The organism is Oceanirhabdus seepicola, assembly GCF_023684385.1.
Taxonomy (GTDB): Bacteria; Bacillota; Clostridia; order Clostridiales; family Clostridiaceae; genus Oceanirhabdus; species Oceanirhabdus seepicola.
Genome location: NZ_JAGSOJ010000005.1, coordinates 115,344 through 173,014, shown reverse-complemented (window position 1 = coordinate 173,014; position 57,671 = coordinate 115,344). Strand labels below are relative to the sequence as shown.

The 57,671-nt window shown below is 30.1% G+C and carries 58 protein-coding genes (1 of these 58 only partly in view); 47 read left to right on the top strand and 11 right to left on the bottom strand.

Going from position 1 to position 57,671, the window contains the following annotated elements; genetic code table 11:
* Together KDK92_RS20865 and KDK92_RS20860 are read left to right on the top strand one after the other, a co-directional pair.
* Window positions 1–250, top strand: partial view of a glycerate kinase family protein gene (locus tag KDK92_RS20865; RefSeq protein WP_250861350.1) — the 3' portion only. The gene continues 881 nt to the left of window position 1, outside the view; only the last 250 of its 1,131 coding nucleotides appear in the window; its start codon lies off the left edge, out of view; the stop codon is at window positions 248–250.
* Window positions 251–303: 53 nt separating this feature from the next.
* A complete protein-coding gene (locus KDK92_RS20860; protein ID WP_250861349.1) occupies window positions 304–918 on the top strand; it encodes a LysE/ArgO family amino acid transporter in 615 nt (204 codons plus the stop codon).
* A 161-nt stretch (window positions 919–1,079) separates the two neighbouring features.
* Here KDK92_RS20860 and KDK92_RS20855 read toward each other — a convergent pair whose 3' ends face one another.
* Window positions 1,080–2,018: a Gfo/Idh/MocA family protein gene (locus KDK92_RS20855; RefSeq protein ID WP_250861348.1), complete on the bottom strand. Its 939-nt coding sequence runs from the start codon at window positions 2,016–2,018 to the stop codon at window positions 1,080–1,082.
* A 110-nt stretch (window positions 2,019–2,128) separates the two neighbouring features.
* Here KDK92_RS20855 and KDK92_RS20850 point away from each other — a divergent pair, with 110 nt between their 5' ends.
* Window positions 2,129–3,088, top strand: a complete 960-nt coding sequence (locus tag KDK92_RS20850) for a helix-turn-helix transcriptional regulator (protein WP_250861347.1) — start codon at window positions 2,129–2,131, stop codon at window positions 3,086–3,088.
* Between the two features lie 80 nt (window positions 3,089–3,168).
* Here KDK92_RS20850 and putP read toward each other — a convergent pair whose 3' ends face one another.
* Window positions 3,169–4,641: a sodium/proline symporter PutP gene (putP, locus tag KDK92_RS20845; RefSeq protein ID WP_250861346.1), complete on the bottom strand. Its 1,473-nt coding sequence runs from the start codon at window positions 4,639–4,641 to the stop codon at window positions 3,169–3,171.
* A gap of 658 nt (window positions 4,642–5,299) precedes the next feature.
* Here putP and KDK92_RS20840 point away from each other — a divergent pair.
* From KDK92_RS20840 to KDK92_RS20785, 12 genes are all read left to right on the top strand, one after another.
* Entirely contained in the window at window positions 5,300–5,857 is a 558-nt protein-coding gene (locus KDK92_RS20840; RefSeq protein WP_250861345.1) for a sugar O-acetyltransferase, read from the top strand.
* 327 nt (window positions 5,858–6,184) lie between these two features.
* Window positions 6,185–7,105: an ABC transporter ATP-binding protein gene (locus KDK92_RS20835; protein ID WP_250861344.1), complete on the top strand. Its 921-nt coding sequence runs from the start codon at window positions 6,185–6,187 to the stop codon at window positions 7,103–7,105.
* Window positions 7,098–7,838, top strand: coding sequence for an ABC transporter permease (locus tag KDK92_RS20830; protein WP_250861343.1), 741 nt, complete (start codon window positions 7,098–7,100; stop codon window positions 7,836–7,838). Before KDK92_RS20835 ends, KDK92_RS20830 begins: the two co-directional genes overlap by 8 nt.
* Window positions 7,839–7,849: 11 nt before the next feature.
* Window positions 7,850–8,587 carry an ABC transporter permease gene (locus KDK92_RS20825; protein ID WP_250861342.1) on the top strand — a complete coding sequence of 246 codons (738 nt, stop codon included), beginning with the start codon at window positions 7,850–7,852 and terminating at the stop codon, window positions 8,585–8,587.
* 129 nt (window positions 8,588–8,716) lie between these two features.
* Window positions 8,717–9,676: a GNAT family N-acetyltransferase gene (locus KDK92_RS20820; RefSeq protein WP_250861341.1), complete on the top strand. Its 960-nt coding sequence runs from the start codon at window positions 8,717–8,719 to the stop codon at window positions 9,674–9,676.
* A 197-nt stretch (window positions 9,677–9,873) separates the two neighbouring features.
* A complete protein-coding gene (locus KDK92_RS20815; protein ID WP_250861340.1) occupies window positions 9,874–10,917 on the top strand; it encodes a MerR family transcriptional regulator in 1,044 nt (347 codons plus the stop codon).
* A 290-nt stretch (window positions 10,918–11,207) separates the two neighbouring features.
* Window positions 11,208–12,107, top strand: a complete 900-nt coding sequence (locus tag KDK92_RS20810) for a GNAT family N-acetyltransferase (RefSeq protein ID WP_250861339.1) — start codon at window positions 11,208–11,210, stop codon at window positions 12,105–12,107.
* Between the two features lie 45 nt (window positions 12,108–12,152).
* The gene (locus tag KDK92_RS20805) at window positions 12,153–12,998 is read left to right on the top strand and encodes a DUF2785 domain-containing protein (RefSeq protein ID WP_250861338.1); all 846 of its coding nucleotides are present in this window, start codon (window positions 12,153–12,155) and stop codon (window positions 12,996–12,998) included.
* Between the two features lie 145 nt (window positions 12,999–13,143).
* On the top strand, window positions 13,144–14,004 hold the full coding sequence (locus KDK92_RS20800) for a DUF2785 domain-containing protein (RefSeq protein WP_250861337.1): 861 nt from the start codon (window positions 13,144–13,146) through the stop codon (window positions 14,002–14,004).
* A gap of 143 nt (window positions 14,005–14,147) precedes the next feature.
* Window positions 14,148–15,008, top strand: coding sequence for a DUF2785 domain-containing protein (locus KDK92_RS20795; RefSeq protein ID WP_250861336.1), 861 nt, complete (start codon window positions 14,148–14,150; stop codon window positions 15,006–15,008).
* Window positions 15,009–15,101: 93 nt separating this feature from the next.
* On the top strand, window positions 15,102–17,072 hold the full coding sequence (locus tag KDK92_RS20790; RefSeq protein WP_250861335.1) for a S9 family peptidase: 1,971 nt from the start codon (window positions 15,102–15,104) through the stop codon (window positions 17,070–17,072).
* 170 nt (window positions 17,073–17,242) lie between these two features.
* Window positions 17,243–18,127 carry a DUF2785 domain-containing protein gene (locus tag KDK92_RS20785; RefSeq protein ID WP_250861334.1) on the top strand — a complete coding sequence of 295 codons (885 nt, stop codon included), beginning with the start codon at window positions 17,243–17,245 and terminating at the stop codon, window positions 18,125–18,127.
* A gap of 72 nt (window positions 18,128–18,199) precedes the next feature.
* Here KDK92_RS20785 and KDK92_RS20780 read toward each other — a convergent pair whose 3' ends face one another.
* Window positions 18,200–19,105 carry a helix-turn-helix transcriptional regulator gene (locus KDK92_RS20780; RefSeq protein WP_250861333.1) on the bottom strand — a complete coding sequence of 302 codons (906 nt, stop codon included), beginning with the start codon at window positions 19,103–19,105 and terminating at the stop codon, window positions 18,200–18,202.
* A 126-nt stretch (window positions 19,106–19,231) separates the two neighbouring features.
* On the opposite strand from KDK92_RS20780, the gene KDK92_RS20775 reads away from it, so the two are divergent.
* The 3 genes from KDK92_RS20775 to KDK92_RS20765 all read left to right on the top strand — a co-directional run bounded on the left by KDK92_RS20775 (window position 19,232) and on the right by KDK92_RS20765 (window position 22,074).
* Window positions 19,232–19,996, top strand: coding sequence for a TatD family hydrolase (locus KDK92_RS20775; RefSeq protein WP_250861332.1), 765 nt, complete (start codon window positions 19,232–19,234; stop codon window positions 19,994–19,996).
* Window positions 19,997–20,164: 168 nt separating this feature from the next.
* Complete coding sequence (locus tag KDK92_RS20770) at window positions 20,165–21,043, top strand: CsxC family protein (RefSeq protein ID WP_250861331.1); 879 nt, start codon at window positions 20,165–20,167, stop codon at window positions 21,041–21,043.
* 71 nt (window positions 21,044–21,114) lie between these two features.
* Window positions 21,115–22,074 carry a DUF7852 domain-containing protein gene (locus KDK92_RS20765; protein ID WP_250861330.1) on the top strand — a complete coding sequence of 320 codons (960 nt, stop codon included), beginning with the start codon at window positions 21,115–21,117 and terminating at the stop codon, window positions 22,072–22,074.
* 202 nt (window positions 22,075–22,276) lie between these two features.
* Here the strand turns inward: KDK92_RS20765 and KDK92_RS20760 are convergent, their stop codons facing one another.
* A complete protein-coding gene (locus KDK92_RS20760; RefSeq protein WP_250861329.1) occupies window positions 22,277–23,170 on the bottom strand; it encodes a DMT family transporter in 894 nt (297 codons plus the stop codon).
* Between the two features lie 193 nt (window positions 23,171–23,363).
* Here KDK92_RS20760 and KDK92_RS20755 point away from each other — a divergent pair, with 193 nt between their 5' ends.
* Both KDK92_RS20755 and KDK92_RS20750 read left to right on the top strand, forming a co-directional pair.
* A complete protein-coding gene (locus KDK92_RS20755; RefSeq protein ID WP_250861328.1) occupies window positions 23,364–24,146 on the top strand; it encodes a MerR family transcriptional regulator in 783 nt (260 codons plus the stop codon).
* 20 nt (window positions 24,147–24,166) lie between these two features.
* Window positions 24,167–24,625, top strand: a complete 459-nt coding sequence (locus tag KDK92_RS20750) for a hypothetical protein (RefSeq protein WP_250861327.1) — start codon at window positions 24,167–24,169, stop codon at window positions 24,623–24,625.
* Between the two features lie 187 nt (window positions 24,626–24,812).
* Here the strand turns inward: KDK92_RS20750 and KDK92_RS20745 are convergent, their stop codons facing one another.
* A complete protein-coding gene (locus KDK92_RS20745) occupies window positions 24,813–25,346 on the bottom strand; it encodes a GNAT family N-acetyltransferase (protein WP_250861326.1) in 534 nt (177 codons plus the stop codon).
* A gap of 210 nt (window positions 25,347–25,556) precedes the next feature.
* Between KDK92_RS20745 and KDK92_RS20740 the strand changes: the two genes are divergently transcribed.
* Both KDK92_RS20740 and KDK92_RS20735 read left to right on the top strand, forming a co-directional pair.
* Entirely contained in the window at window positions 25,557–26,081 is a 525-nt protein-coding gene (locus KDK92_RS20740; RefSeq protein ID WP_250861325.1) for a DUF6886 family protein, read from the top strand.
* 45 nt (window positions 26,082–26,126) lie between these two features.
* Window positions 26,127–26,708: a DUF5052 family protein gene (locus KDK92_RS20735; protein WP_250861324.1), complete on the top strand. Its 582-nt coding sequence runs from the start codon at window positions 26,127–26,129 to the stop codon at window positions 26,706–26,708.
* A gap of 98 nt (window positions 26,709–26,806) precedes the next feature.
* On the opposite strand, the gene KDK92_RS20730 is transcribed toward KDK92_RS20735, so the two are convergent.
* Window positions 26,807–27,652, bottom strand: coding sequence for a DMT family transporter (locus KDK92_RS20730; protein WP_250861323.1), 846 nt, complete (start codon window positions 27,650–27,652; stop codon window positions 26,807–26,809).
* Window positions 27,653–27,777: 125 nt separating this feature from the next.
* Here KDK92_RS20730 and KDK92_RS20725 point away from each other — a divergent pair, with 125 nt between their 5' ends.
* From KDK92_RS20725 to lysS, 11 genes are all read left to right on the top strand, one after another.
* Window positions 27,778–29,142 (top strand): aminotransferase-like domain-containing protein, encoded by a 1,365-nt coding sequence (locus KDK92_RS20725; protein WP_250861322.1) that lies wholly within the window; start codon window positions 27,778–27,780, stop codon window positions 29,140–29,142.
* A 152-nt stretch (window positions 29,143–29,294) separates the two neighbouring features.
* Window positions 29,295–29,657 carry a carboxymuconolactone decarboxylase family protein gene (locus tag KDK92_RS20720; protein WP_250861321.1) on the top strand — a complete coding sequence of 121 codons (363 nt, stop codon included), beginning with the start codon at window positions 29,295–29,297 and terminating at the stop codon, window positions 29,655–29,657.
* 318 nt (window positions 29,658–29,975) lie between these two features.
* Window positions 29,976–30,692 carry an ABC transporter ATP-binding protein gene (locus tag KDK92_RS20715; protein ID WP_250861320.1) on the top strand — a complete coding sequence of 239 codons (717 nt, stop codon included), beginning with the start codon at window positions 29,976–29,978 and terminating at the stop codon, window positions 30,690–30,692.
* A complete protein-coding gene (locus KDK92_RS20710) occupies window positions 30,692–31,912 on the top strand; it encodes an ABC transporter permease (RefSeq protein WP_250861319.1) in 1,221 nt (406 codons plus the stop codon). Before KDK92_RS20715 ends, KDK92_RS20710 begins: the two co-directional genes overlap by 1 nt.
* Window positions 31,899–33,245: a magnesium transporter CorA family protein gene (locus KDK92_RS20705; RefSeq protein WP_250861318.1), complete on the top strand. Its 1,347-nt coding sequence runs from the start codon at window positions 31,899–31,901 to the stop codon at window positions 33,243–33,245. The genes KDK92_RS20710 and KDK92_RS20705 overlap by 14 nt, the downstream gene beginning before the upstream one ends.
* Before the next feature lie 230 nt (window positions 33,246–33,475).
* Window positions 33,476–34,585 (top strand): ABC transporter permease, encoded by a 1,110-nt coding sequence (locus KDK92_RS20700; protein ID WP_250861317.1) that lies wholly within the window; start codon window positions 33,476–33,478, stop codon window positions 34,583–34,585.
* A gap of 317 nt (window positions 34,586–34,902) precedes the next feature.
* The gene (locus KDK92_RS20695; RefSeq protein WP_250861316.1) at window positions 34,903–35,325 is read left to right on the top strand and encodes an acyl-CoA thioesterase; all 423 of its coding nucleotides are present in this window, start codon (window positions 34,903–34,905) and stop codon (window positions 35,323–35,325) included.
* Between the two features lie 95 nt (window positions 35,326–35,420).
* Window positions 35,421–36,623 (top strand): flippase, encoded by a 1,203-nt coding sequence (locus KDK92_RS20690; RefSeq protein ID WP_250861315.1) that lies wholly within the window; start codon window positions 35,421–35,423, stop codon window positions 36,621–36,623.
* A gap of 129 nt (window positions 36,624–36,752) precedes the next feature.
* Window positions 36,753–38,012 (top strand): esterase-like activity of phytase family protein, encoded by a 1,260-nt coding sequence (locus tag KDK92_RS20685; RefSeq protein WP_250861314.1) that lies wholly within the window; start codon window positions 36,753–36,755, stop codon window positions 38,010–38,012.
* Between the two features lie 160 nt (window positions 38,013–38,172).
* Window positions 38,173–38,577, top strand: a complete 405-nt coding sequence (locus tag KDK92_RS20680) for a VOC family protein (protein ID WP_250861313.1) — start codon at window positions 38,173–38,175, stop codon at window positions 38,575–38,577.
* Between the two features lie 501 nt (window positions 38,578–39,078).
* Window positions 39,079–40,638 (top strand): lysine--tRNA ligase, encoded by a 1,560-nt coding sequence (gene lysS / locus KDK92_RS20675; protein ID WP_250861312.1) that lies wholly within the window; start codon window positions 39,079–39,081, stop codon window positions 40,636–40,638.
* Window positions 40,639–40,733: 95 nt separating this feature from the next.
* Here lysS and KDK92_RS20670 read toward each other — a convergent pair whose 3' ends face one another.
* A complete protein-coding gene (locus tag KDK92_RS20670; RefSeq protein WP_250861311.1) occupies window positions 40,734–41,159 on the bottom strand; it encodes a GNAT family N-acetyltransferase in 426 nt (141 codons plus the stop codon).
* A gap of 181 nt (window positions 41,160–41,340) precedes the next feature.
* Here KDK92_RS20670 and KDK92_RS20665 point away from each other — a divergent pair, with 181 nt between their 5' ends.
* Both KDK92_RS20665 and KDK92_RS20660 read left to right on the top strand, forming a co-directional pair.
* The gene (locus KDK92_RS20665) at window positions 41,341–41,709 is read left to right on the top strand and encodes a PH domain-containing protein (protein ID WP_250861310.1); all 369 of its coding nucleotides are present in this window, start codon (window positions 41,341–41,343) and stop codon (window positions 41,707–41,709) included.
* 199 nt (window positions 41,710–41,908) lie between these two features.
* Window positions 41,909–42,661, top strand: a complete 753-nt coding sequence (locus tag KDK92_RS20660; protein ID WP_250861309.1) for an exodeoxyribonuclease III — start codon at window positions 41,909–41,911, stop codon at window positions 42,659–42,661.
* 154 nt (window positions 42,662–42,815) lie between these two features.
* On the opposite strand, the gene KDK92_RS20655 is transcribed toward KDK92_RS20660, so the two are convergent.
* Both KDK92_RS20655 and KDK92_RS20650 read right to left on the bottom strand, forming a co-directional pair.
* On the bottom strand, window positions 42,816–43,400 hold the full coding sequence (locus KDK92_RS20655; protein WP_250861308.1) for a nitroreductase family protein: 585 nt from the start codon (window positions 43,398–43,400) through the stop codon (window positions 42,816–42,818).
* Window positions 43,401–43,452: 52 nt separating this feature from the next.
* A complete protein-coding gene (locus KDK92_RS20650) occupies window positions 43,453–44,319 on the bottom strand; it encodes a class I SAM-dependent methyltransferase (RefSeq protein WP_250861307.1) in 867 nt (288 codons plus the stop codon).
* A 468-nt stretch (window positions 44,320–44,787) separates the two neighbouring features.
* On the opposite strand from KDK92_RS20650, the gene KDK92_RS20645 reads away from it, so the two are divergent.
* The 9 genes from KDK92_RS20645 (at window position 44,788) to KDK92_RS20605 (ending at window position 50,900) form a co-directional block, all read left to right on the top strand.
* Complete coding sequence (locus KDK92_RS20645; RefSeq protein WP_250861306.1) at window positions 44,788–45,138, top strand: PadR family transcriptional regulator; 351 nt, start codon at window positions 44,788–44,790, stop codon at window positions 45,136–45,138.
* Window positions 45,128–45,673: a DUF2812 domain-containing protein gene (locus tag KDK92_RS20640; protein WP_250861305.1), complete on the top strand. Its 546-nt coding sequence runs from the start codon at window positions 45,128–45,130 to the stop codon at window positions 45,671–45,673. The genes KDK92_RS20645 and KDK92_RS20640 overlap by 11 nt, the downstream gene beginning before the upstream one ends.
* A gap of 74 nt (window positions 45,674–45,747) precedes the next feature.
* Window positions 45,748–46,467, top strand: a complete 720-nt coding sequence (locus KDK92_RS20635) for a M50 family metallopeptidase (RefSeq protein WP_250861304.1) — start codon at window positions 45,748–45,750, stop codon at window positions 46,465–46,467.
* 487 nt (window positions 46,468–46,954) lie between these two features.
* Window positions 46,955–47,131, top strand: coding sequence for an H-type small acid-soluble spore protein (locus tag KDK92_RS20630; protein WP_250861303.1), 177 nt, complete (start codon window positions 46,955–46,957; stop codon window positions 47,129–47,131).
* Window positions 47,132–47,314: 183 nt separating this feature from the next.
* The gene (locus KDK92_RS20625) at window positions 47,315–47,695 is read left to right on the top strand and encodes a MerR family transcriptional regulator (RefSeq protein ID WP_250861302.1); all 381 of its coding nucleotides are present in this window, start codon (window positions 47,315–47,317) and stop codon (window positions 47,693–47,695) included.
* Between the two features lie 8 nt (window positions 47,696–47,703).
* Window positions 47,704–47,973, top strand: a complete 270-nt coding sequence (locus KDK92_RS20620; RefSeq protein WP_250861301.1) for an aldo/keto reductase — start codon at window positions 47,704–47,706, stop codon at window positions 47,971–47,973.
* Entirely contained in the window at window positions 47,974–48,780 is an 807-nt protein-coding gene (locus tag KDK92_RS20615; RefSeq protein WP_250861300.1) for an aldo/keto reductase, read from the top strand.
* A gap of 245 nt (window positions 48,781–49,025) precedes the next feature.
* Window positions 49,026–50,030, top strand: coding sequence for a LacI family DNA-binding transcriptional regulator (locus KDK92_RS20610; RefSeq protein WP_250861299.1), 1,005 nt, complete (start codon window positions 49,026–49,028; stop codon window positions 50,028–50,030).
* Window positions 50,031–50,087: 57 nt separating this feature from the next.
* Window positions 50,088–50,900 carry a purine-nucleoside phosphorylase gene (locus KDK92_RS20605; RefSeq protein ID WP_250861520.1) on the top strand — a complete coding sequence of 271 codons (813 nt, stop codon included), beginning with the start codon at window positions 50,088–50,090 and terminating at the stop codon, window positions 50,898–50,900.
* A 128-nt stretch (window positions 50,901–51,028) separates the two neighbouring features.
* Here KDK92_RS20605 and KDK92_RS20600 read toward each other — a convergent pair whose 3' ends face one another.
* Window positions 51,029–51,835 (bottom strand): endonuclease/exonuclease/phosphatase family protein, encoded by an 807-nt coding sequence (locus tag KDK92_RS20600; RefSeq protein WP_250861298.1) that lies wholly within the window; start codon window positions 51,833–51,835, stop codon window positions 51,029–51,031.
* A 376-nt stretch (window positions 51,836–52,211) separates the two neighbouring features.
* Between KDK92_RS20600 and KDK92_RS20595 the strand changes: the two genes are divergently transcribed.
* Window positions 52,212–54,203 carry an elongation factor G gene (locus tag KDK92_RS20595; RefSeq protein WP_250861297.1) on the top strand — a complete coding sequence of 664 codons (1,992 nt, stop codon included), beginning with the start codon at window positions 52,212–52,214 and terminating at the stop codon, window positions 54,201–54,203.
* Between the two features lie 132 nt (window positions 54,204–54,335).
* On the opposite strand, the gene KDK92_RS20590 is transcribed toward KDK92_RS20595, so the two are convergent.
* Window positions 54,336–54,794, bottom strand: coding sequence for an aegerolysin family protein (locus KDK92_RS20590; RefSeq protein WP_250861296.1), 459 nt, complete (start codon window positions 54,792–54,794; stop codon window positions 54,336–54,338).
* A 121-nt stretch (window positions 54,795–54,915) separates the two neighbouring features.
* Between KDK92_RS20590 and KDK92_RS20585 the strand changes: the two genes are divergently transcribed.
* Together KDK92_RS20585 and KDK92_RS20580 are read left to right on the top strand one after the other, a co-directional pair.
* A complete protein-coding gene (locus tag KDK92_RS20585; RefSeq protein WP_250861295.1) occupies window positions 54,916–55,449 on the top strand; it encodes a methylated-DNA--[protein]-cysteine S-methyltransferase in 534 nt (177 codons plus the stop codon).
* Between the two features lie 168 nt (window positions 55,450–55,617).
* The gene (locus KDK92_RS20580) at window positions 55,618–57,543 is read left to right on the top strand and encodes an ABC-F family ATP-binding cassette domain-containing protein (RefSeq protein ID WP_250861294.1); all 1,926 of its coding nucleotides are present in this window, start codon (window positions 55,618–55,620) and stop codon (window positions 57,541–57,543) included.
* Window positions 57,544–57,671 lie beyond the last annotated feature (128 nt).

The window sequence follows — 57,671 nt, the reverse complement described above, 5'->3', positions numbered from 1 at the left end:
AATTGATAATCAGACTTTATATGGCAAAGTTCCAGTAGGAATTTCTTCACTAGGAAAGAAGTATAACAAGAAGACTATAGCTATAGCAGGTAAAGTTGATATTGAAAATGAAGATTTATTTGATTGTGGGATTGAAGATATCATATGTATAACACCTGAGGGAATGATGTTAGAGGATGCAATGAAGCGAGCGAAAGAGAATACCTTTAATATAGCGAAAGTTATTTATGAAAAGTATATAAAATTATGATATATGAATGAGTTAGAAAATTTGGATGATTAATTATACGAGGGGGAGAGAAAATGATTAAATATTTACTTCAAGGATTCATGTTAGGACTAGCCTATGTTGCTCCAATTGGAATGCAGAATCTCTATGTTATAAACACAGCAATAGATAAAAGTAAACTAAGGGCATATCAGGTGGCATTAACTACGATTTTCTTTGATATCTCATTGGCTTTGGCTTGTTTCTTTGGTGTTGGAGCACTAATGGAAAAGTTACCAATCCTTAAGTTAGGAGTTCTGCTTGTTGGGAGCATAGCAGTGCTATATATTGGTATTCAGCTAATTATAAGTAAAGTTGATAATCATGAAAAGGTTGATGTGAACAAATCAATGATACAGGTTATTTTAACTTGTTTCTTAATAACTTGGGCTAATCCACAGGCTCTTATTGATGGTTCACTTTTGCTAGGAGGTGTTAAAGCATCTTTAACACCAGAAGCAGGAAGTATATTTATAATTGGTGTATGTATAGCTTCTATGTCCTGGTTTTTAGGATTAACAACAATGGTATCAATATTTAAGAACAGTTTTAATGAGAAGGTTATAAAGATAATAAATGTTGTATGTGGAGTTATAATTATTTATTATGGACTTAAGTTAGGGTATAGTTTTGTTCAAGCTATAATATAATTAATATTTTCTAACATAAGAAGCAACATTTAATTGTAAACAATATATTAGTGCAAGAAAAGTTGCGATAATATTCTTTACTTTAGATATAATTTTATAGGATAAGTAGTTGATTAAGACAAACTACTTATCCTTTTTCAGTTTATTTTCCGTAGTAAACTTTACACTTTTTCTAATAATAAGTTTTTAGCGTTAATTGCAATTTCTAGAGATTTTATTGCATCATCAATACCTAATTTAGTAGGTATGTTTTTATTGCAACAATCCAGTACATGTTTTATAGATTCTTCATAACAATTCTTATCATTTAACTCAATGTCCATAACAGTACTATTGGTATATAACTTACAACTTATGTCAGAACCAGCTTCATAGCACTTCTCAGAAAACTCTATTACTGCATTTTCAAACACTGCTTCATATCCAACTGTGAAAGGATAGTATTTAGCCATCATGGATGAGCTTTGAACTTGAACAAGGGTATCTTTATAGTTAAGATTAGCAATTACGATAGATTCACCTTCTTTAGTGGGAAGTCCACTAACTGAAATATTATCAGGAGATCCAAGTAACCAAGTTATGAAATCAAATTCATGAATCATAAGATTTGTAGTTATATTACCTATACCTAAATCACCCCAGAATGGTGGAGTATTTCTTTTAAGGTATAATGCTTTTAAGTTTCCATACTCCTTTTTTTGAGCTAAGTTAAATAAGAATTCATATGGAGGTTCATGTTTTATAAACAAATCTACAAATACCTTTTTACCATATTCTTTTTCACATTCTTTCATTGCAATTGCATCAGCAAGTGATAAGCTAACAGGAGTTTCACAGTATACATTTTTTCCATTCTTTAAAGCTTCAATAACATATTTTCTATGTAAATTACTTGGAAGACAAATATCTACTAAATCAATATCTGGATTAGTTAATATGTCGTTGATATTGTCAGTAACCTCTATCTGAAGTTCTGTTTTTATTTTATTTAGTTTATCTTTATCTCGTCCAAATATGATTATTGATTCTACATCACTTAATTTTTTATAAATGCTAGCATGATAGCGGCCAAATCCAGTACCTAATATACCTATTTTCATGGTAATCTCTCCTCTAAAAATATCATTTTTGTATTAGTATAACAACCAATTGTTGACAGTAGTGTGTCATAAATATATAATTTATTTAATAAAATTTGGGAGATGTGCTTATGAGGGTTCATAGATTAATTTCAATTTTACTTATGGTGGAGAGTCGTGGAAAGATTAAAGCTAAGGTGCTTGCAGAAAAACTTGAAACATCAGTAAGAACAATATATAGGGATATTGATATATTGTGTGAAGCTGGTATACCATTAACATCATCAACTGGTCCAAATGGAGGAGTGCATTTTATTGAGGGATATTCAATTGGACTTAGTGACCTTAAAGGAGAAGATATGATAAATTTATATCTTAGTGGCATAGGGATACAGCCGGATAATGGCAGTGATATGGGAATGAAGTTGAATAATGCTCTAATTAAGCTTGAAAAAAATCTACCATCTAAGTATGGTGATGATATTAAGAAAATAAAGCAGAGTTTTCATTTTGATGATTCACCATGGTGGGGAGAGAGTACATCCTTAGGATATATGGATAGTTTAATAAATGCTGTATGGAAATCTATGAAATTGAGAATTACTTATGAAAAGGCTAAGGGTGTTACATCAGAAAGAACCATCAGGCCATATGGAATTGTGGTAAAGAGAATGGAATGGTATATGGTTGCATATGATGAAGAAAAAAATGATATAAGAACATTTAAATGCGAGCGAATAATAAAGATTGACGAAATAAAGGATGTATTTACGATACCAGAGAATTTTTCTATTGATGATTATTGGAATAAGAGTAAGATGGTTTTTAAAAACATTTGTAGACAAAATGAATATTATCCTTTAGATGTAAAGATTCATAAGAGTAGAGCTGATATTCTTAATGGATTGGAGATATTGGAGATAAAACAGGACAAGCATTATGTAATTGCTACAATAAACATGCATAAATATGAGTTTGCTTGTGAAGAGGTAAGAGATGTTCTAGGATATGGAGAGATATTACGACCTAGTGAAATGAGAGAGTTTGTGAAAAATGAACTTAATAATTTAATTTTAAAGTATGAAGAATAGATGTCTTAAAAAAGGGGACAGTTCTCAAGTTTTTATTCTATTGAATAGAAAAACTTGAGAACTGTCCCCTTTCTAAATTATTATAAGCTTCTTTCAAATTCATTAAATTCTTGTTGGATTTTTGGATTACTTTCTTCTTTAACAAGTGTAGTTATGATTATAACTGCACAGGATAGTAGGAATGCTGGTAGCATTTCATATAAATCAAATATGCCACCCTGTAAGGATTTCCATATGATAGTTGTTACTCCTCCAGTTATTATACCAAGGATGGCACTTAATCTGCTCATTTTTCTCCAGTAAAGAGAAATGATGATTGTTGGTCCGAAAGAGGCACCGAATCCAGCCCAAGCATAGGATACTAAATCCATTATGGAGTTAGTTGGATTTAGAGCAATAACATAAGCTAATACCGCAATTACAATGACAGCAGCTCTACTTACTAGAATTAATTCTTTATCTTTGATAGTTCGTTTTAATAAGGTTTTGTATAGATCTTCACTTACAGAAGATGCAGCAACAAGTAATTGAGAGTCAGCTGTACTCATAATTGCTGCTAAAATAGCTGCTAAAAACAAACCGGCCATATAAGGATTAAAGAGTCCTTTAACCAATACAATAAATACTGTTTCAGAAGCAGATTCATTAAGTGTACCTGCAAGTGTTATTCTAGCGATAATACCTATGAGAACAGCTGCAATTAAAGAAAAGAAAACCCATGAAATTGCTATTTTCTTTGCACTTTTAATCTCACTTGCGTTTTTAATTGCCATAAATCTCATAAGAATATGAGGTTGTCCAAAATAACCAATACCCCAGCTAAGTGAGGATAATATAGCGATTACACCTATGGTATCAGAGTTGAAAATCTGTAAGAATTCTTTTGGCATATGAGATAGTGCATTAAATACCTCAGTGGTTCCTCCATGAGAAGACACTGCCATTATAGGAACTATGATGATTGCAAAAAACATAAGAATACCTTGGAAGAAATCTGTCCAACAAACAGCTAAGAATCCTCCTAAGAAAGTATATAAAACTATAATTATTACTCCAACAGTAAGTGACAAGGTATAAGATATTCCAAATACACTGTTAAAAAGTTTTCCACCAGCAACAAAGCCGGATGCAGTATAAATAAGAAAGAATATAAGAATTATTATTGAAGAGGATATCTTCAACATATTACTGTTATCCTTGAAACGATTGTGAAAATATTGTGGGATGGTTATAGAATTGTTAGATACCTCTGTATATATTCTTAATCGCTTAGCGATAAAACTCCAATTGATGAATGTACCTAAAAATAAACCAAGTGCAATCCAAAATGTCTGCAAACCACCTACATAGGCAGCTCCAGGCAAACCCATCAAGAGCCATCCACTCATATCAGAAGCTTGGGCGCTTAATGATATAACAAGGCCGCCGAGATTCCTTCCACCAAGTAGATAATCCTCAGATTTATTGGATTTCTTAAAAAAATAAATGCCTATTGAAAGCATAAATATGAAATAAAGAACAAAAACAAATAAAACTCCCCCAAAGTTAACCATAAAAACCCGTTGCCAAAACTCTATAAAACCCTATAAAGTTTGTTTAATTCCCTGTTCAACGTGTCCAGTTTGATCCTAAGACTACTTCTGTTTGATATAACACTCCAAGGGCATAAATTCGGATACAACGCATCCTACATATACAAGTTTACTTTTAAGTGTAATCACTTGTATAAACTGCATTTGCTTGGCTCTCGCTAATTAGTTACTCAATTAAATTTAGTTTTACACTAACACCCTCAAGATTCTACTCCATGATTACACCACTTTCGCAATGTATGGGATTCACAATAGCTAATACTATTATACCTCGAATTCACCAATTGTATCCTTATCAAAATTTCACATACTTTTATAAAGTTTATTAGGAATTTCGCAACAGTCACCTCCTCCTCTTTTGTTTGCTTTACTGAAGTAAAGTATTAAAGTTTATTATACAAGCTTTCTGTAATCAAATCAATATGAAATTAATGTATTTAAAATTAGGGGACAATTCTCAGGGTTTTTGAATCATAGAATCAAAAATCTTGAGAACTGTCCCTTGGTTAGTGATAAAATTATGGTATTAAGTATTAAGTATTAAGTATTAAGTATTAAGTATTAAGTATTAAGTATTAAGTATTAAGTATTAAGTATTAAGTATTAAGGAGTGTAAATCATGAGAAGTGAAAAAGAAAAGATGCTTGCAGGAGATTATTATGATGCAGGGGATGAAACACTTGTGAAGGAAAGAGAACATGCTAGAGAGTTAATATATGATTTCAATAATGCAAGACCTAAGGAAATTGAGAAAAAAGCGAGAATATTGAGAGAGTTAATTAATGCAAAAGGTACCTTTCATATAGAACCACCTTTTTATTGTGATTATGGATACAATATAGAAATTGGAGATAACTTCTATGCCAATTTTGGATGTGTTGTATTAGATGTTAATAGGGTTATCATTGGAGATAATGTGCTTATGGCACCGAATGTTCAAATATACACTGCTACACATCCAACCAATCCAAAAGAAAGATTGACAGGAAAAGAGTTTGCTAAGACAATTACAATAGGCGATAATGTTTGGATTGGTGGGGGAGCAATAATTTGTCCAGGAGTAACTATAGGAAGTAATACCACTATAGCAGCGGGGAGCGTTGTTACAAAAAACATCCCTGATAATGTTATTGCAGCTGGAAATCCATGTAAGGTCATAAGGCGATTACAAAGATGAGAAAATTACACTTTAATTTCAATAAACTGTACCCATGCATTTTGAATTAGTTAAATATTGTTATGTTATATTATTAAGCAGATTGTTATGACTTATAAAGAAATAGGAATAAACAAGATGCTTATTAAGGCGTTAGTACCAATAGAAACAAAATAAGATAAAATTAATTAATGATTTAATAAATTTGTAATAATTATGTAGTTGAGAATTAATGACTATGCCTTATCATTATATTTGTGAGGAAGAAATATGAAAGATCTTTTCAAAAGAGATGTTTCATAACTACACAGATAAGGTATGGTCATTAAATATTTGGAGGGAATAATTATGAAAGAGATAATAAGAACTTATGATTTAACAAAGAAGTTTAGTAATAAGACTATTGTAGATAATGTTAATATGACAATAAATAAAGGGCAGATATACGGATTTTTAGGAAGAAATGGGGCTGGTAAAACAACTACATTGAGAATGTTGATGGGATTGATTTCACCAACAAAAGGGGAATATGAACTGTTTGGAAAGAAGATGGGGAATAGAGATGTGTTAGGAAGAATAGGATCAATAATTGAGACTCCTGGATTTTATCCTAACCTTACAGCAAGAGAGAATTTAGATATTCATAGAAGGATGATGGGTATTCCTAATAAAGAATATATTGAAGAGGCTCTAGAATTAGCTGGATTACACAACTTTGATATAAAGAAAAAGAAAGTTAAGAAATTTTCACTAGGTATGAAGCAGCGATTAGGGTTAGCTAGAGCACTTTTGCATAAACCAGAATTATTAATTCTTGATGAACCAACTAATGGATTAGATCCAGTTGGTATAAAAGAGATAAGAGAAACATTGATTAGACTTAATAAGGAAAGAGAATTAACAATAATAATATCAAGTCATATACTTGGGGAAATACAACAGTTAGCAACTAATATAGGAATAATTCATAATGGAAAGCTTCTTGAGGAGATTGATTACAGCAAATTTAAAGAAAAGAATAAGAATTATGTAAACCTACATGTGAGTGATGACAAGAAAGCTGTTACTTTATTAGAAAGGGAGTTTGGCATAAGAAATTACACAGTGACAGAACCAAATAAAATAAGAATTTATGACATGATTGATAAATCAAATGAGATAGCAAGAAAGATGATAACTAACAGTGTGGATGTTCATGAAGTGAGTGTCATGAATGATAATCTTGAAGATTACTTTATCAAGATTACAGGGGGGAATAAAAGTGCTTGATTTTGTTTATTGTGAGCTATTGAAATTTAAACGTACTGGTTATATAAGCTTTGGAATAGCATTTGTGATTATGTGGTCTCCAGGTTTATTATTTGCAAATCCCCCATCTGGACAGGGTGCTTGGTATAGAATGTTCTATCAATATGAAAATATTGCTTTTGGAATTCTATATCCAATCATTATTACCATCTTGGTATCACTTATTTTCACAAGAGATGTGAGAAATGATACTGCAAGTGTGATGTTCACTTACCCAACTGGAAGAAAAGGGATGATTTTAAATAAACTTATAACTGGTGCGATACTTATTGGCGTAATATATATTGCATCATTTATAGGAATTGTGCTAGGTGGGATGATCTTTATAAAATCTCCAATGGACTTTGGCGCAATATTAAATCATGGAAAGGTGTTCATAGCTTCATGGTCTCTACAGATAGTTATAATGCCGATGACAGCACTGGTTTCTCTATTATTTGGAAATATTACAGTTTCATTTTTTTATGCAATGTTTTTGCTAATTGCAAATTTTTCATATGTTGTTGGTGGTATGTGCAAAGATATAGCATTTTCAATACTTCCAGTAATAATAAATTTGAATACTCCAAGTTCAATGATAGATAAGCCATTAAAAATAGTTATTTCAGATTATCATATAATTTTAGGTATGTGTGTATTCACAATAGGATTGATAGGATGTTTAATTTATAGTAGAAAAGCGAATATAAATTAGGAGGAAATGATATGGGAACTATAGTATTATGTGAATTGAAAAAGATAAAAATTAAGTGGTGGCATTTATTGAGTGTTGGATTTCTATTGTTTCAAGCTAGTGGGATGCTTCTAAATTCATCAACAATGAAAAGTGCCGATGATACTTTTACATGGATACAGATGGGGTTGTTTTCATATGCCTATTTAGCAGTAACTAATGTAGTAGCTATTGAAGTTATATTGAGAGAGTTTATCAACAAAACTGCATCAACTACATTCTCTTATGAACAAGAAAGATGGAAAATATATATTGGAAAATTAATCGCAATATTTATAATTTCATTAATGATGTATGCTATAACATTTTGTTTTATCTTAGTGTTTAGTATAATAAAAACAAGAAGCACTCTTACTTCATCAGTTATAGTAAAACATTTAATATTAACTATAAAAGCATATGGATATCAAATGCTTATGGTTACAGTAACTGCGAGTATAGCACTTGCATGCAAAAATTATATTGTTCCATTGCTGTATATTGGAATTCAATTGGTTTTGAGTTTCTTGTTCCTATGTAATCCAGGGTTTAGATCATTTATACCATTTCCACTTCCTGTAATTAATAATCTTATTTTGATTAAGGATAATTATAACATTCTTGATGGATTATCTGTACTACCTAGTCAAGTAGCAATAGCAGTTATTCTATTCATAGGTGGAATAGTTTTTGGATGCGTTTATATTAATAGAATGGAAGTTGAAAAATAATAAGATAGTAATATGAAATGTGAATAGGTAGTAAATAATTATAATTGAATGATACCTACTCTAAAACAATAGTATATGCAATAATATTTACATGGAAATAAATATTATAAAGTTTAAGGGGTAGGTTGGTTGAATATAAAAATTAGAAGTGAACAAATCAAGGATTATAGAAGAATAGCAGAGATAAATGCTTTAGCCTTTGAAGGTGAATATGTAGGAGAGGTAACAATGGTTGACTCTTTAAGACATGGAACTATGTTTGATCAAGAATTATCTTTGGTTGCAGAGGTAGAAGGAAAAGTGATGGGACATGTACTCTTCTATCCATTTGATATGTACTTAAACGGTAAAATCACCAAGACTGTTTGCTTAGGTCCAATAGCAGTAGATCCAGAGTTTCAAAAGAGTGGAGTAGGTGGAAACTTAATCGAAGAGGGACACAAGATTCTTAAAGAAAAGGGATATAAGCTATCATTCTTATTTGGACACCCAAGTTATTACCCTAGGTTTGGGTATATAATGAACATGTTTGGTAAGAGTAATATTAAATTTGAAATAGATAATATGAAACAAATAGAGATGGCAAGTGATGAAATTAAAGAAAGAACAGTAAAACCTAGTGATTTAAAAGAGTTGATGGGTATATGGGAAAATTGGTATGGAGATATTGATTTAGCAATCAGACCAGGAGAAGGGTTAATGGATTGGATATCACATACATCGGATATAAAGGCATCAGTTTTTTTGAAAAGCCAAGAGATAATTGGATTTGTTAGATACAACAAAAACAATCTTAATGATATAAGAATGTTTATTGCCAAGAATAAAGAGGCCACTATGGAGATATTAAAATATCTTAAAAATTCTACATCAATGAAGTCAATAGAGCTTCCGGTCCACCCTGATTCTACAGCTATAAACTTCTTCGAGGATTTGGAGTATATGGTAGATTTACAGACATGGGATGCTGGAATGATAAAGATTCTAGATGAAAATGATAAAGATGTTGAAATATATTGCAGAGAAGTTCAAGAAGGTATAAGAAAAGCCGGTTTGATAGTATATCCTCCTAGCTATGACATGGCTTAAGGTGGGGGACAGTTCTCAATAAATTTATGAATCTTCTAATTTAGATTACATCTAAATTAGAGGATTTTTATATTTAGATGGGGACAGTTCTCAATTTTTACGAGTAAGAATCCAAAAATTTTAAAAATAATGTTGACCTTAATCTAAAGCTAAGGTTTATACTCTAAATCATAAGAGATATTTAGGGGGGTTATTTAATGAGTAAAAAATATAATGTTAAAGAGGTAGCTGAGGTATTTAAGATTCCAGCCAATAAGTTGAGATTTTATGAGAAAAAAGGTTTGATGAATCCTGAAAGAGGGGAAAATAACTATAGATATTATTATGAAGAGGATTTTATAAGGATACAAACAATACTCATGTACAGAGCTTTAAATTTGCCAGTTGAAAATATTAAGGATTTACTTGATAATGCTGATAAAGATAATGTACTTGATCATTTCTACAAACAGTGGGAAGCAGTAAACAATAATATACATCGTATGAGAGACGTTAAGAATTCATTGGAACAGATAATGGATTCTATATATGAGGGAAATAATGATGGATTCGTAGCAGGTATTATAAAATCATCTCAAGAATTGAATCATATTCAGGAGACTAGGGATAATTGGAAAGATAAATGGAATTTTGATAGTTGGGCTAAAAGATATGATAAAGATGTGAATAAGGATATAGGAAAATTAAAGTTATATAAGAATTATGATGAGTTGCTTGATAGTGTGTATTTGAAAGCAGTTGAAGGTATGGGGCAAGCGGATTCTATCTTAGATATAGGGGTTGGTACAGGAAATTTATCAAATAGATTTCTAGAGAAAGGATATAGTGTTACTGGTGTGGATCAATCACGGGAAATGATGAACGTTGCTAAGAATAAATACCCCAAATTAAAGCTAAGGTTAGGAGAGTTTCTAAAGTTACCATTTGACAATGATTCATTTGATTGCATTGTAACCACATATGCATTTCACCACCTTAATGATGAGGAAAAGAAGTTAGGAATTAAGGAAATGATGAGAGTACTAAAAGAAGATGGTAGTATTGTAATTGGGGATATGATGTTTGAAGATGAAGATAGCAGAAGAGAGATATTTGATAGATATACTAAAGAGCAGATTGAAGAGATAGAAGATGAGTATTATTCAAATATAAGTGTTTTAAGGGAAGCGTTCCAGAAATACGGGAAAATAGTAGATGTGCAGAGAATAGATGAATTAATATATATGGTGTGTGTTCACTAAATAAAAAATAGGAGGGACAGTTCTAAATATTTCGCTATTATAAATAATGAAATATTGAGAACCATCCCTCCTATTTTTGAGTAAAGGATGATTATAATCAAAATATACCTATTATTAAATTTAGTAGGCATGATAAAATAAAATAGGACAAGTCGAGAAATCTAGAGAAAGAGCGGGTTTCCTAAGTTAGAGGGGGATTAAAGCCATGAACGTAAATTAAAAGGATATGTAATAGAAGATTGATGAATATAAATTGATAAATAAAAAAAATCTTAGGAGTTATGATATATATGAAAGAGTATAGATTTATTAAAGATTATAAAAGTAATGATGAGTTAAGAAAAAGTTTCAGTAAATTAGCAACAGAGACTTTTGGTATTGATTTTGAACCATGGTACAAGAACGGTTTTTGGAAAGAGAATTATGTGTGCTATTCATTAGTTTGTGATAATGAAGTAGTGGCTAATGCTTCTGTGAACTATCTTGATGTGGTTATTGGAGAAGAGTCTATAAAAGCTGTACAAATTGGGACTGTTATGACTCATGATTCTCTAAGAAGAAAAGGATTAGCAAGAAAGCTTATGGAAAAGATTTTAGAGGACCATAGAGATAAATATGAATTGATTTATTTGTTTGGAGATAAGGATGCATTGGAGTTTTATCCTAAATTTGGATTTGAGACTGTTCATGAGACTGACTTTTCAATGAAATTAAATAAAGAAAAGTTTAGTTTATGTGATAATCAAAAGAATACAAATATTCGAAAGTTAAATATGGATGACGAGCAAGATTTTGATATTATATTAAGATTGACTGAAAATAGAAAACCAGTATCAAAAACATTGAGTGTAGTTAATGATAAATATCTTCTATTGTTTTATTTTCTTTATGTATTTAGAGATGATATTTATTATTTTGAAGAAGAGGATATTATTGTTGTGTACACAGTTGAAGAAGATACGCTACAGTTATTTGATATCATTTCTCAAAATGAGGTTAATATTGAAAGGATGTTGAATAAAATTGTACAAACAGGTATGAAGTGTGTTGAATTTCAGTTCACACCTGATGAAAAAGTTGGAGAAATAATAAAAACAAATAGTACACAACAGGAATATGAGTTATTTGTAATATCTAGAGGGGTAGAGTTACCAAAGGAATTTGTATTTCCTAAGTTATCACATGCTTAGTAATATTATAAAATTAAGGGGGAGTTTATTGTGCAGGGGATTAGTATGAAAAATAAGTTATTAAAATGGAAAGAAAATGATTGGAATATTCCAGAGGAAGTTAATAAGTATGAATTGGCTTTAGAGTTAATGGAAAATCTGAAATCTACAGATCCTGTTTTGAGAGATAGGCTGTCATTAAATTGCTTGTGGAGAATTATTTATCTGGACATGTTATCAAAAAGGGAAGCAAATAATTTATTAGAACTTGCATTAAGTGAAGAACATCTATTTCATAAGTTAGGTTCTATGGAGGATGATTCAGTATTTAACAGAGCTTTTACTGCACTTACTATTCATGCAATAATAAATTATCATAACAATAAATTAGAGGAAACGGGAGAAGCAACATTATCAAAAGAAGTAATTATAGAAGCTTTAGATAAGGTTATGGAATTCTTTAAGAAAGAAAAAGACGTAAGAGGATATGTAGATGTGAAGGGGTGGGCACATTCAGTAGCTCATACTGGAGATGCGCTAGCTAGTTTTGCTGAGTCCATTGAACTAGATAAAGAGCATATGATAGATATTTTAAAAGGAGTTAGAGAAAAGGTTAGTATAGATTATTATGTATATAAGAATGAAGAAGCAGAGCGAATCACTACTGCAATTATGAATATAAGCAATAGAGATGACATTAAAGATGAGGATATTATTGAATGGATACGAAGCTTTAGTGAGATTGAACAGCCAGAGGAGCATCCTAACTATCATTATTTTAGAGAGAATGTGAAGAACTTTCTTAGAAGTGTGTACTTTAGATTTAAAATTAAGGGAGTTAATCTAGCGATATTAAATGAAATAGAAGATGTATTAAATAAAATCAATGAAAGATTTAATGAGTTTATTTAATTATAGAGATTAAGAGAGTATAAAAAGTATTAGGACTAAATAGCTAATACGTTTTTTTCAATAACACTGACATAGTGATGGCATGGTTTATAATCTATAATTAAATTATTGGGGTATTAGAAATAAAGATAAAGGGGAATAAATTATGAGTGATAAAAATTTAAAAAGTAAATTGATAGAATGGAAAGAAAATGATTGGAATATTCCAGAGGAAGTTAATAAGTATGAATTGGCTTTAGAGTTAATGGATGGACTGAAATCTACAGACCCTATTTTAAGAGACGAGCTGTCATTGTCATTCTTGTGGACAGTCATTGATGAGGAAATGCTTTCAAAAAGTGAAGTGAGTAATTTATTGAAACTTGCATTAAGTGAAGAACATCTATTTCATAAGTTAGGGTCAATAGAGGATGATTCAGTCTTTAATAGATCTTTTACTGCGCTTATTATTGGAGCAATGATTGGATATCATAATGATATGCTAGAGGAAGAAGAACAAGCAATATTATCAAAGACAGAAGTTGTGGAAGCTTTCCATAAGGTTATGGAATACTTCAAGAAAGAGAGAGATGTAAGAGGATATGTAGATGTAAAAGGATGGGCACATTCAGCTGCTCATACTGGAGATACGCTAGCTAATTTTGCTGTATGTATTGAATTAGATAAAGAGCATATGTTAGAAATTTTAGAAGGAATTAGAGAGAAGGTTACTATCGATTATTATGTATATAAGAATGTAGAAGCAGAGCGAATTACTTCAACAATTATGTATATCTCAAAAAGAGATGATATTAATGATGAAGATATTATTGAATGGATAAGAAGTTTTAATGACCTTGAACAACCAAAGGATAATCCTCAGTATCATAACTTTATAGAGAATGTGAAGAACTTTCTTAGAAGTATGTACTTTAGATTTAAAGTTAAGGGAGTTGATTCAGAGATATTAAATGAAATAGAAAAGGTGTTAAATAAAATTAATGAAAGATTTAATAAGTTTATTTAATTATATAAATTAATAGAGTAAAAACCGTATTAGGAGTAAATCCCTAATACGGTTTTTTTTGAAAAACACTGACATACTGATGACATGGTTTATAACTTATAATTAAATTATTGGGTTATTAGAATTAAAAAGGGGAATTAATTATGAGTGATAATAAGTTAAAAAGTAAATTGATAGAATGGAAAGAGAATGATTGGAATATTCCAAAGGAAGTTAATAAGTACCAATTATCTTTAGAGTTAATGGAGAATCTAAAATCTACAGATCCTGTTTTAAGAGATAAGCTATCGTATTCTTTTTTATGGACAATCATCAGTGAGAAAAAGTTGTCACAAAGTGAGGCAAGGAACTTACTGAAACTTGCATTAAGTCAAGAACATTTATTTCATAAACTAGGTACTAAAGAAGATGATTCTGTTTTTAATAGAGCTTTTTCAGTTCTTATTATTGCAGAATTGATTGAATATCATAATAATATGTTAGTAAAAGATGGGCAAGCAATATTGTCAAAGACAGAAATTGTTCAAGCATTTAATAAGGTTCTGGAATACTTGAATAAAGAAAGAGATGTAAGAGGATATGTAAATGAAAAGGGGTGGGCAGATTCGGTATGTCATACTGGAGATGCTTTAGCTAGTTTGGCTCAGTGTGTTGAACTAGATAAAGAGCATATGATAGACATTTTAAAAGGAATTAAAGAAAAGGTCTCTATTAGTTATTATGCATATAATAATGAGGAAGATGAAAGATTAACAACTGCAATTATGAAAATAATCAATAGAGATGATATCAAAGATGAAGATATAATTGAATGGATAAGGAGTTTTAATCATATTGAACAGCCAAAGAATTATCCTAACTATATTTATTTTAGACAAAATGTAAAGAACTTCCTTAGAAGTGTATATTTTAGATTTAAAGTCAAGGGAGTTAATTCAGAGATATTAAATGAAATAGAAAAGGTGTTAAATAAAATCAATGAACGATATAATCAGTATAATTAATTAGGCATATTTATTTAATTTTGACTTATAGAATTAAAATTTTAGAATAAAGAGTAGCTAGTGATTTTCAGTAATGAAACATGGGAGGATATTATGAATAAAGAGTCATATATGTCAATTGAGGAAGTTATATCACTACCAACTATAGAATCAATCAGTATAAGTGAAAATGGTGAATATACAGCTTATGTAAAAAAAACTACTGATTGGAAAGATAATGAGTTTAGATATCATACTTGGATTTACGAAAGCAAAACAAAAAAACATTACCCTATTACTACTGATAAATCTGAGAGTATGACACCTAAATGGTCGCCACAAAATGACTATTTAGCCTTTACTGCTAATGTTGGAGAAAAGAAAAATTGTAAAAAACAAATATTTTTAAGAACTAGTGATGAGTTTAATGGTATTCAGATAACAAACAGTGCTGAAGGTATTAATAACTTTAAATGGTCACCTGATGGAAAAGGTATTTACTATACAGCACTAGAACCTGAGTCAGAAGAAATAAAAAAAAGAAAAGAAACCTATGAAGATTTTAAATATGTAGATAAAGATTACAAAAATAATTGTTTATATTATATTGAACTAAGCAGAGTATTATATAAAGATATTCAACTGGATGATTTCTTAAAAAAAGATGATAATAAAGAAGAAGTAGTAGATAATTCTACAAAATTAACTAATCCAGAGGACTTTAACGTAATTGGATTTGATATTTCTCCTGATGGAAATAGGGTGGCTCTTGTTTGTACTCCTACAAGTGAAATGAAGTACTATATGGATACAACTGTATCATTGTTATCTATAAGTAGTAAAAAAATTAATAGGTTAAATATTGAGGGGTATTTTTATTCTAACATTGCTTTTTCACCAGGTGGTAATAAGATAGCGTATTCTAAAACTCCCTTAGGCAGGGAAGCATACAGAAAGAAAGTTACAGAAAATCAACTTTTAGAAATATATGATATTGAAAAGGAAGAGGTTTTATTAAGATTAAAGGAGCTAGATAGAAGTATTATGGTTTCAAAGTGGACAAACTGTGGTATTTTAGCATATTGGCAAGATAAGAGTAATGTTGTTATTGGTTTAATTTCTGAAGCAGGTACAATTAATACTTTATATCAAGATGATATATGCTTTTTTCATGACGTATCAATATCTTCCAAAGGAGATAACATAGCGTATATAAAAGCAGGGAAAAACAGTTACTTTGAAGCTTATGTGAATGATACTAAAATTACTAATGAAAGTAAGATATATGAGAGTAAGAAATTAAGTTGTAAAGAGTTAATCACATGGAAAACAAATGGTGGACTTGAGATTGAAGGTATACTGTCAAAACCAGTTGATTTTAATCCTGAAAAGAAATATCCATTATTAGTGTCAACACATGGTGGTCCAGCCTGGGCTGCATTTCCTATACACAATCTGGATGAATTATTTCCAATTGAACAGTTTATAGAAAAAGGGTTTATTGTACTAGAGCCAAACTATAGAGGGAGTTCTGGGTATGGAAATGAATTTCTTACATCAAACTACAAAAACCTTGGAATTGGTGATTATGAAGATGTTATATCAGGGGTTGATAACCTGATAGAAAAAGGATTTGTTAATAAGGATAAAGTTGGTGTTATGGGTTGGAGTTACGGTGGTTATATATCGGCATTTTGTTCAACTTACAGCAATAGATTTAAAGCTATTTCTGTCTGCGGTGGAATAAGTAACTGGGTAACTAATTACGCTAATACTGATATGCCATCATTTATAATACAATATCTAGGGAATAATCCTTGGGATAATCCAGATATATATTCTAAAGCATCACCTATAACTTATATCAAATCAGCGTGCACCCCGACTTTAATTCAGCATGGTGAAAATGATAATAGAGTTCCAGTGCCAAATGCATTTGAGCTATATCGTGGACTACAAGATAGAAATGTAGAAAGTGAATTAGTTATTATTAATGGGTTAGGACATTGTGCGGAAAAACCAGGGGTTTCGAGAATAATTATGGAACAAAATCTTGAATGGTTTTCTAAGTATATTCTTGATTAGGATGCGAAATTAAGAGGGACAGTTCTCAACTTTTCACCTTTTTCATAAGATTAGGACTTTTGAGGATGATTCAGTGCTTACTTTAGATTAAAGATTACTGGCATACAGATGACATGGTTTATAATTTAATTATTGGGGTATTAAAATTTAATAATAAAGGGGGATTAATTATGAGTGATAATAATTTAAAAAGTAGATTGTTAGAATGGAAAGAAAATGATTGGACTATTCCAGAGGAGATAAATAGAAATGAATTATCTTTAGAGTTAATGGAGGCATTGAAATCTACAGATTGGATTTTACGTGATGAATTAGCGTTGTCTTTCTTATGGAAATTAATCATGGAAGATATGTTAGAAGAGGGACAGATAAGAAATCTACTAAAATTAGCTTTAAGTGAAGAACATTTATTTTATAAATTAGGAGCTATAGAAGATGATTCTGTATTTAATAGGGCATTCACTACACTTATAATAAGATGGATAATTAAATATCATAATGATAAAGTGAAGAATGACCAACATGAAATACTATCAAAAGAAGAGGTTTTAGATTGTTTCAATAAGGTTATGGAATATTTAAAGAAAGAGAAAGATGTACGAGGATATGTACAGGACAAGGGGTGGGGACATTCAGCAGCTCATACAGGTGATGCCCTTGTGAGTTTTGCTGGAAGTACTGAGCTTGATAAGACGCAACTATTAGAGATTTTACAGGGGATAAAGGACAAGGTATCAATTGTTTATTATGTTTACAAGAATGAAGAAGCAGAGAGATTAACAACTGCATGTATTGAATTAATAAAAAGAGATGATATGGAAGAAGAGGATATTGTAGAATGGATAAGGAGTTTTAATGACTTAGAAGTTCCAAAAGAGTATCAAGATCCTAATCCTTTAAAGGCATATAAATACATCCATTCTTTTAATGAAAATATAAAGAACTTTTTAAGAAGTCTATATTTTAGGTTGAAATTTAAAGGAATGAGTCCTCTATTAATAAATGAAATAGAAGCCGTATTGAATAACATTAATGAATTTTTTAACAATAAATAAAAATAAAAGCAGGGGACAGTTCTCAAGTTTTTGCCCTTCTAAAGAGCAAAATATTCAGAACTGTCCCCTTAATTATTCGTAGTTTTTTACCATCTCATTTAAGTAATCTTTAATTTCTTGCTTCAAATACTCTGGTTCTAAAACCTGACACCATTTCCCATAACCAAGTATATGTTTTATTAGTCCTTCATCGTGAGGATAAAACTCATGAGCAATAAAGTATCCATCAGCACATTTTTGGATATTTTCTTTTGCGAAATATTCAGTTAATTGAGGCCCGAACTTAGGGTGAAATTTTAACACAACTTTTATTGATATATTTTTGAAATCCCTATCATAGATATTTTTCAATGTATCAATATCAATATCCCTGTCAAAGGCGAAATCAAGGGAAACTAGGTTTTTTATACGTGTCAATTTAAAGCTTCTATAATCATTTCTATTTCTGCAGAAACCATTAATATACCACTCACCACTTGAGTAGGAAATATATATTGGCTCAACCATACGTTCTTCAACTTCTTGCCGTCTATTCACATACTGAAGTTTAATAACTTTTTTATTATCAATTGCCATACTAGTCGTATGGAGATAATTTTTAATCTCTTCAATCATACTAACGTTTGTCATATTTATTGTGAAATTATTTTTTTCATTGACATTCTCATATTTATTTATGATTTCATTTAGATAACCATTATCTCCAAACAGATTCTGTATATTTTTAAGTATTGAAAGTATAGGTTTCATATCATCCTCTTTGAAATAGAGGTTATCCACCTTATAATCCTCCATTAAATAATATCCTCCAGATCTTCCATCTTCAGAATATATAGGTATACCAGAAAGAGATAGTTTGTGTATATCTCTATATATTGTTCTAGGGGAAACTTCTAATCTTTCTGCTAGTTGAGCTGCTGTTTTCTTCCCTTTATTGGATAGAATCAACATGATTGAAAATAACCTATCTACTGACATAATAGTTTAACCTCCAATAATTTCTATATAAGTATATTATATCAGAAACACTGACAGCTAGGTGTCAGTGTTTGTTATTTATAATGTATATATAGAAAAAAGATTGAAATACAGGAGGAAATATATATGTTGATTGATAGTCATGCACATTTGCATTTAGAAAATTTCAAGAGGGATAGAGATAGGCTTATAAAAGATTTAAGAAGGGAAGGTATTGAATCTGTTATAACATCAGGTTCAAGTATGAAAAGTTCTAGGGAAGCAATGAAACTAGCAAGAAAGTATGAGAATATATATGCGACTGTTGGGGTTCATCCCTGTTGTACTGATGAGATGGATGAAAAGAGTATTGATGAATTAAGAGAATTATCAAAGGATAAGAATGTTATAGCAATAGGAGAAATTGGATTAGATTATCACCATATGGATGTACCAATAGAAATTCAGAAGAAATGGTTTAAACGGCAAATTGAGTTAGCTAAGGAATTAGGACTTCCAATAGTTGTTCATGATAGAAAAGCTAATCAAGATACTTTTGATATTATTAGTGAACATATGGATGAGAGATTAAGAGGAGTAATTCATTGTTATTCAGGTGATGTTGAACTAGCTAGAAAATATGTTGAGATGGGATTTTATATATCAATAGCAGGTCCTGTAACATATAAGAGCGCTACTATGTTGAAAGAGGTAGCAAGAGCGATTCCTTTGAGAAATCTATTTGTTGAAACTGATTCACCATCTTTGACTCCAGGTCCAGCTGGTAGAAGAAGAAACGAGCCTTTATTTGTAAGATATGTAGCAGTAGAAATTGCTAATCTTAAAGGAATAGATCTTGATATGGTAGAGAAAATCACAACTAATAATGTTAAGAAGTTATATGAGATATAAAAATATAATAAGGTAGAAAGGAGGTACATGGTTTGTTCAAGTATCTCCTTTTTAGGTTTTTAACTTTTTTCAGGAATTAGTAACTTAATAAAACAATCCTTCATAATATATACTATATGCGATAAGAAACATTGCATAAATAAACTAAAGAGAAAGGAATAATGAACTATGAATGATAATACTACTTGTACTAATGCAAAAGTAGAATCTAAAACATTATGTGTATGTCCAAATACTTCTGTACACCCTTCTGTAATACACAGAGGAAAGATTGTTGTGAAAATACCTGTAGTTCTTTCTGAATGCTTTATTCAAATTGATACAGAAGCATGTATTGAGTTAGAACACCCAGCTCTTGAAATTAAGAGAATAAAAAAAGATGTAATATTAACCCAAGCTAAGCTTATTCCTTTTGCAAGTAACTATAACAAATATTGTCAAAGATTTGAAGGTGGTAAGCTTTTCCTAAAAGGTTATATTAGAAAAAATATAGAGTACGCAACAGTAGAATGTACAAATAGAACAGATGGCTCTTGTTGTTGTGAGGGTGGTAAAGTTGTTGCTGGTGACATTAAGCATACAACAGCATATGTTAAATTTCACTGTGTGACTGATATTGATTATATTTGTGGCGTAAAGCCTGTTGTAAAATATAGAGAGCCTACCAAGCAAATAGAAATATTTAGAAACTGTCAATACAATTGCTTCGGAAAATGTACTCCAGAATACATCGGTAGTGATTTTTGTCAATATAATTCTCAAGAGACTATAGGATATACTGAAGGTTTTGATATAGAGTTAGAAGACATTGACATTACTGAAATAGATCTTGAAAAACATTACTGCGTTAGAGAAGCTACAGAAGAAGCTGGATTAAGCTACTATCCTGGTACTTTTAATAAATTAGTTGAAAAACTTGCGTTGAATATTAAACTAAAAGTTTTACAAGAGCAACAAGTGAAAATTTATTCACATGGATCATGGCTACCAAAGGCAACAGAAGAAGAAAACGAAACTGAAGAAGAGAACAAAACTGAAGATATCTAAAATAGTTTGAATTAACTAGCTTAAAGTTTTACTTTAAGCTAGTTTTGAATTAATGTAAAAGGAGTAATTCTATGTATAATAGAAATAATTTTCCTTGGTGGCTTGATAATGATTTAGTCATACTTATACTAATTCTACTCTACTACGCAAATAATAAGGATATGTTCAAACCTCCAAAGAAAAATATTTTAATACCTATAGCATCTAATTCACCTGAACATACTTCAACTGATGAGGACCTAAATAGAAGAATAAATGAATCACCAGAATCCATTAATCCTAACATAAATTCACTCAAAGATATATTAAGTTATTTATTGACTTCAAATTTTCCAGACAATACAAAAATACAAAATGATAAAAATCCTTTCAATCATAATTCACATAAAAAATCCTCTTCATCTATAAATATGAATAATGACAACTCAGCGCACATAGAATCTGATAATAATGAAAATTTAGAGGAAAATACTATATCATGCCATAAAAATAACACTCCAATGTCGGTAATAAATTTTATATCAGTTCTAAATATAAATGTTTCTCTACTACAGAAAAGCAATGTGCTTACACCTAATAAAATAATTGCTCATGTTCCTATTATAATTGCCAAAAGTGATATAGAGATAATAAAGGATAGTGATATTAAAATAGAAGAGAATATAAAAGAAATACTTTCTATAAAAAGTAATATTGATATAACTGGTATGTCTCTACTCTATTATGAAAAAAAGGACATGGAAGTTCAAAACAAATTATTCATAAAAGGATTTATTATTAAAGATATAACATTCACAAGTTTAAATGATAATTCGCTAAGTAAAAAATATATTAAAGTTACTATTCCTTTTAAACATACAAGTAAAATATCTTTTACGTCAGAACCTTTAATATATAATAAAAAAGAATCTAATGTAATAAAGGTTTATCCTAATAATAAGTATAAAAATACTATAAAAAGTTCTGATAATATACATCCCATATATTATGAACTGAATCACTTCAATTGTTCTGATAATTATGGGGAATAATAATTCCCCATAATTATCAAGATACTCTTAGAGAGTTATTTAGTAGAGATTTCGAGATAATAGAAATGAATAAGTATGATGAGCTGGAAGCTGGCGATTCTATATATGTTGTAGCAAAAAAAAGGGGACAGGTATAAAGAGAAATTAAGGGGACAGTTCTCAAGTATTAGTATAGTAAATACTTGAGAATTGTCCCCTTAATTTATACTTCTAAAGGTTCTGGTTTATCAATCTTTTGGCTTTTATTGAATAAGTATATTCCTAAAAGAATTACAATTCCACCGAATACCTGTGGAAAGGTAGGTATTTCACTGAATATCAGTATTGCCCAAATAGTTGCAAAAACAGGTTCACCTAGAATAGAAGTAGATACAAATGTTGGATTTACATAGGCTAAAGCCCAATTGAAAACACTATGTCCTAAAAGAGTGCAGACTATCGCAAGGGCTAGGAATATGAGCCAATCAGTTTTAGGATAAGGATATAATCGAGTGCTTGTACATAAACTCAAAATTAATAAAGTAATAGTACAACTTACATACACTATGAAGGTATAAGCGTTGACTGATAATTCTTTACGCGCAATTCTTCCTATCATCATATAACCAGCCATACAAAGACCACCCGCTACTGCTAGAAAGTCTCCATATATTATATTGTTTCCTAATGAAGAATCACCAAAAGATATAATCATACTTCCTACTAAAGCAATCATTATACTTATAACTTCCTTTTTGCTTACTTTCTCTTTTAATATAAAAATACTTCCTAAAACAATAAAAATCGGGTGAGTACTCACCAATACAGTAGAGCTTGTTACGGACGTATATTTTAATGATTCAAGCCAAAGAGCAAAATGAAATGCTAAAAAAATTCCACTCAACAAACATATTAGCAAAGTTCTTTTAGAGATAGATTTCAATTCTTTTTTATTCTTAAATAGTATCCATGGTGTTAAAATTAAACTTGTAAAACCAATTCTATAAAATGCAATTATTAGTGAAGGAGCAGTAGAAAGTTTTGTTAAGATTGATCCAAAAGATACAAAAACTACTCCAATCAAAACTAGCAATTTCGGGTTAAGATTTCTGTTCATAAAAACCTCCAAACTATGACTATCATTCAAATATATTTAGCAAATATATTATATAGTAACTTCAGTATATTAGCTATATAATTTCATAATTATATTTTATATGTAATGAAAAGTTGAGAACTGTCCCTAAATAAATTAATTTCTTGACTAGCCCCTATGGAACTGGTTTACAATTAATACAAGGGGTGATGATATGAGAATTAATGAGGTGAAGAATAAGACGGGACTAACAAAGAAAGCTATTGATTATTATGAAGAGCGGGAATTGATTAAAGCTGACAGAAGTGATAATGGATATAGAGAATATGATGAAAAGCATATTTTAAGATTAAAGGAAATAGCTATGTTAAGAAAACTTGATTTCTCAATAAACGAAATAAATAATAATATTGATGATGAAGAGAAAAAAAGTGGAGAGTATATAAAGAACAACTTATTGAGAGTATTTCCTAAGATGTTAGGAGATTTTATGGTTGTTCATTTTGGAAGATATTTAAATGAGCCAATAGACACCAAAGAAAAGGAAATCGCATGGTTGGAGATAATAGATTTTTTAGATAATATTGAGGAGTTTAATATCCCAATGGAGTTTTTAGAAGCTTTTAAAGATGCGAATGATTTTAATGTTATTTCTAAAGTAGATGAAAAAACTCAACAGACTATGAAATCAGCAATAAAGGGCGAGCATAATGCTACTGGAGATATAAAGAAAAATATAGAAGAGTATATGAATATGCGTAATAAGCCAGAACTTAAAGAGACTTTCGATAAAATGGATGAGTATAAGAAAGCATTATCTAAATTCTATGAGAATAGTGGATATTATAGTGTATTCATTCCAAATATGAAGATAATAAGTAAGGAATACAATGACTATTGTGAAGGATTAATTAAGCTTAATGAAGGATTGATTAAAGAGTTAAAAATCGAATATGATGATAATATGAGTATCGTAAGAATTCAAGAAAATAAATAGAAGAATCTTAAGGGGGTTTTATGAAGAAAAAAATTATCATAATTTCAATAGTAGTAGTGTCAATCCTATGTATTATAAATTTTTTCTACCCAAGAAATTTGGGAAACCTAATAGATAAGAATGAACTTATAATTAATGTACAAAGTATAGAAATTAGAAAAATGACTGTTAGTGGTGGGGATAAGGTTACACTTATAACTGATAAGGTGAAAATCAAAGAACTTATAGAATATTTCTCAAAACATAGCGTTAGAAAATCAATCCCTCGCAATGTTTATAATGGTAATGAAATTTATGAAATATTTTTTAATGGGAACAACATAGAAAATACTGGTTGGATTCAAATATTTGGTGGTAAATATATAACTTGCAACACTTACAAACAAAGAGTATCACAGAGAAGAGGTACTATACCTCCATATATATTTGTAACAGATTTTGATTTTGAGTATTTCAAACAAGCATTTTATAAAAATTAATATTATTAAAAGTTAGAAACACAGTATTTAGAGATAGAATAAAGCAAGTAAACATGATTTTTAGGTTTGAGTCTAAGAATCCACAATTTAATTATATGTTAGACACTTACTGTGGATATCCAAAGGGTTATCCACAGTTTTATTTTTATAATTGTAGTTTGTGTTTATAAGTTCTACAAGCAAGGGGTTACTTTTCTATCTTATAGAGCACATGTTCACATAAGACTGAGTTAATATCTACTTTAGGATGGTTGAAAGTTCCATAGTAGTGCATACCTACTTTCTCCATAACCCTTATAGATTTATGATTAATGGTAGCAGTAAATGATACAATCTCTGGTATGTTTAAGGTTTCAAAGGCATATTTAATGCAGGCATTAGCTCCCTCAGGGGCATATCCTTTTCCCCAGTGTTTATGAGCTATTCTCCAACCAATTTCTACACATGGAGTAAAATTTGATTCAAAGGTAGGAATACTTAAGCCAATAAATCCTATGAATTCTCCACTAGAAAGTTCATCAACTGCGTATAGTCCGAATTCATTGGTATTGAAGTGACTTATTATTCTATTTGCAAAGGCATCACTTTCTTCTTTATTTAATGTATTTGGAAAGAACTCCATAATTTTTGGATTACTATTCATTTCAGCGAATGGAACTAAGTCTTCGGTTTCCCATTTTCTTAAACCTAATCTATCAGTTTTGATAATATAATCGTTCATATGATACTCCTTTCTATGTTTTAACATGTAATTATCACTTTAGGGACAGTTCTCAAAAAATTGAATGAATTTATAAATATAATTACAATTATATAGTATTCATAAGTGGCTTGTAAGTAATAGTTGGGAAATTATATTTGAACAATTAAGGATATATGTGATAAAATGGAATCTATCGTTTTTATAGTACATATATAGGGAGGGGTTAACATGAGATTATTTCATGTAAGTGAAGAAAAAGATATTAAGGTATTCGAACCTAGAACACCTTATAGAAAAGATATAGACCAGAGTAAGGGGATGGTATGGGCTATATCTGAGGAAAGAATCATGAATTTTTTAACTCCAAGAAATTGTCCAAGAGTTGTGTATCATAAAAGAAGTGATTCAACTTCGGAAGATGTAGAAAAGTATATGGGAAAAAGAGATTTGAATGCAGTAATGGCAATTGAACAAAAATGGTTTAAGGAGATTATTGATACAAAGTTATATATATACGAATTTGACACAGAGAATTTTGAACTCCAGGATGAGAATGCAGGATACTATATCTCATATAAAACACAAATTCCAGTGAAAGTTACTGAAATTGATGATTTGTTTCAAGAACTATTCAAAAGAAATATTGAGGTTAGATTAGTTCCGAGTCTATGGTATTTATTTGATGAGATTAAAGAGTCATCTCTTGGTTATTCAATGTGTAGAATGGGATTTGCTCAAGATAGAGAAAAATGATATATTTAAATCTAAACAGAAGTAATAGGGGAGAGTGGGTTAAATATGAAAAAGAAATTATCTATATTCATGATGATAATGATGATTTTTTTAATAGCTTTTACGGGATGTACTAAGTTGAGGAGCACAGTTAAAGATTTTACTGCGGAGACATTAGGGCTTTCAAGAGATTTCTATGTTTATGACGATTTCGGGAATACCACAATGGCTGTAAGTGGAAATAGTACGGATATGGAGTCTTCAGAGGTGGACAATGTTATTCTTATTACTATTGATGGTTACACATGGCAACATGTAGGATCTTCTATGATAGCAGCAGAAAAAGGAGTTAAAAATTTAGTAGACGAATACGACCTAGAGACTAATATTGATTCAGGAAAAAATGGGACAGGCATATTAATGTCGCTAGATAGAAAAATTAATAATTTTAAGTCAAAGATGACGGGATTAAAGCGTGTTTTAGTTATAAAAAACCAATCAGGTGTTATTGTGGGAGTATATGAAGGTAATAAAGTTTTAGTTGAAGAGAGTTCTTTGCCACAATCCACAAAGATACTGATTGATGGTAAGAGAATGACTATCTATAGATGTGATTATGAGATTTTTGAGCAGGGAATGCTTAGATAGTTAATATAAAAGAATAAATAAATTTAAGCTAGTATATGGGCCTTCAATATAAAAGTATTGAAGGCCTGAGTTATATTCAAAAAGTTCAGGTTCTAACATCACATTGATTCACTAATAGATACTCTTGATAAATGAATTGTTCTAAAAGTTATAGCTGTTAGAACAATGATACCTCCTAAGAGACTATATACACCAGGTCTTTCACCTGCAAAAATTAAAACCCAGATAGGATTCAATATTGGTTCTAAGATTGGAATCAATATGCCTTCTAAAGCAGATACATGTTTGATAGCAGATGTATAAAGGATATAGGATATTCCCAATTGAAATACACCTAGTATTATCAAATAAAGTAAATCCCTAAGAGAAAAATGGGTTTGAAATAGGAATGGGATAGATAATATAAATATAAGTAGGTTACCAAATAGAGTAATCTGAATGGGTTCTACTTTGATATATTTCATTGAAATAATCATCATAGCCATACAAATTCCACTTAATACTGCTAGTAAATTACCCAATAAATTTCCTGAATTCAGTTGTCCCATAAAGAATAAAAGTATTCCAAGAAAAACAATAATAATTATTATCCAATCATTCAAAGATGTTTTAACATTCAATATGAAATGAGATAATAGAGCCACCCAAATCGGAGCAGTGAATTGGAGCATAATAGCATTTGCTGATGTGGTTAATTTGGTTGAGGTAACGAAAAGTATTACTAATAGTGCATATGAAATTACTCCAATAACAAGCATCTTTGAAGGCTTTGAAGGTTTGAAAGATTTCTTTCTGGTGTATAAAGAAATTACTAAGAAAGCAATTCCACTTCTAGCTCCAGCAATAGTGAAAGAATTACAATCTATCAGTTTAATGAACAACCCTCCCATACTCCAAAGTATAGATGTTAAAACGAGATATAATAGTGCTCTATTTCTATTCAATTTAATCAACTCCTTTTGAAAACTTTAATGAATCTTTCTTTATTTCATTATATTTCCAAAACGGACATGGTACAATTAAAGAAATGGTATTTTGTACTAGTACAAAATTAAACTGAGGTGGTTATATGGGTAATAAATATGAGATTATAATGGAGTATATAAATAAATTGATTTATGAAGAGAAAATAGTTCAAGGGGGAAAGCTACCCACAGTAAGAGAACTTGCAGATAAATTCAAATGTAGCAAGTCAACTGTCCTTAGAGCATTTAAAGAGCTTGAAGGTGAACATAAAATCTATTCAATACCTAAAAGTGGATATTACCTTGTGGATAAACCAGAGAATGATAAAGTACATACTAAGGTTATAAATTTTTCAGCAGTATTACCGGATGAGAAGCTACTACCTTATAGAGAATTCAATCATAGTATAAATAGAGCTGTCGAGATATATAAGAGTAGTTTGTTCACTTATGGAGATAAACAAGGGATTTTATCTTTAAGAGAAGTGCTTGTGGAGCATTTCGCACAACATCAGATATTCACAAGTAAGGATGAAATATTTATTACTACTGGTTCACAACAGGGATTAAATATATTGACAAGAATGAGATTTCCTAATAATAAGAAAGCTATTCTTGTAGAACAACCAACATATAAATTGATGCATGATTTAGCAGACGTTAATAACATACATATGATAGGAATTAAAAGAGATAGGAATGGTATTAATTTAAGTGAATTGGAAGAGATATTTAAAAAAGAAGAAATTAAATTTTTTTATACCATACCTAGATTTCATAATCCATTAGGAACAAGTTATGATGAGTTCACAAAGAAAAAGATAGTTGAGTTAGCAAATAAGTATGATGTTTATATTGTGGAAGATGACTATCTGGCAGATATAGAAATTAAGAGTGGAAGATTGCCTATCCATTACTATGATATTAATGATAGAGTGATATATGTTAAAAGTTATGCAAAATCATTTATGCCAGGAATACGTATTGGTGCAGTAATACTCAATGATGATTTAAGAGAAGAGTTTTTAAAATATAAGAGATTATTTGATTTAAATACATCAGTTTTAGCACAAGGTGCATTGGATATATATATAAGAACTGGAATGTATAATAATCATATAATGAAAGCAAAAAAGGAATATAAGAAGAAGATGGATTTTGTTAGGGAATACTTGAAGGGATACAGTAATGATGATGTTGAAATATACATCCCAGAAACAGGATTCTTTATATGGATAACAATGAAGAAGAAAATAAATATTGATATTTTGCGGAGGCGATTAAACAAGCAAGAAGTAATTATTTCTTCATCAGAAGGATTTTCTATTGAAAATAAAGAGAGTGATAGCAATTTGAGATTATGTATTTCAGCCATTTCAACTGATGATATTAGAAGGGGTTTAAGTATAGTGCTGCATGAAATTGAAAAGTTAATTTATACAAAAATCAGTAACAAGAGTATATACTAATTAAAATAATAATACTTTTATAAATAATGTACCTCATGTTACGGAAGTATTCCCTAAGTTCATGTATTATAATATCAAGAAAACAAAAACAATAATAATAACTTGAACAGAAGACAATTATAAATATAGATATAATACAGGAGGGAATAGATATGGATAAAAGTAAAATGAAGCAGGAATTTAAAGAAGAGATAGGATTTGTACCACCAGGAGTGATGGTTTCAGAAACACTTGGAGATGAATTTCAAAAGACCATATCTGAGTATCATCATCAAATATGGGGAGAAGGAGTTATTCCTCTAAAATATAGATACTTTATAGCATTGGCTACAGCAATTTTTGATAATAATGAAACAAGAGCAAAACTAGAGATGAATAAGGCAATAAAGTTTGGTGCAACAAGAGAAGAAATAATAGAAGTGCTTAAACAACAAGTTTGGATGAAGGGTGCTCCTACTTTAGTGCAGATAGCGCCATTAGTTAAATACATGGAAAGTAAATTTAATAAAGAATAAAAATATAAAAATAATAGGGGACAGTTCTCAAGAATTTCGGAAAAAGTTAGTTGTTTTTCCGGAAACAATGAGAACTGTCCCCCTAAACTTATAATGAGAATCAGATGGTGAAATCTGATTCCTTTTATATGTAAAGTAATTGTAAAACAGTTGTAAAACAATAGATATTAATGATTTAGTTACCTAATAGTATGGTAAAATATTACTTAAGTTCTTATAATTTTAATATACACCTTATTATTATATTATGAAATTAATAATATAATAAGTTATTGAATAAATAATATGATATAAATATTAATAAGAAGTATTAGTAGAATGGGAGGGGTAGTACTGGAGTTCATTGGAGTAGGTAAAAGATATGGAAAAAAGACAATTTTAAATAATATTAATATAGAAATAAGTGATGGAGATATTGTTGGGGTGATTGGAGGAAATGGTGCTGGTAAATCTACTTTATTATCACTAGCAGCATCAGCTTCAAAACAGGATAAAGGGAATATCTGTATTGATGGTAAAGATATTTATAAAGATATTAGAGCTTATAGATATAAGGTAGGGTATGTTCCTCAAAAGATTGCATTGTTTGAAGAACTTACTGTTAAGGATAATCTAGAATTTTGGGGAGATAAGAAGAATAAGGATTACAATGAAAAGCTCATTAGTATATTAAATCTAGAAGAATGGATGAAGAGGAAGGTGAAAGCTCTCTCAGGTGGAACTAAGAGAAGAGTTAATATTGCAGTTGGGTTGATGAAAAACCCTAAAATCATAATAATGGACGAACCTATGGTGGGAATTGAACTAGGTATAAAGAAAAATGTATATTCATTACTTGAAGAGATGGCTATGGAAGGTAAACAGATACTTTTATCTACACATGAAATGTGGGGAATTGAAAAAATATGTAATAAGATTATCATATTGAAAGAGGGTAGCATAGTTTATTATGGTAATAAAAAAGAAATAGAAGAATGGTGCATGAAAGAAGAAAAACTATTTGGTGATATGCTATGTGAAATAGGTGGATTCTAATGAATGTCTTAAGATTGATCAGAATAGATTTTAAAAGATATTTTTCAAAGAAAGTATTAGTGATAATCATGGTTCTTATGCCTATACTATTTGCTAGTATGTCAGTATTTGTGTTGGATAAAGCAAATAAAAATGAGCTAGGAGTAATATCCATGGCATTAGTGAATGAGGATGGTGATGACCCAGATACAAAGATGATATTGGGGCAGATTGAGAGTTCCAAATCTATAAAAGATAATATCAAGTTATATCACTGTGAATATACACAGGCAGAAAACAAGTTGAAGAATGGAACGGTTTCAGCAATATTTGTTATACCAGAAGGGTTTGCTAGTAATCTTCTTTATGGGAAAGAGACATCTATACAATTAATTATGAGTGAAGATAAGAATGATATTAAAACTATGCTCATAAGAAGTTTATCTAAAAAAAGTATTCAAGTTGTTGGGTATGCTCAAAGTGGTATTAATATTATATGGGACGAAATGAAAGCCGAAGGATTCAATAAAGAAGAGAGAAATAAAGCTACGATAAGAGTTGCTAAATCTATAATTTTGAATTCTATAGGTAGAAGCAGGATGTTTAATATGGGAAATAAGAGGATTATTTTTGAATATTATATTTCTATATTTTTAGTTCTATTTATATTCATAAATGTATACTTTATATTTACAACTATAATTGTAGATGACCAGGTTTATATTAAACAGAGATTGGAAATCAATAATTATACAAATAGTGAATATGTAATAAGTAAGATTAGTATTACTATAATAATACAACTGTTACTATATGGATTACCATTATATTTGGTAAGTAGGTATTTTTGTATTGGAGATGCTTTGAAGTTAGTACTGTCAGTATCTGTTTTAACTTTATATACAGGATTATTCTTGATGGTATTATTGAATATATTAAAAAAGAGACAATGGATTTTACCGGTATTTGTGATTAGTGGTATAGTGCTGCTAGTTATGAGTGGAGTTTTGCCTATAACTTATGGGTGGGGCGCAAATTATGTACAGGCAATCTCAAAAGTGGATATTAATCCTATGAAACAAGGAATATATTTGATTTTAGATGGAATCACTGGAGAAAACCAAGTACAATTTATAGGGATTATTAAATCATGTATATATATGATATTTATATATGCTCTGATTTTTATAATAAAAGATAGTAAAAATTATATGAGGGGTAGATGGAATGAAAAAGTGTAGGTATTGTGATTTTGAAAATGAAGATATTTCGAAAGTATGTGCAAGCTGTGGTAAGGAACTAGATGAGAAGGCAGAATTACAGGGGGAATCAGTAGTGACACAAGAAAAAAATGAACAAGAACAAACTAAGAAAGGAAAGAGTCCTTTAAAGTATATAGGGATAGCTGTAGCAGCCTTATTAGTTTTAATGATTGGTGCTAAGTTCTTAATATTCAATGCAACACCAACTGAAAAATTATTTGCGGGTATGAAGAAGGATAGTAAGAAAAAAGAGGCTCATCAGAAGGTTAATATATCTTTTGAAGTTATGAATACAAATACAATGGCGGATCTTTTAAATGATTTAGATATTGAATTTTTAGCATATGCAGAAAATAAAACAGGAGTAAAGGGTAGCTTTCAGGGAAATATTTTATTGAATGATGAGTCAATATTAAAAAGTGTTGTAGCTATAGATGGACAAAAAGTCTTTATAGAATTAGTAGATTTATATGAAAAATATTTTTATATTGATGGAGAAGAGATTCAAAGACAAAGCGGTGCTAGTCAAAGTGTTAATACTAATATACTAGCAAACAGAGAGTACATTAAGAATTTTAAATTAGAAAGTGTTGACTGGAAAAAATACGAGAAAGCAATTGAAGAAGTATTAGGAGAGAATATTAAAAAGGTAGATGGAAAAATAAATATAAAATTTAACTTAAGTACAGCTGTAACAATAATAGATGAACTAATAAAAGTTGCAGAAGAAGATGAAGAACTAAAGAAAGCAATTTATGTTGAAGTGAAAACACTTTTAGAAAAAATAAAAGAAGATGATGAAGTTGTTGATCAAATGGCAAAAGAAGAGATTGAAATGACACTGGAGGAGTATTTCAAGGATGAAGAGACATTCATTGATATTTTAAATGAAGGAATGATTATATTTAAACAAGAACTAGACGTTGTAAGACCACAATTAGCTTTAATGGGCGCAATGGTTACTATAGAAGCGGATTACGATATTGATATGTTTAATAATATCAAAACAGCTGAGTATGAAATTACTGTACCAGGAGCAACAATTAAAGCTTCTGTAGATAACACAGTAAAAGTTAAGATGAAAAAATATGACAAAGAAGAGGCAGTAAATATAATGGATTTACAAGATAGTGAAGAGGTATATGCAATACTGGAAGAAATATTAAATAACTTCTCTACTAATGTTACTTCAAATGATGAATTAATAAAGTATATTGAAGAGAACGAGATTTTAGACAAATATTTCTATGGTGTTGAAAGTGTTGATCAATTATTTGAGATATTTGTTCAAAATATTATTGGTGTTTATTAAATAAGATTAAGGCGTATGAAAATAAATACAAGTAAAAGATGCGACGGATATTTTGCGAGAATGGGTCGTGTTGGGCTGATAGTGGTTCTATCAGTGGGTTCCAAGAATGAAGTGGTTCTCAAAATAGACTAGCATACTGACTAGTTATTTATTTGAATATGTCTAAGTATATGTGAGGAGTAAACACGTGAGTTTATTCCTCAAATATTTCTTAGATTGGATATGAAAACATGAATAGGATATTAATGAAAAATGCACTTAGTAAGGTATTAATCATATTTATCATGTTACTCGTATGTCATATGAGTACAAACTATATTATAAAAGTTCATAATGATAGGGAAATAAATAATAGAAATATAACCATTGGGATAACTGATATGGATGGAACAAATCTATCAAAGAGACTAATAAGTGATATAGAGGAAGGTGTGAAGGTTCAGGAATATGAGGATGAGAACATGAGCATTAAGATGATGTCACATGGTAAGATAGATTTTGCTTTAGTTATTAATAAAGGATATGAAGAAATGATTAAAGCAGGTGAATTATCCAAACTTATAACTGTATATCATGGTTATAATCCCGATAAAACCCAACTTGTTTTAGAAGTGGTGAGTTCTTCTGTTTTGAAGAGATGGATGAGATTTAAGCTTGATATTTTAAATGAAAAGAATGGTATAGATATTGACTGGTCACAATTAAATGATGAAAATATAAGTAATTTAGTAAGGGTTGAAGAGATATTTCTTAGTGATAAAGATAACATAGAAACCTCACCCAAATTGGAAATAGACGAAGAAAGAGATTTTAAAGGAACTATATATTTGATTATATGGGGATTAGCAGTTTTGGTAATTTTATTTATTATTAATATGAACGAGATTAAAGACAGAGAGAATGATATATATCAAAGAATTGTTACCTTCCATGATGATGGACGAAAATATTATATAATAAATAGAGCATTAAATGTCCTATTGATAAGTGTAATAACCTGTTTCTATTTGATAGTATCTCAAAAGAGTATGTATATTAGTAACCAAACTATGATTTCTATGAGTTTATATATTATAATCATGCAATGGTTAATTGGAATTGTAACATCAAAAACAAGAAGAATATCATCATATACAGCTATTGGGGGTATGATTATTGCTTGGGTAATAATATCATATGCTATTTCAGTAATGGTTAATAACAAGTTCATTCAAATAATAAGTCCATTGAGTTGGTTGAATAGCAATTTAATTATGTTAATATGGATAATGGCTATGTTGGTAGTCGTGGTTGCATTGAAAAACATTATAAGTAAAATGTTTATGAATAAGTGGCTATAAGCCACTTCAGGCTGTTGAAAAAGCTCAATCTCATCGTCACTAAGACTCGCTGTGCTGCTCGAGTACTATTTGTACACTGCGCTGCTTGCTCATCTTGTACCTTGACCTTGGGCTTTTTCAACGCCTGAAACTCTAAAGATGGAAAACGGAATGGTAACAATATTTTGTGAACTTTTGAATAAGTTCAAGTAGATATTATCTACTTTTTTTTACATGATGATATAATAGAGTAGAAAAAAGATTTACTGTAAATGATTACTTGAGAAGGGGCTTAAAATAGTTCGCTTATAATTATAAGTTTAGAGGAGATGAGGATCATGTACGTTAATGAAACTAAAATCAAAGTAAGGTATGTGGAAACAGATCAGATGGGGATAGTACATCACTCAAATTATTATGCATGGTTTGAGGTAGGGAGAACAGAGTTCATAGTAGATGCAGGAATGCCATACAGTGAGATGGAGAAACATGGTGTGATGCTTCCAGTTCTTGAGAGTAACTGTAAATATATTGAGGGTGCAAAATATGAGGATGAATTAACGATTCAAACATGGATAGAAGAGATGAATGGTGCAAAGGCTGTGTTTGGGTATAATGTAGTTAGAGATAGTGATAAAAAAGTTATTGCAAAGGGAAGTACAAAACATGCTTTTGTAAGTGATGAATTTAAAATAATTAATATAAAAAAGAACAAACCAGATGTTTGGAGTATATTAGAGAAAAGGTATACTGCTAAATAAATATATAGTAGAGGTTTGGGATATAGTCATATCAATTAGGCAATTATGATGTTTATGTACAGAATGTCTATTTGATATGAAGAAGGGGATAAAGTATGGCTGATAAAAACTTTATGAAAAGATTAACGGAGTCATCTGTTGGAAATATATTAGTATATGTAATAAACATTTTATTTCCTATACTGGCGGAAAAACTCTATGGTTTTTATGCTTCAGGAGAATATACATATGGTCTTTCCATAGTGAATATGACCATGTTTGTAGCTACATTAGGATTAGGTACTGGTCTTCTTTATTTCATACCTAAGGAAGGAAATAAGTATATAACATTTTCATTTGTTATGAACTTCTTTGCAAGCTTAGTTATTATTTTAGGTATGTTTTTCATGTTTGAGGATACCTCTGTGAGAGTGATGCTTCCGCTTATATGGTTTATGTCTGCAGAGCAGATCTTTTTCTCAATATTTAGGGCAAAGCACAGTATAAAAGAATACTTCAGAATTAATATAATGGTTGGGTTGGTTCTTAAGAGTATTTTGATATGGGTATTCTACCTGTTATGGGGAGCGAATTATTTAAATATTGTTATAGCAACATATATATCAGTAGGTATATCTCTAGTTATTTATTTTATCAAACAGAGAGATGAGTTTGGTAAATTGATAGTTTCTAAAAGAGTAATAAGCTATTCGTTACCACTGATTATAGGAAGTATGATGTCGGTACTTATGAGTCAGATTGATATTGTTATGATAAGAAATATGATTGGCTCAGAGGATGTACAGATATACAATCTTGTGGCAAAGATAGCTACATTTCCATCTATATTCTTATTGGTATTGAACACGATATTTCCACCCATAGTGGCTAAGCTTTATCATGATGGGGATATGCCTAAATTAAGGGAAATGTATAAAAAGTCAGCACGTACATTGGCATTAATATCAGGAATAGTAATAATAGTTATGATTATATTTAGGAAACAGATATTATTATTGTGTGGAGCTGAGTATCTTCAAGCAGAGTATGTATTGATTTATAGGGGGATTGGACAAGTTATAAATGCTTCTGTAGGTAGTGTGTGGTACATTATATGTATGACTGGAAGATCAAAAACCAACATGTTTGGGAAAATAGTAGCTGCAATATTGAATACAGTTTTGAATTTTGTATTAATACCGAAGATGGGTATTACAGGCGCTGCATTAGCAAGTATGATAACTGTAGGCTTTGTTAATATTCTAGGATACTCAATAGTAAAGAGAATACTAGATGTTAAGGTTTATGGTATAGTATAAAAAAGAGGGGTAGTTTTCAAGTTTTTGCTTTAATTAAAGAGCAAAAACTTGAGAATTGTCCCCTTATTTTTTTGATAATAAGGAAATACTATTTTTATATATTTGAGACTAACGAAGGTAGTGATAAGAATGAAAAACTATAAAACTCATAAGATTACTAAATACAATATAAAAATAGATGATCAATTTTGTACAGAATATAAGGGAAAGAAGTTATTAGGTTTCGGATCAAGTATGACAGTGAAATCACAGCAGGATGATAAGGTCATACTATATTTATTGACTGATAGAGGTCCAAATATGGATGGCCCTTGTATTGAAAACAAGAGCTCAAAAGTTTTTACTATTCCCAATTTCATACCACATATTGTAGAGATGGAGTTGAAAGGTGATGTGGCTGAGTGTAAAAGAATAATAAAGCTAAGAGGTGCTGATGGTGAATATGCTTCGGGCATACCAATAAAACCGGGAGAGTTGGGAACCACTAATGAGATTGCATTGGATGAAGAGATGAATAGATTAGAATATGATGATAATGGTCTTGACGTAGAGGGAATAGCAATGGATAGTAATGGGCATATATGGGTATGTGATGAATATGGACCTTTCATAATTGAGTATGATGATGAAGGAAATGAGCTAAGACGATTTTCGCCAGGTAATGGAATTCCTGATATTTTTAAAGAAAGACACCCCAATAGAGGGTTTGAGGCAATAACTGTAACTCCTAATGGTAATATATATGCTGCAGTGCAGAGCATATTAGATATCAAGGGAGAGACATATGATACAGGGACATTTATAAGGATTTTAGAGGTTAATCCAATGTCAGGAGAAACAAGGGAATTTGCATACCCCCATGATATTAAAGAATATAAGAGAAGCAGAGATGGAAAAATAGGAGATATGTATGCTATTAGTGATAATAAGATACTTCTTATTGAACAGGGAAAGAGTAAGAAGGGTAAAAGAAATATACTCTACTTAATAGATATTGATAAGGCTGATGATATATCAGACTTTTTGATAAAGGGTAAAGCACCTGAATACTGTTGTAATAGAAATGAAATGAAAGAAGTAAATTTTATAAAGAAACATTTTATAATGGATATAAGAGATTTAGGATGGAAATTTTATAAGGCAGAAGGATTAGCTGTATTAAATGATAAGAAGACTATATTAATTATAAATGATAATGATTTTGGGGTAGACATAAAAGTTAAAGAGGAATCTAGAAATGGAAAAGCCTTTAAAATTAAGGATTACGTCTACGATGAGAATGGAATATATACTCGTGATGGAAAGAAAGTAGAACCATCAATAGATATTGTTTCAACAGATGAAGAACTTTGTCTATGGAAAATTGAACTTGAAGAACCACTAGAATAAATCGAGTTGTGATGATAGTTCTTATATCATTGTGTTCCAAGGAGGATGTATGCTATAAAATAGATTAGCATACTGACTAGCTATTTATTTGAATATGCCTTAATATAGAATATAAAGATTAGGTATTTGAATATGCCGTATATACATATTGGAGGAAATTATGATTAAGAGATCTATTCATCATGTTTGTATTCAAACAGAGAGGTATGAAGAATCACTTAGGTTTTATACAGAGATAATGGGATTCGAAATAGTTAATGAAACTGCTGGATTTCATGGAAGGGCATACAACACATGGATTAAGTTAGAAGATTTTATGATTGAGTTACAAACCCCAAAGAATGGTGATAAGCTTAATGAATGGAGTAACAAGAATGCAGGTATAGTACATATGTGTTTTATGGTTAAGGACGTTGAGGCAGAATTCAAAAGAATCAAGAGCTTAGGATATAATGACTTTAAGATTAAGAATAGTGAAGAGTTATACAAAGTGGAAGGAAGCTATTTGTTTAAGGTTAAGGCACCAGAGGGTACTGAGATAGAGTTTAGAGATATAGAAATTTAAAAAATGATTGACAAATATGATTTAATAAAATATAATGTATTAAAACATTAAATTCAAAAACTTGGAAAATATTTATTATAGACTGTGAAGAGAAGAAGTAATTAAGAAGAGCGATTCTACAGAGAACTCCGGTAGCTGAGAAGGAGAAATTGGTGGCTTAATGAATAAGGTCTTGGAGTCTCGTATTGAACCGTTACTATGGTGAATTAAGCTTGGTTGCGGGGGTGGTGCGACGGGTTCTCACGTTAAAGAGATTGGGTATAAGCAAGGTTTAGTCTTGAACGAATAGTTGCTGATTTTGTTCGTTGGAAAGGTAAAAGTAAACCGTTGTCGTACTTGAAAAGGTTAATATGGTGACATATTAACAAACTGAGGTGGTACCGCGAAGTTAATAACTCTCGTCCTCAAGACTAATGTCTTGGGGGTGAGAGTTTTTTATTTGTTCAAAAATAGGAGAATTAATATAAATTTTTAACATTAGATTGAAGGAGTGATATTATTATGCATTGGGCACAGAGAATAGCAGAAGATTTAATAAGGAAATATCCAGAGAAAGAAGTGTTTGTATGTGCATCTGGAATCAGCCCATCTGGTTCTGTTCATATAGGAAATTTTAGAGAAATAATAACAACTTATTTTGTGGTTAGGGCGTTACAAAAATTAGGAAAGAAGACAAGGTTTATTTTCTCGTGGGATGATTTTGATAGATTTAGAAAAGTCCCTAAGAATATTGATAGTTCATATGAGAAGTATATAGGGATGCCATATTCAGAGATACCAGATCCATATGGGTGTCACGGTTCTTACGCTGAGCATTTTGAATCAGAATTTGAAGAAGCCTTACGAGTATTTGGTATAGATGTGGAGTTTATTTATCAGAGTAAAGAATATAAATCAGGAAGATATAATGAAAATATACTTTATGCTCTTAAGGAGAGAAAAAAAATATATGATATTCTTATGAGATTTAAAACACAGCAACCTACTGAAGAAGAGAAAAATTCATTTTATCCAATAACCCTTTATTGCGAAAGTTGTAGGAAGGATAATACAACAATTGAGAGTTTTGAGGAGTCAACAGGTGAAATTCAATATGGATGTAAGTGTGGAAATTCAGGTTGTGTAAAGGTTTTAGAGGCAGATAATATTAAATTGAATTGGAAGATTGATTGGCCTATGAGATGGATGGGTGAGGATGTTATTTTCGAGCCCGGGGGTGCCGATCACTCAGCTGAAACAGGTAGTTATAATGTATCAAAAGTTATTTGTAGAGAAATATTTAATCATCAAGCACCAGAATATGCAGCTTATGCGTTTATAGGAATTAAAGGGGCAAATGGAAAGATGTCTAGTTCAGCTGGAAATATAATTACTCCAGGAGAACTTCTTAAAATATATACACCAGAGATAATACTATTCATGTTTTCAAAATATATGCCTAATGCAGCATTTAATATTGGACTAGATGATGATGTATTAAGAAACTATTCAGAGTTTGAGAGATATAGTAATGCTAATGAGATGGGTCGTCTCAGCGATGAGGATATTAAATATTCATTGGAGTTATCTTATTTAGGCGCAGAAAATAGTAATCTTCCAAAGTTCGGGCAGATGGCAGGTATATTCCCACTAGTTAACTTTGATATAAATACACTTCAACATGTATTAAACAAGGCTGGGGAATCATATTCGATTGATAAGATTAAGATTTTGAGTGATAGAATATATCATTGGATTAATGAGTGGAATCAAGAGAAAGCAATAAGTATAAGAGTAGTAAAAGACAAGGAATACTATGATAGTTTAAGTGATAAAGAAAAAGACTGGCTTAATGGATTATGTGATGTAATTGAAAATAGTGAAAATCAGGATAATACATCACTGATGAAAGATTTGTATGATGTGTGTCATGATGATGATAAAAAAATAAAGAAAGCAAATCAAAAAAGTCTATTTAGCATTGTATATAAGTTAGTGTTAAATAGCGATAGTGGGCCAAGGTTACCATTGTTAATAAAGACAGTTGGTATTGAGGGATGTTTAAATTTATTAAAATTTTAGACTATGTTTTAATGTAATGTTGAAATAAATGATATGGGTATAAGGTGGGAATATATTCCTGATTATACCCATAAATATTTTAATCGATTAGTGAGTTACTCATTCTCTGTCAATTGCTTTACAAAATAATGACGTTTACTGGTTAGAGGATATTCTTCTAATGTGAAAACTTCTTTGTATCCTAACTTTACATAAAAGTCCCTAGCTTGAAAACTAAAAGTATCAAGAAATGAATATTTACAACCTCTTTTTATGGCTTCTGATTCAGCATCTATTAATAATTTAGAACCGATTTTCTGACCTCTTAAATTTTCATCAACCCATAATAATGATATCTCTAACCAATTACCATGAGTTTCTGCTGAAATCCCTCCTATGTTATTTCCAGCTTCATCATTAACAAAAATTGCTAGTGGTTTAACTTCTTTTAGCTCTATCTGAGAAAGATTGTATTCTATTAAATTATTTATAATTACATTAAGATCTTGTTCTTTTGGATTATCAGTCATTATATATTTCATGCAATTACTCTCCCTTCTATGGAATTATATCAGTCTAAATATTAGCATTCATTTAATTACAAATAAAGAGTGAAAAACAATTATAACTATTTTATACCTATATAATAATAAAAAACTGTTTATAAAATTAATACATAATGTTAAAATGGTATATAATTACAAATAAAGGGGATGAATTACATTGGCAAATCTTAATGAAATTATGAATTGGACTTTTATAGCAGAGACAAGCATACCTAATGAAATAAAGGATATATTAATTGAAGGGGAAGAGGTAGAAGTAGCATACAAAACAATTAGAGACGTAGCTGCGGTAACAAATAAGAGGATAATTGTTGCGGACAAGCAAGGGATTACAGGTAAGAAAGTTGAAGTGTATTCTCTTCCGTTCAAGTCTATAGTTATGTATTCAAGTGAGAATGCAGGAAAAGTCTTAGACTTTAATGCAGAACTTCAATTGTGGACTAGGGCAGGAAATTTTAAGTTGAATTTGAAAAAAGGTATAGATATAAGAAAGCTCGATAGGATTATAGCAACGCATATATTATAGAATATATGGGGGACAGTTCTCAAGTTTATTAAGAAAACATAAGTTTTCTTAATAAATTATTGAGAACTGTCCCTTATTTTTGTTCTATGGTATAATCTATATTAAGAGAAAATTAATATTAATTACTAGAATGTTATTATTTTAATTTTAGAATTGATAATTTATTATTCATAGATGATATTTGAGAGGAGAGAAAGAGATGAAATTAATTTCATGGAATGTGAATGGGATAAGAGCCTGTGTAAAAAAAGGGTTTCTAGATTTCTTTAATGAAATAGATGCTGATATTTTTTGTATTCAGGAGAGTAAATTACAAGAGGGACAGATTGATTTAGAGCTTGAAGGGTATTATCAATATTGGAATTATGCTGTTAAGAAAGGGTATTCAGGAACAGCTATATTTACTAAAAAAGAGCCTATAAGTGTTACTTATGGAATTGATATTGAAGAACATGATCAAGAAGGAAGAGTCATAACCTTAGAGTTTGAGGATTTTTACTTTGTAACGGTATATACTCCAAATTCAAAGCGTGGATTAGAGAGATTGGATAATAGAATGTTATGGGAAGATGATTTTAGAGCATATCTTAAACAATTAGATAAGGTTAAGCCTGTTATAATGTGTGGAGATTTAAATGTAGCTCATAAAGAAATAGACCTTAAAAATCCTAAGACAAATAGAAAAAATGCTGGTTTTACAGATGAAGAAAGAGAAAAGATGTCAATATTCTTAAGTGAAGGATTTATTGATACTTATCGATTCTTTAATCCAGATAAAGAAGGGATGTATTCTTGGTGGTCATACATGCGAAACGCTAGAGCTAATAATGCAGGGTGGCGTATAGATTATTTCTGTACATCTGAATCTTTAAAAAACAGACTTGTTAGTGCAGATATACACACTGAAATATTAGGATCAGATCACTGTCCTGTTGAGTTAGTGATTGAATAATCCAAGGTATATAGAATAGATATAAAATAATGAATACTTAGAATGATATATAACCTAGAAACCAAAGAGGTTAATCCTTTGGTTTCTGGGTTTTAATTTTAATATAATGGCTTGAAGTATATTAACTGTAAGGTTACTATTATATAATCATTTATTATAAAGAATAACTATCATAAAACACTATCTCATCCAAAGACTTTTTTGAAGATATTTTAATTTCACCATCAGGATAGCCAAATGCTAATATCTCAGAAGGATAGCAGTTAATAGGTAGTTTTAGTAAGGTTTTGAGATCCTCAACATTGAAATATGATATCCAAGTTGAGTATATTCCTTTTTCCAAAGCTGCTAGTACCATATTAGAACCTGGGATTTTTGTTTGGTGTTCTTCTAGATTTATTTTTGAATATAAATCTTTTGGAAGGGTAGAAATAGTTTCTTTTAGTTCTGGACAACGTGAGTGTTGAATAAATAATCCACCTGACTCTTCATCCACAATTGTTGCACATAATACAATAAGAAAGTTTGAAGATTCAATCCATTTTTGATTATAACAAATTTTTGAGATGCTTTTAATTAGTGATTTATCTTTGATTACACCGAATTTCCATGGTTGTTCATTTCCTCCTGAAGGGGAGAGTCTTCCAGCCTCAAGTATATAATCTATAATTTCTGTAGGAACTCTTCTTGAACTAAAATTCCTCACACTACAACGTTTTTTTAATAATTCATTTATCATAATATAACTCCTTTCAAATTTATAACTTTTGATTTTAAGGTAAATATATAAATTAGAGTTTCTGAACAACTAAACCTAAAGAAGTTGAGTTTTCATCATATGGAGTACCATCTAAGTCAGCCCACTTCTCTACAATCTTCAATCCATATTTATTCAACATTTCTTCAAGTTCATTTAAAGTGAACAATTTTTCATAGATTCTATAAGTTTTAGTGTCATCTTTAGTAATAACAGTATATTGATCTAAGAAAGTTGTTTCATCTTCATAGTAGAAAGTTTTACTTAAAACTGTATGAGATGATTTGTTCCAAAAGCCTCCATTAAAAGAATTCCAATTGTTTTGTATATTCCTTTTATTTTTAAAGTTTATTGTTAATACATCAAAAACAAAGTAACCGTTAGGCTTTAATGCATTATATACGTTTTTAATTATCAATTCCTGATTATTTTTATAGTGAGAGCCAAAGTCATAATAAATCAGTGTAATAATATCAAAATCTTCATGAGAATTCATTTCTAAGTAACTATCATTAATATATTTAATGTGTAAACAATTTTCTTTAGCAGAGTTTATAGCGTGGGTAATTGAAGTTTTAGATAAATCTATTCCTGTAACATTTGCTCCAGATTGTGCAAACTTTTCGCAGTACAAACCTGGACCACACCCTATATCTAGTAAATTGATGTTTTCATTAATATTGAAATAAGTGATTAGATGGTTTGTAATTCTATCTATTGTTCTGAAATTTCGACTTGCAGCATCAATATTTGGATTAAGATGAGCTGTCAGCATTTGAGTAGATATGTAATCATCATCCCAAAACTTATCATCGCTTGGTGTATATAGCTTAGGTTTAGTTGAGATGTCATTAATCAGTTTTATTAAATCAATATTATTGTTTATATTATGTTCTTTCATTTTAAAATCTCCTTATAATTGAATTTTGAATAATAACACAATTTTTTAGAATAAAAAAAGAGCTACAGATTACTCTGTAGCTCGTAAAAGCTTGTTTCCAAATAAGGTGCAATGGAATTATGAGTAATCAAAATCATTTAATAAATTTAGGCAATCTTAATAAGCAATTTTTATGTAATAATTTGATTTATTATCACACAAAAAATCGTATCAAATTGTTTCCTAATTTAATTATTAATATGACTTTGTTACACTTCCATGCTTATTCATGTTATACGATTTTAATAACACTAAATTTGCCGGATATCATCCCACCTTTGATCGTATTATTATTCATTAACATTATATAATATTATGGAAAAACAATCAAATAAAGGTTCACAATAACTGGAAAGCATGTTACTATATCATTAAATGCTATATCGTTAAATGATATAGTATTTAATGATATAGTATGGAGGAATGAACATGGCTAGAAAGAGTTCTTTTGATGAAGAGCAGTTAACGGATTCATCATATTATATTTTGCTCACTTTAGTTGAGGAAAATCATGGTTATAGCATAATGCATAATATAGAAGAGATGACTACTGGAGAGGTGAAGATAGGTCCAGCGTCTTTATATACAATATTGAAGAAGATGCAAGGGGCACAAATGATAAAGCTTATAGATAATGATAATGATCGAAGAAAAGTATACAATATTACGAACAAAGGGAGAGAGGTTCTTTTAAAAGAGATTAAACGAAGAATTACGATGGCTGAACATGGAAAGGCTGTGTTAAATCTATTAGAAGGGAGAAGTGAAAATGAATCATAGTAGAAAGAAATTTAAATTTTCTATGGGATTAGGGTTTGCTGAAGAGCGAGAGATGAAAATGTTAAGTAGTATGGCAGCTAAAGGGTGGATTTTTTACAAATTTAAAGGACTTGGTTATAAATTTAAAAAAGGTGAAAGTCAAGATTTGATTTATAACCTTGATAGTGTGAGAATTAACGAAGAAGATAAAACAGAATATCTAGAGGTTTTTAAAGCTGCTGGATGGAATTATGTGTGCTCTATTGGAGATTCATTTCATTTCTTTTCTGCAAAAACAGGAACATTACCGATCTATTCAGATAAGGTTACAAAAGAAGAACGTAATAATAGAGGGATAAAGGATATATTGAAAGGGGCGGGATGGATACTTATATTTACTATAGTACTTCTATTGGCACAGCGTATGCTTAAGACAGTTGGCGTGAATCAACTTGTACATTTTATATTATCAATAGTTATTGAATTTTGTATAGGGCTAACAGTTATGTACATCATATGTGCATTGTTTATGAAATTTAAGAAGAACAAAATATAAATGATTCATTGTGCTATGGTTGAAAAGAAATGTTGATTTTTAGAAACAAGATAATTTTAGAGGAGGATAGATATATGAAAATAATACTATATATTATGCAGTCACTACTGTGCTATTTTATAGTTGTTACTATACATGAATTGGGTCATATCATTGTTGGGATACTATCAGGATTTCGTTTCGAGCTATTTGTGTTAGGGCCATTTGGGTTAAAGCGGGATGATAATGGTAAAATTATTTTTTATCTTGAGAAAAATAAGGCTATGTGGGGTGGTTGCACTGCCACTGTACCTGTTAATGATAATAAAGATAATTTCAAGAAATTTGCAAAGGTATTAATAGGAGGACCGTTATCCTCACTGGTGTTTGGAATAACAATGTTATGTTTATTTGTGTTTAAACCTTATTTTTTTGTACTGATGTTAGGGGTCGTGGCTATAAGCATATCGGTAGCTACTTTAATACCTGTGAGAGCTGGGTGTTTTTATACTGATGGTGGTAGATGGCTAAGAATAAAACGTAATGGGTATGATGCAAAAGTAGAAATAGCAATTTTTAATTTTATTCAATCCTACTATATAAACAAAAATTATTCTAAATTGACTATCACAGATACACAATTATTAATACAGGATAAAGATTTTAGAAATCAGTATATGGGACATTATTTTGCTTATTGCTATTATAATGACAATAACGATAAAAATAATTCAGATATAAAACTAAAAGCAATGAAAGAACTTGAAAATAATGTACCGAAGAACTTTGTAAAACTATATTCAGCAGATAAATAACAACATATTATGAGTATAATCTTTAATTGATTATACTACACCCCCACTAGTAATAATAAAGCAATCATAAATATACTGTTTTTTCATAATTATCCCCTCCATATAGTTAAATTCTATGAATAATAAATTATGTTTTTGAAGAATATAAAAGAAAATCAATTTAATGGGAAATGAAATCATTATGTCTGAAAATCATTTGGAGATATTAGAGCAAGTATAATAGATTTAAAAGATATTGCTGACAGTTTGAAGGAAACAAAAGGTGTGTTTAAGGCTAAATAATTCATTATCATGACTCCACTACTAAATATTAAAATAAAGAATTGAAACTACCAGAATGGTTAAACTAAATCAGTACTATTTGAACTTTTAAAATACTTAATTGTTCTAACGGATTAGAAAACGTAGTTTTAATAATTAAATGTTGAAGTTTTAATTAGTATATAAATATTAATTTATTTAATCCATAATATTTGGGGTGATTTACATGTTAATGAAAAGAGCACAGGAAATTTTTAATTCAAAAGGTGTATTAGATGTGAAATACAATAATAATGATGTATGGATCAATGAATTAAATTTTGATAAGAAAACTGCAATGGTCAAAAATCTAAACAATAATCGAATAATGGAAGTGGAAGTATCAAAATTAATTGAAACATAATAATAAAAATCACAGTAAAGGAACCTATATATATTTTGTAGGTTCTTTTGCGTTCTGCAAAAAGAGTAGTATTGGTTTTGCAGCAAAGTTTATAAATTTTAAGATTATTATTTATTATTGACATGGAGTAAACTCCAACCGATATACTTTTAGTAAGAGTAAAGTAATTTTAGGGGGATTTTCATGAGGATTAGTGAAGTTAGTGAAAAGTATTGTATATCAAAGGATACCTTAAGGTATTATGAAAAGCTAAAAATGTTAAAGCCTGATAGAATTGGGGGTAAAAGAGAGTACTCTATAAGTGAATGTAAAAAATTAAAGAGTATTCTTCAATTGAAAAAGCTTATGTTCACATTAAGTGTAATAAAAGAGATGCTTGAGGTTGATGAGCGAGTTGATAGGGATATATATAATGGAGTAATAAAAGATGAAGATTTGGAGCTGTTGAAAAATATGATAGCTTATAAATATGATCATATTAGGCAATTAGAAGCAGATATACAGATTGCCAAGGGGGAGTTAAAAGCTATTGAAAAAAAGATTGAAATAATTTCAAAGGGGTAGGGGGAAGCGTGGAAAGCTTTGATAAGGGATTAAAATTAGGTTATGGATGCTATGGACTAAGTGGTGCTTATGGAAAGGAATTAATTAAGAAGGAAAAAATAAATCTACTAAATAATGCTTATGATATGGGGATAAGGTATTTTGATACAGCTAGCACATATGGTGATAGTGAGGAAATTTTAGGTGGTGCATTAAGACGACTGAATACCGATTATATTGATATTTTTCATATTCATTATGGTAGTAAAGAAAGTAATATTGAAGAAACTATAGAATGATTGGAGAATTTAAAGAGAAAAGGTTATGTAAGAGCATATGGTATAGGACATGTCAGTAATGAAGAGATAGGTGAGTACTTGAAAAAGGGAAATGTATTTTCAATTTTGATGGAGATGAATATTATAAACAGTCAAAATTATAACTTTCTAAGAAGGGTTAAGGAAAGCAGTAATAGTCGGTTATATTCAATGATAAGAGAAGTGAAGATTATTCCATTTAGTATAACGGCTAGAGGTTTGTTGACAGGAGCAATAGATAAAAATACAATGTTTCAAGATTATGATATACGATCTATAGATTCCTTGTTTAACAAAGAAAGAATGAATAGAATATCTAAATTGATTGAGTATATGAAAAAGTTAGCAATGGAACAAGGTTGTTCTATTGCACAGTTAGTTATTTCATGGGTCATTAATAAAGAAGGGGTTTGGAAAGCCTTGACAGGACCTACGAAAATTGAACATTTAAAAGAGAATATTAAGGCTCTGGATATTAATTTAGATAAAAGGGTAATGAAAAAAATTGATGAATTCATGGAATCTGAGAATGATGAGAGAGATAGAAGAACCAAGAAATGGATTGAAAGAGTTTTAAAAGGACAACCAAGTAATGATGTTACAGAAGAAATAAAGAATCTTATATTTATTATTGATTTTTATATTGATAACGGAAAATTTAACAGTGATTTGGGGATGCAGTTATTCTCAGAATTGATATATATTAAGAACAATAGGTTTGATATTAATAATGATTTATTAAAGTTGAGATTGATAAAGGAACAAATTAGAATGAATTTAGAGGATTAATTGGCATATGAATATTGAGATCATAAGAAAAATCATTTTCTCATAATCTTTTTATCTTAAAGAATTTAGGGGACAGTTCTCAGGAAATATAGCTGTAATTATAAATTGTATAACGAGAAAAACTTGAGAACTGTCCCCTAGCTAATTCAAAGAATTGAGAAAATTTAGATTTGATAAATTCATAAGGAAAGGATATAATAAAGATAAGTTAGAAACCGGTTACAAAGGGTGATGGTGATTTAATTATGAAGATGAGTGATATTGCAAAACTTGCAGGAGTATCAAAAGCTACCGTATCTAGAGTTATAAATAATTCTCAAAATGTGAGTAGTGAATTAAAAGCAAAAGTAGAAAAGGTTTTAATAGAAACAGGCTATAAACCTAACTTGCTAGCTCAAGAACTTGCAACTAATAAGACAAATATGATTGGAATAGTATTACCCAATATAGGGATAGACACATTTTCAAGCATAACAGAAGGCATAACTGATATATTGGATAGTAAGGGATACAATGTATTGCTTGCAAATTCAAATGGAAGTATTGAAAAGGAAGTTGAGTATATTAAAATATTTAATAGGAAACAAGTAGATGGTATTATAATTTTCCCAGTAGACATTACTGAAGGGCATATAGAAACAATAGAGAGTATAAATGTTCCTGTGGTTGTAATAGGTCAAGAAAATGAAAATCTTCAAGTATCTAGTGTATTGTATGATGACTTTAATGCTGTTAAAGATATTACAGAATTATTGATTCACAATGGACATAAGAAAATTGCGTATATAGGCTTAGATGATAGAAGAGAATCTATTGGAAAGTTAAGAAGAATAGGATATACAGAAGCTATGAAATCATCCCAAATAGCCATTCAAAATGAGTATATACAAATAGGTAGCTTATCAATTTTATCTGGATATGAATCAATGAAGCATATAATTGAAAGAAATAAGGAGTTGCCAACAGCAGTAGTTGCTGCCACAGATAGATTAGCTATAGGTGCTATGAACTATTTGAAAGAAAAAAATATAAAAATACCAGAAGAAGTCTCTGTCGTTGGAATAGATAACATGGAGATATCATCAATAATAGAACCAAATTTAACAACTGTAAATTTTGATTATAAAAAGTCAGGTGAGAAAGCTGCTGAAATGATTCTTAATAAAATCGAATTAAAGAGCAAAGACAATGAGAGATATGTTTTGGGATATGATATAATACGCAGAAAAAGTGAGCGTTTATTAAAATAAAGAAGTAATCTATGGTTTTTGAAACCGGTTACTAGAGGAGGAATATTCATGGAAAGAATGTTTGAAAAAGTATGTGAATCAGCAAAGTATATAAAGGAAAATGCAACAATGCAACCAAAGATAGGGGTTATACTTGGGTCAGGATTAGGAGACCTTGTTGATGTAATTGAAGATAAGGAATATATAGAATATAAAGATATACCGAATTTCCCACAATCTACAGTTAAAGGACATAAAGGTAGATTAGTTTTTGGAAAAATTAATGGTGTAGAAATAATGGCAATGCAAGGAAGATTCCATTATTATGAAGGATACACAATGAAAGAGGTTGCTTATCCTGTATTTGTTATGAAACAGTTAGGAATAGAAAAAATGATTGTTACTAATGCTTGTGGAGGGATAAATACTGAGTTCAAACCAGGAACATTGATGATTATTACTGACTTTATAAATCTTTTTGGAGATAACCCTCTTATTGGAGTTAATGATGAGAGATTCGGGGTACGTTTCCCAGATATGTCAGAGCCATATAGTCTTTCTTTAATAAGTAAAGCAGAAAAGATAGCTAACCAAATAGACGTAGAATATGAAAAAGGAATATATGCTGGTTTCATGGGACCATATTATGAAACAGCTGCAGAGATTAGATCAATTGGTGGTCAAGGTGCTGATGCAGTGGGTATGTCAACAGTTCCAGAAACAATTGCAGCAAACTATTTAGGAATCGAAGTGTTGGGAATATCATGTATAACTAATATGGCAACAGGAATTCAAAAGGTAAAACATTCACATGATAGAGTTGTAGAGACGGCTAAGAAAGCATCAGTAAATCTATGTAAATGGGTTGAAAAAATTATAGAAGAGATATAAAAGAGTTTATAATCATTATAGGAAAGTAAAATTTTTTGTGATAAATAAGATTGATATTAAGCAATAAGATAAACCTTGTATATTTGGACGATTTTCCAACTATACAAGGTTTTTATTTCGAAGAAATATTACATATCAATATCATCAATCTTAATTTCAACGCCATAATGATCAGAAACAAAAGATTTATTTGATCCATTAAAAATACATTTTGATGACAGTACATTCAACTTTTTATTGGTAAGAATCCAATCAATACGGTGGTCTTTATTTTCACTTCGTCCTTCCCATCCATGTATTTCTCCTTCTATTGTAACACCATTATCTCTAGTTTGAGCGAGGGCATAGGTATCATATAAGTTTTTCGATAGGCAATAATCATATCCTTCACCGGTGAGAAAAGCATCGTTATTAAAATCACCCATTAAGAAACAAGTAGTTTCATCATCCAAGTAAGTAAGTAATTTTTCAATCTGAGAATCAAATTTATCTTCATTATCATCCCACCAGCCAAGATGAACTGAATAGAAATCATATAGTTGAGAATCGACTTTTATACGTGCATATGTTATTTTTCTAGTTTTCCAATTATCACGAGTTGATGATGAAGAAACAATAAAAGAATCTTCCACTACAAAAGGATGCTTGGATAATATAGCTACCCCTTCCTCGTATTTACCAAAGCCAACATGAGATATATCCCATGTAAGGTAATATTCTCTACCTGATATATCTTCGAGAAATTGTTTAATTAAATAGCCGGTATTATCTTCATGAATATTATTAAAAACGCATTTAGAGGAAATCAATTGGCTAACCTCTTGAAGAGCTACAACATCGTAGTCATTATCATATATAGTTTTAGCTATTATTTGTAATTTGCTAATTTGATTATCTTCTTGCCATGAGTGACAATTTAAGGTCAATAGATTCATTTTTAGCCTCCGTTAGCATATCAATTATTTACCTAATAACAAGTATACATGCAGATTAATGAGAATTCAATTTTGGAGTTCGAGTAGATTATAAAATTTATGCATCAAATGAATATAATCATTCTATACCTATGAAACTATAGTCCTTTTATGAAATAATATAAAGGTAGAATCTTGAGCATAAGTACTCAAGTAGTAATAAACTCAAATTTTCATATGCTAAAAAGAGTAAATTTATATTACAAAGGGAGATGTAAATATGAAAAAAATCGATATTTCAGTGAGAATTATAAAAAAACAGGCATGGTGCTTGCAAAGATAAATATGAATTCAATGGAATAATATATCAAGTCCATGCCGAATATGGAGGCATAATTTGATTAAAAATAAAGAAGAAACTAATGAAATAAATAAAAATAAGAAAATAATTAATTTAGGGATAGTTGCACATGTTGATGCTGGTAAAACAACAATTACTGAGAATTTATTATATATGAGTGGAGCAATAAGAGAAATAGGAAGAGTCGATAATGGAAACACTCAAACAGATTCAATGGAGATAGAAAGAAAAAGAGGAATATCTATTAAATCCACTCCTATCTCAATCAATATAAATGGTAACAAGATAAATATTATAGATACTCCTGGACATGTGGAATTTGTAGCTGAGGTTGAGAGAGCTTTGAGTATACTTGATTGTGCTGTTTTGGTTATATCGGCAAAAGAAGGAGTTCAATCTCATACTAGAGTATTATTTAAGATTTTAAAATCCTTAGAAATACCTACAATAATATTCGTAAATAAGGTTGATAGACTAGGAGTAGATTGCGAAGAGTTGATTAAAGACATAAGAGAATTACTCAGTGAAAATATAGTGAAACTTCAATGTATTGATAAGCAAGGATCTAGAGAAGTGAAGTTAGGTAATATATTAAATGATAGTGAGATTATGGACGAAGCTATAGAAAAATTATGTGATATAGACGAGTCAATCTTGGAAAGATATTTAGATAGAGAAGTGATTGAAAAGAGTTATGTGATAAATAGGATAATCCAAGAGAATAATAAATGCAGATTATACCCAGTGTTTTTTGGATCTGCTTTGTTAGGCTTAGGGATTAATGAAATATTTAATTATATACCTGAAATGTTTAGCGATAACAATAAAGCTAGGAAGGATTTATCAGGTAGGGTATTTAAGATTACTCATAACAGTAATGGGGAAAAAGAGATATATGTGAAGATTTATGATGGAGAACTTAGGGTGAGGGATACAATAAATATTCATGATAGTAATAGAATGTTTAAAGTTAAAAGAGTAAAAGTGTTAGAAGAAGGCAGGTGTATTGAATCCCATAAGATTCAAAAAGGTGATATTGGAATTATTTATGGCACTGACGAGTTGATGGTTGGTGATATACTAGGATATAGAAGTAGTGGTATGAAAATAGCGAGCATAGCTAAGCCTACTATTAAGACAGCTGTGAAGTGCGTGAATCCAAGGGAAAATGTAGCCCTTTATGAAGCACTTAAAAGATTAAGCATAGAAGACCCATTATTAAATTTAGAGATAGATGATTATACAAAGAAAATTTATGTTAGTGTTTTGGGTGAAATACAGATAGATATAATAAAGGAAATCTTAGAGGAACAGTTTGGTTTAATGGTCATATTTGATGATGTGCATACTATATATAAGGAAGCACCTATAGGATTTGGTGAGAGTATCATGCCTATTTATAGGGGTAAGAATCCTTTTGCCGCAGGGGTAGGAATTAGGGTGGAACCAGCTGAAAGAGGAGCAGGAATAATTTATGAAACTGAGGTTTCTTATGGTGATCTTTTAAAACCATTTCAGAATGCTGTGAGAGAAGCTGTGTACGAGACGTGTAAATGTGGACTAAAAGGTTGGGAAATTACTGATATGAAGGTTACATTTTTCTTTTCAGACTATAATAGTGTAGATAGCACTCCAGCAGATTTTAGAAATCTTACTCCTTTGGCTTTAATGAGGGCATTAAAAGAGGCTGGTACAGAGATTCTGGAACCATACTGTAATTTTGAATTGAAAGTGCCTAATGAAGTTAGTGGAAAAGCTATGGCAGATATTAAATTCATGAGAGGTACAGTTCTCAATATTTTAAATATAAATAATGAATTTGAGATAACCGGAACAATACCTTCAGATACATCGCAAAAGTATGGCACAATTGTTGCATCTTATACAGAAGGAAGAGGAATTTTTACCAGCGATTTTTTTGAATATAGAAAGGCACCAGGAGAGGTGTGTGTTGAAAGGGAAAAGGATAAAAATCATCCGTTTAACGAGGATATGTATCTTATGTATAAGATGAATGTGTTGAAGTAAATACCATAGATTAATAATATAAAAATGAGGGACAGTTCTCAATAATTTAGTATATCTATATTAAATTATTGAGAACTGTCCCTCTAAGTTTTTAGGGAGAGTTGCTAATTTCTTGAGAACTGTCCCTAAAAGTTAGGTTTCAGATATAACAATTTCAATGTTCTGATTCCAGCCATCTAAAGCATCAACAGGAGGATATAGGGTATGCTTTATCAGTTCAGATGGGTACGAAGTGGCAACATAAGTGCTTTGTTCAGTACCTAATGGGTTATTCCAAGAGATTACTATTCTAGGATTATCAACACCTTTTAGAGGGGTTGCCGTTGTATAAGTAACAGAACCTTCGGGTCCGTTTACATAGGATATGCCCTCATTATTAACTGAAAATGTAGTTTTATCACCTGAGGAAATTATTGATCCAGGGAGTTCCTCTTCCTCCCAAGTACCTTTTCTGAAATGTCCACTCTTAAGCTTTACATTGGTTCTCATCAAGGTAGTATTTAGATTATTTCGTATAGTTATATTAGATTCTCTAGTAAAGAGATCATTTATATCTCTGAAAGTTTCGTCGTAACAATCATTATAATGCATATACATTCCTTTCTTTCATATAAGTAATTCAATGTATTATATGATGTATTGGTAATTCTTGTTCTATATTGTATATGTAAAAAAAGTGTATAATTATGATATAAGCCAAGGAGGTATTAAAATGAAAGAACTGAAAAGGTTATACACAGATTTAGTATATCTTGAGACTCCAATAGGTGTTCTAGAGATTTGTGGAAACGGAAGAGCAATAACCTGTATATTATTCTTGGAAGATTTAACTAAAGAGTCATATATTAATTACATTGAAAAAAACAACTATAAAGCAAATTGTGATAACATAGAAGAATTACCTGAAGTTATGAAGAAGGTTATGATACAATTAGAAGAATATTGTAAAGGGGAAAGAAAGAGTTTTCAAATACCTATAGAATTTGAAGGGACAGAGTTTCAAAAGATATCTTGGAATCAGTTGACTAAAATTCCTTATGGAGAAACTATATCGTATAAAGAACAAGCTATGGCTATGGGTAGAGAAAAATCTGTAAGAGCTGTAGGAGCGGCCAATGGGAAAAACAGACTAAGCATTATTATACCTTGTCATAGGGTGATTGGAAGTAATGGCAAATTAACTGGTTATGCAGGTGGAGTAGATAGAAAAGCTTGGTTATTGGAGCATGAAAGGAAATATAAATAAATTGCTAGTCATTCACAATAAATGATTTGGATTAATATTGATAGCAAGTAGTTTTTAGGAATCAGCCACTTAATATTACTCTAGTTTATTTTTTTTAAGCTGATATAATAGATTTTAGATAATAGTAGATGGAGTATAAAGAGATAAATAGAAAAAGAGAGGGATTACATGAACTTAATTACTTTAGAGAACATAAGTAAAAGCTATAGCGAAAAAGTATTGTTGGAAAATATCTCATTAGGAATAAATGAAGGAGAAAAAATCGGTATAATTGGTATTAATGGAACTGGTAAATCAACATTATTGAAGATTATAGCTGGAACCGAATATGCTGATAAAGGAACTATAACTAAAAAAAATAATATAGTTATTGAGTTTCTATCTCAGAATCCTGATTTTGATATGAATGCTACAGTTATTGAACAAGTATTCAGAGGTAATTCTAGAGAAATGCAGGTCTTAAGGCAATATGAAGGGTTATTGAATAAAACAGATCTTAGTTCAGAAGAAAAAAATAAAATGATTAAGATGCAAGATGAGATAAATAATCTTAATTTATGGGATAAGGAAGCAGAAGCAAAGAGTATATTAACAAGATTAGATATTAATGATTTTAACCAGAAGGTAGGAGAGTTATCAGGTGGACAGAGAAAGAGAATTGCATTAGCAACAGCATTAATAACCCCATGTGAGTTGTTGATATTAGACGAGCCTACCAACCATAGGGATAGTGATACAATTGCGTGGATGGAAGAGTATCTTAACAGAAGAAAAGGTGCTGTATTGATGATTACCCACGATAGATATTTCTTAGATAGAGTGACAAATAGAATAGTTGAGATTGAGAAGGGTAACCTGTATTCATATGACGGTAATTATAGTATCTTCTTAGAAAAAAAAGCAGAACGAGAGGAACTTGAAATATCGGCTCAGCGTAAGAATGAGAATCGTTTTAGAAGAGAACTGGCATGGATAAAAAGAGGGGCAAAGGCAAGATCAACAAAACAAAAAGCTAGAATAGATAGGTTTGATAAACTTAAGGAAGAAATGGTTGATCTTAGACAAGATAAGCTTGAGTTTTCTTCTATGAGTTCAAGGTTAGGGAAGAAAATCATAGAAATAGAAAATATATCAAAGAGTTATGATAATAAATTACTCATTAAAGATTTCAGCTATAGGATTTTAAAAGATGATAGAATAGGTATTGTTGGAGAAAATGGAATAGGTAAATCAACTCTTATCAAGATAATTAATAGAGAGATTGAAGCGGATCAAGGTACTATTTCTATTGGTGATACTGTGAAGATTGGAATGTTCAGTCAAGAAACTTTTCATATGGATGATAACATGAGAGTTATTGATTTTGTTAAAGAGATTGCAGAATTTCTTCCGCTTGCTAATGGTGAAAAAATATCAGCTTCAAAGATGTTAGAAAGATTCTTGTTCCAACCAGATATACAATTCAATTTCATTGGAAAGCTATCAGGAGGAGAAAAAAGACGTCTTCATCTATTAAGAGTTCTTATGGGAGCACCGAATGTATTACTACTAGATGAGCCTACAAATGACTTGGATACTACCACATTATCAATTCTTGAGGAATTTATTGAAGAATTTAGTGGGCCAGTTATAACTGTATCGCATGATAGATATTTCTTGGATAGAATATGTAATAATATCTTTGCATATGAAGGTGAAGGAAATATTGAAAGATACAATGGAAATTATACTGACTATCTTGAGATAATGAAGCAATCTAAAAATATGGATAAAGAAAAAGCTGTTAGTTCAAAAAAGAATATAAATATTAGTAGTTCAGAAGTAAAAGAAGATGGTATTCAAAATAAAAATATAAGAAACAAGACGGTTAAATTCTCATTTAATGAAAAACGAGAATATGAACAAATTGATAAAGTGATTGAGGATTTAGAGACAAAGCTTTCAGAGATAGAGAATCAATTAAAGAAAGAAATTAGTAACTATGTAAAAATAAATGAACTTATTAAGGAAAAAGAAGAAACAGAAGGCTTATTGGAAGAAAAGATGGAGAGATGGGAGTACCTAAATGATATAGCAGAACAAATTAATAGTTAGGTTCAAAAAAAGAAATAGGGACAGTTCTCAATAATATGTAACATTTCGTTATGTTTTAGGAAATAAAATATAAAATAAGTTAATTGAACAAGGAGCCAAAATGTTGAATTGCGCATAATATAATATGT

Bases quoted from the DNA above. Each gene is read 5' to 3' on its own strand.
- KDK92_RS20580 (WP_250861294.1), top strand. From the start codon at position 55,618: ATGAACTTAATTACTTTAGAGAACATAAGTAAAAGCTATAGCGAAAAA.
- KDK92_RS20630 (WP_250861303.1), top strand. From the start codon at position 46,955: ATGTTAATGAAAAGAGCACAGGAAATTTTTAATTCAAAAGGTGTATTA.
- KDK92_RS20610 (WP_250861299.1), top strand. From the start codon at position 49,026: ATGAAGATGAGTGATATTGCAAAACTTGCAGGAGTATCAAAAGCTACC.
- KDK92_RS20825 (WP_250861342.1), top strand. From the start codon at position 7,850: ATGGGAACTATAGTATTATGTGAATTGAAAAAGATAAAAATTAAGTGG.
- KDK92_RS20855 (WP_250861348.1), bottom strand. From the start codon at position 2,018: ATGAAAATAGGTATATTAGGTACTGGATTTGGCCGCTATCATGCTAGC.
- KDK92_RS20585 (WP_250861295.1), top strand. From the start codon at position 54,916: ATGAAAGAACTGAAAAGGTTATACACAGATTTAGTATATCTTGAGACT.
- KDK92_RS20755 (WP_250861328.1), top strand. From the start codon at position 23,364: ATGAGAATTAATGAGGTGAAGAATAAGACGGGACTAACAAAGAAAGCT.
- KDK92_RS20795 (WP_250861336.1), top strand. From the start codon at position 14,148: ATGAGTGATAATAAGTTAAAAAGTAAATTGATAGAATGGAAAGAGAAT.
- KDK92_RS20660 (WP_250861309.1), top strand. From the start codon at position 41,909: ATGAAATTAATTTCATGGAATGTGAATGGGATAAGAGCCTGTGTAAAA.
- KDK92_RS20590 (WP_250861296.1), bottom strand. From the start codon at position 54,794: ATGCATTATAATGATTGTTACGACGAAACTTTCAGAGATATAAATGAT.
- KDK92_RS20840 (WP_250861345.1), top strand. From the start codon at position 5,300: ATGAGAAGTGAAAAAGAAAAGATGCTTGCAGGAGATTATTATGATGCA.
- KDK92_RS20710 (WP_250861319.1), top strand. From the start codon at position 30,692: ATGAATGTCTTAAGATTGATCAGAATAGATTTTAAAAGATATTTTTCA.
- KDK92_RS20780 (WP_250861333.1), bottom strand. From the start codon at position 19,105: ATGTCAGTAGATAGGTTATTTTCAATCATGTTGATTCTATCCAATAAA.
- KDK92_RS20625 (WP_250861302.1), top strand. From the start codon at position 47,315: ATGAGGATTAGTGAAGTTAGTGAAAAGTATTGTATATCAAAGGATACC.
- KDK92_RS20640 (WP_250861305.1), top strand. From the start codon at position 45,128: ATGAATCATAGTAGAAAGAAATTTAAATTTTCTATGGGATTAGGGTTT.
- KDK92_RS20720 (WP_250861321.1), top strand. From the start codon at position 29,295: ATGGATAAAAGTAAAATGAAGCAGGAATTTAAAGAAGAGATAGGATTT.
- KDK92_RS20785 (WP_250861334.1), top strand. From the start codon at position 17,243: ATGAGTGATAATAATTTAAAAAGTAGATTGTTAGAATGGAAAGAAAAT.
- lysS (WP_250861312.1), top strand. From the start codon at position 39,079: ATGCATTGGGCACAGAGAATAGCAGAAGATTTAATAAGGAAATATCCA.
- KDK92_RS20695 (WP_250861316.1), top strand. From the start codon at position 34,903: ATGTACGTTAATGAAACTAAAATCAAAGTAAGGTATGTGGAAACAGAT.
- KDK92_RS20790 (WP_250861335.1), top strand. From the start codon at position 15,102: ATGAATAAAGAGTCATATATGTCAATTGAGGAAGTTATATCACTACCA.
- KDK92_RS20800 (WP_250861337.1), top strand. From the start codon at position 13,144: ATGAGTGATAAAAATTTAAAAAGTAAATTGATAGAATGGAAAGAAAAT.
- KDK92_RS20690 (WP_250861315.1), top strand. From the start codon at position 35,421: ATGGCTGATAAAAACTTTATGAAAAGATTAACGGAGTCATCTGTTGGA.
- KDK92_RS20860 (WP_250861349.1), top strand. From the start codon at position 304: ATGATTAAATATTTACTTCAAGGATTCATGTTAGGACTAGCCTATGTT.
- KDK92_RS20770 (WP_250861331.1), top strand. From the start codon at position 20,165: ATGAATGATAATACTACTTGTACTAATGCAAAAGTAGAATCTAAAACA.
- KDK92_RS20670 (WP_250861311.1), bottom strand. From the start codon at position 41,159: ATGAAATATATAATGACTGATAATCCAAAAGAACAAGATCTTAATGTA.
- KDK92_RS20605 (WP_250861520.1), top strand. From the start codon at position 50,088: ATGTTTGAAAAAGTATGTGAATCAGCAAAGTATATAAAGGAAAATGCA.
- KDK92_RS20705 (WP_250861318.1), top strand. From the start codon at position 31,899: ATGAAAAAGTGTAGGTATTGTGATTTTGAAAATGAAGATATTTCGAAA.
- KDK92_RS20760 (WP_250861329.1), bottom strand. From the start codon at position 23,170: ATGAACAGAAATCTTAACCCGAAATTGCTAGTTTTGATTGGAGTAGTT.
- KDK92_RS20850 (WP_250861347.1), top strand. From the start codon at position 2,129: ATGAGGGTTCATAGATTAATTTCAATTTTACTTATGGTGGAGAGTCGT.
- KDK92_RS20750 (WP_250861327.1), top strand. From the start codon at position 24,167: ATGAAGAAAAAAATTATCATAATTTCAATAGTAGTAGTGTCAATCCTA.
- KDK92_RS20775 (WP_250861332.1), top strand. From the start codon at position 19,232: ATGTTGATTGATAGTCATGCACATTTGCATTTAGAAAATTTCAAGAGG.
- KDK92_RS20765 (WP_250861330.1), top strand. From the start codon at position 21,115: ATGTATAATAGAAATAATTTTCCTTGGTGGCTTGATAATGATTTAGTC.
- KDK92_RS20815 (WP_250861340.1), top strand. From the start codon at position 9,874: ATGAGTAAAAAATATAATGTTAAAGAGGTAGCTGAGGTATTTAAGATT.
- KDK92_RS20700 (WP_250861317.1), top strand. From the start codon at position 33,476: ATGAATAGGATATTAATGAAAAATGCACTTAGTAAGGTATTAATCATA.
- KDK92_RS20685 (WP_250861314.1), top strand. From the start codon at position 36,753: ATGAAAAACTATAAAACTCATAAGATTACTAAATACAATATAAAAATA.
- KDK92_RS20680 (WP_250861313.1), top strand. From the start codon at position 38,173: ATGATTAAGAGATCTATTCATCATGTTTGTATTCAAACAGAGAGGTAT.
- KDK92_RS20740 (WP_250861325.1), top strand. From the start codon at position 25,557: ATGAGATTATTTCATGTAAGTGAAGAAAAAGATATTAAGGTATTCGAA.
- KDK92_RS20810 (WP_250861339.1), top strand. From the start codon at position 11,208: ATGAAAGAGTATAGATTTATTAAAGATTATAAAAGTAATGATGAGTTA.
- KDK92_RS20645 (WP_250861306.1), top strand. From the start codon at position 44,788: ATGGCTAGAAAGAGTTCTTTTGATGAAGAGCAGTTAACGGATTCATCA.
- KDK92_RS20655 (WP_250861308.1), bottom strand. From the start codon at position 43,400: ATGATAAATGAATTATTAAAAAAACGTTGTAGTGTGAGGAATTTTAGT.
- KDK92_RS20715 (WP_250861320.1), top strand. From the start codon at position 29,976: ATGGGAGGGGTAGTACTGGAGTTCATTGGAGTAGGTAAAAGATATGGA.
- KDK92_RS20745 (WP_250861326.1), bottom strand. From the start codon at position 25,346: ATGAACGATTATATTATCAAAACTGATAGATTAGGTTTAAGAAAATGG.
- KDK92_RS20600 (WP_250861298.1), bottom strand. From the start codon at position 51,835: ATGAATCTATTGACCTTAAATTGTCACTCATGGCAAGAAGATAATCAA.
- KDK92_RS20650 (WP_250861307.1), bottom strand. From the start codon at position 44,319: ATGAAAGAACATAATATAAACAATAATATTGATTTAATAAAACTGATT.
- KDK92_RS20725 (WP_250861322.1), top strand. From the start codon at position 27,778: ATGGGTAATAAATATGAGATTATAATGGAGTATATAAATAAATTGATT.
- KDK92_RS20835 (WP_250861344.1), top strand. From the start codon at position 6,185: ATGAAAGAGATAATAAGAACTTATGATTTAACAAAGAAGTTTAGTAAT.
- KDK92_RS20735 (WP_250861324.1), top strand. From the start codon at position 26,127: ATGAAAAAGAAATTATCTATATTCATGATGATAATGATGATTTTTTTA.
- KDK92_RS20805 (WP_250861338.1), top strand. From the start codon at position 12,153: ATGAAAAATAAGTTATTAAAATGGAAAGAAAATGATTGGAATATTCCA.
- KDK92_RS20635 (WP_250861304.1), top strand. From the start codon at position 45,748: ATGAAAATAATACTATATATTATGCAGTCACTACTGTGCTATTTTATA.
- putP (WP_250861346.1), bottom strand. From the start codon at position 4,641: ATGGTTAACTTTGGGGGAGTTTTATTTGTTTTTGTTCTTTATTTCATA.